43 protein-coding genes are annotated in these 48,872 nt (G+C 43.0%); 17 read left to right on the forward strand and 26 right to left on the reverse strand.

Annotated features, from left to right (window positions below):
• Positions 1 to 115, forward strand: a 115-nt coding sequence (locus JMX91_RS10975) for a transposase (protein ID WP_201547709.1), incomplete at its 5' end; no start/stop codon positions are given.
• Between the two features lie 33 nt (positions 116 to 148).
• Here the strand turns inward: JMX91_RS10975 and JMX91_RS10980 are convergent.
• The 5 genes from JMX91_RS10980 to JMX91_RS11000 all read right to left on the reverse strand — a co-directional run bounded on the left by JMX91_RS10980 (position 149) and on the right by JMX91_RS11000 (position 5,057).
• The gene (locus JMX91_RS10980; protein WP_201549133.1) at positions 149 to 784 is read right to left on the reverse strand and encodes a trimeric intracellular cation channel family protein; all 636 of its coding nucleotides are present in this window, start codon (positions 782 to 784) and stop codon (positions 149 to 151) included.
• A gap of 100 nt (positions 785 to 884) precedes the next feature.
• Entirely contained in the window at positions 885 to 2,036 is a 1,152-nt protein-coding gene (locus JMX91_RS10985) for a multidrug resistance efflux transporter family protein (RefSeq protein WP_201549134.1), read from the reverse strand.
• A gap of 61 nt (positions 2,037 to 2,097) precedes the next feature.
• Positions 2,098 to 2,829, reverse strand: coding sequence for a 7-carboxy-7-deazaguanine synthase QueE (gene queE / locus JMX91_RS10990; RefSeq protein ID WP_201549135.1), 732 nt, complete (start codon positions 2,827 to 2,829; stop codon positions 2,098 to 2,100).
• A 225-nt stretch (positions 2,830 to 3,054) separates the two neighbouring features.
• The gene (gene dapD / locus JMX91_RS10995) at positions 3,055 to 3,876 is read right to left on the reverse strand and encodes a 2,3,4,5-tetrahydropyridine-2,6-dicarboxylate N-succinyltransferase (protein WP_201549136.1); all 822 of its coding nucleotides are present in this window, start codon (positions 3,874 to 3,876) and stop codon (positions 3,055 to 3,057) included.
• A 224-nt stretch (positions 3,877 to 4,100) separates the two neighbouring features.
• The gene (locus JMX91_RS11000; RefSeq protein ID WP_057760879.1) at positions 4,101 to 5,057 is read right to left on the reverse strand and encodes an alpha/beta fold hydrolase; all 957 of its coding nucleotides are present in this window, start codon (positions 5,055 to 5,057) and stop codon (positions 4,101 to 4,103) included.
• A 377-nt stretch (positions 5,058 to 5,434) separates the two neighbouring features.
• Here JMX91_RS11000 and JMX91_RS11005 point away from each other — a divergent pair, with 377 nt between their 5' ends.
• The 6 genes from JMX91_RS11005 (at position 5,435) to JMX91_RS11030 (ending at position 11,467) form a co-directional block, all read left to right on the forward strand.
• Positions 5,435 to 6,637, forward strand: a complete 1,203-nt coding sequence (locus JMX91_RS11005; RefSeq protein WP_201549138.1) for an FAD-dependent oxidoreductase — start codon at positions 5,435 to 5,437, stop codon at positions 6,635 to 6,637.
• 231 nt (positions 6,638 to 6,868) lie between these two features.
• Complete coding sequence (arsS, locus tag JMX91_RS11010; RefSeq protein ID WP_201549140.1) at positions 6,869 to 7,861, forward strand: arsenosugar biosynthesis radical SAM (seleno)protein ArsS; 993 nt, start codon at positions 6,869 to 6,871, stop codon at positions 7,859 to 7,861.
• Positions 7,862 to 7,996: 135 nt separating this feature from the next.
• Entirely contained in the window at positions 7,997 to 8,818 is an 822-nt protein-coding gene (locus JMX91_RS11015) for a DUF547 domain-containing protein (RefSeq protein ID WP_201549142.1), read from the forward strand.
• Positions 8,819 to 8,863: 45 nt separating this feature from the next.
• Entirely contained in the window at positions 8,864 to 9,571 is a 708-nt protein-coding gene (locus JMX91_RS11020) for a TIGR04283 family arsenosugar biosynthesis glycosyltransferase (RefSeq protein WP_227679388.1), read from the forward strand.
• Positions 9,572 to 9,652: 81 nt separating this feature from the next.
• Positions 9,653 to 10,300 carry a TIGR04282 family arsenosugar biosynthesis glycosyltransferase gene (locus tag JMX91_RS11025; RefSeq protein ID WP_201549146.1) on the forward strand — a complete coding sequence of 216 codons (648 nt, stop codon included), beginning with the start codon at positions 9,653 to 9,655 and terminating at the stop codon, positions 10,298 to 10,300.
• Positions 10,301 to 10,423: 123 nt separating this feature from the next.
• Positions 10,424 to 11,467 (forward strand): methyltransferase domain-containing protein, encoded by a 1,044-nt coding sequence (locus JMX91_RS11030; protein ID WP_201549148.1) that lies wholly within the window; start codon positions 10,424 to 10,426, stop codon positions 11,465 to 11,467.
• A gap of 158 nt (positions 11,468 to 11,625) precedes the next feature.
• On the opposite strand, the gene mtnP is transcribed toward JMX91_RS11030, so the two are convergent.
• Positions 11,626 to 12,519: an S-methyl-5'-thioadenosine phosphorylase gene (gene mtnP / locus JMX91_RS11035; RefSeq protein ID WP_201549150.1), complete on the reverse strand. Its 894-nt coding sequence runs from the start codon at positions 12,517 to 12,519 to the stop codon at positions 11,626 to 11,628.
• Positions 12,520 to 13,002: 483 nt separating this feature from the next.
• Between mtnP and JMX91_RS11040 the strand changes: the two genes are divergently transcribed.
• Genes JMX91_RS11040 through JMX91_RS11050 form a run of 3 tightly spaced genes read left to right on the forward strand, consistent with a single transcriptional unit; the run spans position 13,003 to position 16,577 of the window.
• Positions 13,003 to 14,022 (forward strand): TAXI family TRAP transporter solute-binding subunit, encoded by a 1,020-nt coding sequence (locus JMX91_RS11040; protein WP_057760864.1) that lies wholly within the window; start codon positions 13,003 to 13,005, stop codon positions 14,020 to 14,022.
• Positions 14,000 to 14,563 carry a DUF1850 domain-containing protein gene (locus tag JMX91_RS11045; RefSeq protein ID WP_102092890.1) on the forward strand — a complete coding sequence of 188 codons (564 nt, stop codon included), beginning with the start codon at positions 14,000 to 14,002 and terminating at the stop codon, positions 14,561 to 14,563. Before JMX91_RS11040 ends, JMX91_RS11045 begins: the two co-directional genes overlap by 23 nt.
• Before the next feature lie 10 nt (positions 14,564 to 14,573).
• Complete coding sequence (locus JMX91_RS11050; protein WP_201549173.1) at positions 14,574 to 16,577, forward strand: TRAP transporter permease; 2,004 nt, start codon at positions 14,574 to 14,576, stop codon at positions 16,575 to 16,577.
• A 144-nt stretch (positions 16,578 to 16,721) separates the two neighbouring features.
• Here JMX91_RS11050 and lipA read toward each other — a convergent pair whose 3' ends face one another.
• Positions 16,722 to 17,765 carry a lipoyl synthase gene (gene lipA / locus JMX91_RS11055; protein ID WP_057760861.1) on the reverse strand — a complete coding sequence of 348 codons (1,044 nt, stop codon included), beginning with the start codon at positions 17,763 to 17,765 and terminating at the stop codon, positions 16,722 to 16,724.
• A gap of 148 nt (positions 17,766 to 17,913) precedes the next feature.
• The gene (locus JMX91_RS11060) at positions 17,914 to 18,324 is read right to left on the reverse strand and encodes a carboxymuconolactone decarboxylase family protein (RefSeq protein WP_201549151.1); all 411 of its coding nucleotides are present in this window, start codon (positions 18,322 to 18,324) and stop codon (positions 17,914 to 17,916) included.
• A gap of 405 nt (positions 18,325 to 18,729) precedes the next feature.
• Here JMX91_RS11060 and acnB point away from each other — a divergent pair, with 405 nt between their 5' ends.
• From acnB to JMX91_RS11075, 3 genes are all read left to right on the forward strand, one after another.
• Positions 18,730 to 21,333: a bifunctional aconitate hydratase 2/2-methylisocitrate dehydratase gene (acnB, locus tag JMX91_RS11065; protein WP_201549152.1), complete on the forward strand. Its 2,604-nt coding sequence runs from the start codon at positions 18,730 to 18,732 to the stop codon at positions 21,331 to 21,333.
• Positions 21,334 to 21,535: 202 nt separating this feature from the next.
• On the forward strand, positions 21,536 to 22,024 hold the full coding sequence (locus tag JMX91_RS11070; RefSeq protein ID WP_201549153.1) for a DUF805 domain-containing protein: 489 nt from the start codon (positions 21,536 to 21,538) through the stop codon (positions 22,022 to 22,024).
• 208 nt (positions 22,025 to 22,232) lie between these two features.
• On the forward strand, positions 22,233 to 22,673 hold the full coding sequence (locus tag JMX91_RS11075) for a PACE efflux transporter (RefSeq protein ID WP_201549154.1): 441 nt from the start codon (positions 22,233 to 22,235) through the stop codon (positions 22,671 to 22,673).
• A gap of 70 nt (positions 22,674 to 22,743) precedes the next feature.
• Here JMX91_RS11075 and JMX91_RS11080 read toward each other — a convergent pair whose 3' ends face one another.
• Entirely contained in the window at positions 22,744 to 23,541 is a 798-nt protein-coding gene (locus JMX91_RS11080; protein WP_201549155.1) for an enoyl-CoA hydratase/isomerase family protein, read from the reverse strand.
• 338 nt (positions 23,542 to 23,879) lie between these two features.
• Here JMX91_RS11080 and JMX91_RS11085 point away from each other — a divergent pair, with 338 nt between their 5' ends.
• Positions 23,880 to 24,692, forward strand: coding sequence for an alpha/beta fold hydrolase (locus JMX91_RS11085; protein WP_160020984.1), 813 nt, complete (start codon positions 23,880 to 23,882; stop codon positions 24,690 to 24,692).
• A gap of 151 nt (positions 24,693 to 24,843) precedes the next feature.
• On the opposite strand, the gene JMX91_RS11090 is transcribed toward JMX91_RS11085, so the two are convergent.
• The 5 genes from JMX91_RS11090 to JMX91_RS11110 form a co-directional block, all read right to left on the reverse strand.
• Positions 24,844 to 25,908, reverse strand: a complete 1,065-nt coding sequence (locus JMX91_RS11090) for an HpcH/HpaI aldolase/citrate lyase family protein (protein WP_227679389.1) — start codon at positions 25,906 to 25,908, stop codon at positions 24,844 to 24,846.
• Between the two features lie 65 nt (positions 25,909 to 25,973).
• Positions 25,974 to 27,155, reverse strand: a complete 1,182-nt coding sequence (locus tag JMX91_RS11095) for a cysteine protease StiP domain-containing protein (RefSeq protein WP_160020985.1) — start codon at positions 27,153 to 27,155, stop codon at positions 25,974 to 25,976.
• A 65-nt stretch (positions 27,156 to 27,220) separates the two neighbouring features.
• Entirely contained in the window at positions 27,221 to 28,051 is an 831-nt protein-coding gene (locus tag JMX91_RS11100; RefSeq protein WP_201549156.1) for an HAD hydrolase family protein, read from the reverse strand.
• Between the two features lie 42 nt (positions 28,052 to 28,093).
• Positions 28,094 to 29,410, reverse strand: coding sequence for a phosphoribosyltransferase domain-containing protein (locus JMX91_RS11105; RefSeq protein ID WP_201549157.1), 1,317 nt, complete (start codon positions 29,408 to 29,410; stop codon positions 28,094 to 28,096).
• A 42-nt stretch (positions 29,411 to 29,452) separates the two neighbouring features.
• Positions 29,453 to 30,676, reverse strand: coding sequence for a S1 family peptidase (locus JMX91_RS11110; protein ID WP_201549159.1), 1,224 nt, complete (start codon positions 30,674 to 30,676; stop codon positions 29,453 to 29,455).
• Positions 30,677 to 31,397: 721 nt separating this feature from the next.
• On the opposite strand from JMX91_RS11110, the gene JMX91_RS11115 reads away from it, so the two are divergent.
• Together JMX91_RS11115 and JMX91_RS11120 are read left to right on the forward strand one after the other, a co-directional pair.
• On the forward strand, positions 31,398 to 32,105 hold the full coding sequence (locus JMX91_RS11115; protein ID WP_160020989.1) for a hypothetical protein: 708 nt from the start codon (positions 31,398 to 31,400) through the stop codon (positions 32,103 to 32,105).
• A gap of 126 nt (positions 32,106 to 32,231) precedes the next feature.
• Positions 32,232 to 32,969, forward strand: a complete 738-nt coding sequence (locus JMX91_RS11120) for an MHYT domain-containing protein (RefSeq protein WP_160020990.1) — start codon at positions 32,232 to 32,234, stop codon at positions 32,967 to 32,969.
• Positions 32,970 to 33,098: 129 nt separating this feature from the next.
• Here JMX91_RS11120 and JMX91_RS11125 read toward each other — a convergent pair whose 3' ends face one another.
• Positions 33,099 to 34,250, reverse strand: a complete 1,152-nt coding sequence (locus tag JMX91_RS11125) for an ATP-grasp domain-containing protein (RefSeq protein ID WP_201549161.1) — start codon at positions 34,248 to 34,250, stop codon at positions 33,099 to 33,101.
• A gap of 288 nt (positions 34,251 to 34,538) precedes the next feature.
• Between JMX91_RS11125 and JMX91_RS11130 the strand changes: the two genes are divergently transcribed.
• Positions 34,539 to 35,813, forward strand: a complete 1,275-nt coding sequence (locus JMX91_RS11130; protein ID WP_201549163.1) for a TerD family protein — start codon at positions 34,539 to 34,541, stop codon at positions 35,811 to 35,813.
• A gap of 121 nt (positions 35,814 to 35,934) precedes the next feature.
• On the opposite strand, the gene JMX91_RS11135 is transcribed toward JMX91_RS11130, so the two are convergent.
• The 11 genes from JMX91_RS11135 to JMX91_RS11185 form a co-directional block, all read right to left on the reverse strand.
• Positions 35,935 to 36,543, reverse strand: a complete 609-nt coding sequence (locus JMX91_RS11135) for a TerD family protein (RefSeq protein ID WP_057760836.1) — start codon at positions 36,541 to 36,543, stop codon at positions 35,935 to 35,937.
• Positions 36,544 to 36,619: 76 nt separating this feature from the next.
• The gene (locus tag JMX91_RS11140; protein WP_201549165.1) at positions 36,620 to 37,372 is read right to left on the reverse strand and encodes a TIGR00266 family protein; all 753 of its coding nucleotides are present in this window, start codon (positions 37,370 to 37,372) and stop codon (positions 36,620 to 36,622) included.
• Positions 37,373 to 37,578: 206 nt separating this feature from the next.
• Entirely contained in the window at positions 37,579 to 38,154 is a 576-nt protein-coding gene (locus tag JMX91_RS11145; RefSeq protein ID WP_057760832.1) for a TerD family protein, read from the reverse strand.
• Between the two features lie 454 nt (positions 38,155 to 38,608).
• The gene (locus JMX91_RS11150; protein ID WP_057760830.1) at positions 38,609 to 39,529 is read right to left on the reverse strand and encodes a glutaminase; all 921 of its coding nucleotides are present in this window, start codon (positions 39,527 to 39,529) and stop codon (positions 38,609 to 38,611) included.
• A 290-nt stretch (positions 39,530 to 39,819) separates the two neighbouring features.
• Complete coding sequence (locus tag JMX91_RS11155; RefSeq protein WP_057760827.1) at positions 39,820 to 40,887, reverse strand: DUF475 domain-containing protein; 1,068 nt, start codon at positions 40,885 to 40,887, stop codon at positions 39,820 to 39,822.
• A gap of 227 nt (positions 40,888 to 41,114) precedes the next feature.
• Positions 41,115 to 41,690: a TerD family protein gene (locus JMX91_RS11160; RefSeq protein ID WP_057760825.1), complete on the reverse strand. Its 576-nt coding sequence runs from the start codon at positions 41,688 to 41,690 to the stop codon at positions 41,115 to 41,117.
• A gap of 278 nt (positions 41,691 to 41,968) precedes the next feature.
• Entirely contained in the window at positions 41,969 to 44,275 is a 2,307-nt protein-coding gene (gene rlmKL / locus JMX91_RS11165) for a bifunctional 23S rRNA (guanine(2069)-N(7))-methyltransferase RlmK/23S rRNA (guanine(2445)-N(2))-methyltransferase RlmL (protein WP_201549167.1), read from the reverse strand.
• A gap of 150 nt (positions 44,276 to 44,425) precedes the next feature.
• A complete protein-coding gene (locus JMX91_RS11170) occupies positions 44,426 to 45,610 on the reverse strand; it encodes a mechanosensitive ion channel family protein (protein WP_227679390.1) in 1,185 nt (394 codons plus the stop codon).
• A gap of 165 nt (positions 45,611 to 45,775) precedes the next feature.
• Complete coding sequence (locus tag JMX91_RS11175) at positions 45,776 to 47,266, reverse strand: dihydrolipoyl dehydrogenase (RefSeq protein ID WP_201549171.1); 1,491 nt, start codon at positions 47,264 to 47,266, stop codon at positions 45,776 to 45,778.
• A gap of 160 nt (positions 47,267 to 47,426) precedes the next feature.
• A complete protein-coding gene (locus tag JMX91_RS11180; RefSeq protein ID WP_057760817.1) occupies positions 47,427 to 47,924 on the reverse strand; it encodes a peroxiredoxin in 498 nt (165 codons plus the stop codon).
• A gap of 175 nt (positions 47,925 to 48,099) precedes the next feature.
• Complete coding sequence (locus JMX91_RS11185; protein ID WP_057760815.1) at positions 48,100 to 48,429, reverse strand: hypothetical protein; 330 nt, start codon at positions 48,427 to 48,429, stop codon at positions 48,100 to 48,102.
• Positions 48,430 to 48,872: the final 443 nt, after the last annotated feature.

Genomic DNA, 48,872 nt, shown 5'->3' on the forward strand with positions numbered 1-48,872 from the left:
GAACTTCTTTGCCAAGATTAAGCAGTATCGTGCGATTGCTACTCGCTATGATAAGTTAGCCCGTCATTTCTTGAGTGCTATTTATCTGGTTTCTTGTGTCATTTGGCTTAATTGATGACACGCCCTAAGTAGAATCTTGCTCAATCAATCAGTCCACGAGCCGAATAGAAGGCAGATGCCAGTCGAATCTGAGCGCGAGCATACGTACTGCAAAGATGACAAACAGCATAATAAATTCGTTGAGACTGGCGCCCACCCCAAAATACTGTAAGCATAAATAAGTCACAGACCCTGCAATACTGGCAGTAATATAAATCTCACGCTGTAGCACCAGCGGAATCTCATTACAGATGATATCACGTAGCAAACCACCGATAATGGCAGTCCAGACACCCATCATAATAGCGATCAGGGGAGACATGTCTAGGGTTAAGGCCACCTTAAAACCAATGACACTGAAGGCAGCCAGCCCAATGGCATCAAAGAGCTTTAACGCATTATCAATCTTATGATAAAGGTGAAAGAATATTTGTAAAATAAGAGAGGTCACCGTGATAACGATTACGTAATTAAGATCAGTCATCCAAAATAGAGGATGACGGTCGAGAGCCATATCACGTAATGTCCCACCGCCGATGGCATTGACCATTGCTACCAGAATACACCCAGCAATATCAAAGCCTTTATGCTGCGCAAGCAAAGTCCCTGCAATCGCGCAGGCAATAATGCCAACCATGTCCAATAAATATAATAGAATATCAGGAAAAATCAAAGCATTACCCATGGTTATAGTGCCAAATCGAGATCATCAAAGTGATAAGTGTTTTTTAGGTGGCTATTCAATGCATAAGTTTGACGAAAGAGGCGTAGTGTTACAGTGCCATTTAGCCGTCTTTTGCAAATAATATCAGCCCTACAATAATTAGCCCTATACCGACCAGTCCCATCGCCGAAGGTATGGCGTTATCTAACAGTAATATACCCCCAATCAAAGCAAAGATAACTTCACTGGCTTGGGTTGAGTCAACGCCTGCAACCTCGCTTGAAGTAACAGCTTGCTCGCGCGCATACAAAAATATAGTGGTCGCTGCCACGCCTGCTGATAGAGCAACGAGCAACGTATTGATTGTTTGTGAGGGGTGGGGCTGGTCAGGGCGCACTATAATGCCCAAAAACAGCCAAAATGGCAAACACCCAAGAGTCATTAGCCACACTTTGTTAAAGGCATTTTGCAGTAGCGTGGTTTCGATAGAAGGAATACGAGCAATTAGATTTTGTAGGGAGGAGGTTGCTGCAGTGTTGTCGCTTTGAAGTACGCTATCGAGGTCGGTAGCATCATATGTCGTAGTTGGTAAATCATAAGCTTCGGATATGAGCGGTTCACTCTGCTCACTGATATCAATATCAATACTAGCTTTTTGAGCGTTCAACTCTGCTGCCTTCTGTAATTCAGTATTGCGCCGGCGGGCATTATGAGAAGCCTGCCAAACCAGCTGGTTACCAATTGGGTAGCTAAAAGCAGCGATAAGAGCAGGTAGCGCACCGTAGAGCAGCATGTCAGACATGGGGACGGTGTCGGTTATAGAGGCAGCATGTAGACCTTCGCTGATATTGACGAGCGCCACACCGATAAAGACAATGACAGCATATACGATGAATTTTTTATCAAAGTGTTGACCAAATGCCAGTAGCACAAGCAAACTGGTGACGACGGTAAACATAAAGGTAGCTGCTACTACCCATCCTGCAACATGATCTGCGGCATAGCAAATACCGGTGTAAAACAGTCCAAACCCAATACTGCCAGTAATGCACCAAAAGCCCCAATGCTGTAGAAAAATATTCATTAGCGCTTTAATACGACCAAAGCCATGTTGCATCGTAATAACGGCGGTGATAATCAATAGCATAAAGACATAGCGTAGACTCGCTGACCAAAACCAATGTCCACCTGCGCTACTCATAAGCTCATTTAAGATAAATGTCGAGCTAAAAAACGCACCTGCTAGCAAGCCCAATAAAATGAGTTTGATCATACCGCTACCTTATCCATGGCACTTAACGTGTTCACACTTTCTATTTGTTACTTGCTGATAGTTACTTACCTTTGGCGTCTGCCCAAATGATTTTGTGCAATTGCAGCTGAAAGCGAACTGGCAAGGCATCAGCCAACATCCATTCTGCTAGCTCGCGCGCCAATACAGGTACTTCAAGGCTGAGCTGTCCATCGACATCATCTGCGACGTTAAACATTGGAGAAAACCATACCGTACCGACCAGTTCGTTTAGCTTATACTCGGTCAATTTAGCTTTTGCCCAGTCGTAATCTGTACGATTCATAATGACAAACTTGATTTGATCATGCTGAGTGAGATAGTCGAGATTTGACCACAGATTCTTATCGACTTCACCTGAGCTTGGCGTTTTGAGATCCATTACCTTACTGACTGCTGCTGGCACGTTTTCTAACGTGAGCGCGCCTGCAGTCTCAAGGGATATCTCATACCCATCGCTCAGCAAACGTTTCATCAATTCAATGGCATTTGGCTGTGCTAACGGCTCACCGCCAGTCAGACAGATGCGCTTGCACGGATAACCCTTGATGGTTTCTATGATGGTTTCTAATGATTGACGTTCGCCACCAGTAAAAGCATATTCGGTATCACAATAGACGCAGCGCAGCGGACAGCCCGTTAGACGTACAAATATCGTCGGCAAGCCTGAGGTGATTGCCTCACCTTGTAAGGAATAAAAAATCTCAGTCAGACGCAACCCTGCTTCAGGGTCAGTGACAGGGATAGCGGCGGTGCGTAATGATGATTCACTCATAATATTTCAAATACAGTTAAAGGTCGATAAGGCGATGAAGCGCTTATCAATCGTAATAAAAAGGCAGGGGATGGTACGAATGATTTTGTGTTTGTATAAAGACAAACTAAAAGAGGATTATAACGTAACGCGTTATATTAAGCTGCAAAAAAGATGCTGGAGTCACCCTCCAGCATCTTCATATAAAACAATATTATTCAATAAATAATGATACGTGCCAAATATTTAGGCTAGGCGTAATAGCTCATTTACTGATGTTTTTGCACGAGTTTGCGCGTCAACTTTTTTCACGATGATAGCAGCGTACAAGCTGTGCGTGCCATCTTCTGACGGTAAGCTACCTGGTACGACAACAGAACCTGCTGGTACACGGCCACGATGAATCTCGCCAGTCTCACGATCATAGATACGCGTCGATTGACCGATGTAGACACCCATAGAGATGACAGCGCCTTCTTCAACGATAACGCCTTCAACGATTTCAGAGCGCGCACCGATAAAGCAGTTGTCTTCGATGATGGTTGGGTTGGCTTGTAATGGCTCTAAAACACCGCCAATACCAACACCGCCTGATAGATGCACGTTTTTGCCGATTTGCGCACATGAGCCAACGGTCGCCCACGTATCAACCATCGCGCCTTGATCGACATACGCACCGATGTTGACGTATGATGGCATCAATACCGCACCCGCTGCGATATATGAACCTTTGCGAGCAACGGCTGGTGGTACCACACGGACGCCTGCTTCTTTAAACTGTGCTTCGGTCCAGTTAGCAAATTTAGTTGGTACTTTGTCATAGAACTGTACGTGTTCGCCAGCGGCTTGGACGTAGTTGTCGTTTAGACGGAAAGACAATAGTACGGCTTTTTTGGCCCACTGATTGACAACCCATTCGGCATCTTTCTTTTCTGCTACGCGCAGGCTACCGTTATCTAGTTGCTCAAGTACTTGATTGATAGCATCACGCACGTCTTGTGACATATTGGCTGGGCTGTATTCGTTGCGATTTTCAAATGCTTGTTCGATGGTTTGTTGTAATGACATAAAGGTTCCTAAAATGAATGAAAGGGAGGGTGATCTTAATGTTATGGTTAAAGACTTATATGACCCAGCCTAAAGAAAATTCAAGGTATGGCTTGGTCCAAAAACTTGCTTGCCGTATTGTCGCTAATTTGACCGCTTTTAGCAAACGCGTTGAGGGTCTTATTATGAAAATATTGAATGAGTTGTTTTCAGGTATCCTCTCAAAACAACTCATTTATCATGATTTAATCGTCTGTCGTGTTGGTCTCTATCCACTCTAAAATATCTTGATAAACGGTCTGTTTATCCTTTTCATGCAGCACTTCATGGCGCATATTAGGATACAGCTGAATATCGACATGACTGAAATGACGCTTGTCCAAACGCGTGACAACCCTACGTATACCGCGACCCATTTCGCCAATCGGATCATCTTCACCGCTGATAAATAGCATTGGGAAGTTTTTGGCAATAGTAGTAGCCCAATTTTTATTCAGCCCAGTATCCATAAGCGTAAACAATGTCATAAAGCCATTATTGGTAAAGTCAAAACCAGTCTTAGGATCGGCTTCATAGGCTTCAATGTTTGCGGTATTTTCACTGAGCCACGCAAACTGTGAGGACGAATTGCGATCAGGTAGTTGGCTGTTAAGGACTTTGTTCATCACCTTGGCAAAAACTGTATTCGGTTGTCTTGGGGCGACTCTGGCGAGTAGCTTGTTAATAGGTAATAACACCTTAGCTAGTGGGTTGGCGTCTGCGGAACCCATTAGAATGGCGCCTGTGAAATTATGCGCATGATGTTTAAGTACATTGCGCACGATAAATGAGCCCATCGAGTGACCCATCACAAAATGCGGGACGTCTGGATGACGGTCTTTTAGGCTATCGGCCATCACAATCACGTCTTTCAAAAGCGACTGTACCGGATGCTCTTCACCAAAAAACCCAAGATCGGCCTCAGTCTTGATAGTCTGTCCATGACCCAAATGGTCATAAGTCGCCACAGCGATACCATTGTCTGCTAAAAACTGTGCAAAATCGCTATAGCGCCCGCTGTGCTCTGCCATGCCATGCACAATCAGTAAAGTCGCGCTAATCTCGACGTCTTTGCTACTTGGTTCAAAAAAGTCATGGTGCAAGTAGTGAATATTGTCAGAAGACAAAATGTGATCGTTACTGGTATCGATGTTGGTACTCATGTAAGGTTCCTTGATTACTTATAATTTTCATTAACGGTTTTGACGATGTTTCTCAAATAATGTGTCAAGCAACGCAATTTATCATGCGGCTCTTATAATGTCCTATTGTACTGGGCGATGATAAATAATTTCATCTTATTTTATGATTTTAATTCAGTTATACAAAATATCGTTCTACTAATAACGGTTAACGCAGTGACTATGATTGAATCTGTATAAGTCACATGAATCACATAAGTCATTTACGCTCTTACTGTTTGCCCGCAATAGACTGGTCTTATTTATATGATACTTTTAAATGAGTTTTTAAAGTCATTTATATCAATCAACATTCAATCAAACACTAACAGCAACCAACCGCCTTGATAAAATCATCTATGACGAAATTTTCATCGAAAAAGACACTACTATTGGCAGGCGCAGGTCACGCTCACATTGGTATATTACGCCGACTTAGCGCCGCGCGTTTAAAGGATGCCGATACGATAGAGGCAGACATTCACTTAATTAGTGAGCAGCCGCAAACCATCTATTCTGGCATGTTACCGGGTTGGATGGCAGGGAATTATCAGCTGCATGATATCAGTATCGATATCAAATCGCTCTGTGTGCGAGCAGGTGTGCGCTTTATTCAGCAGTCGCTTGTACAAGTAAACGCAGCGTCAAATAAGGTGGTTACGACTGGCGATGAACAAACGAATTTTGATTACGATGTTTTGTCTTTAAATACGGGCGCAGATACAGACATGCGTTGGCTACGTGACCACAGTGGCTACAACGAGCATAAAAGCGATAGTGATGATAGTGATGTTGGCGCTGTTAATACCTATGCTAATACTGACGTGATTGCTATACGACCGTTATCAACATTTATCACTCAATGGCAGCAGATTCTAAAAGATACTCAACAGTCTGAAAGGTATCAATTGGCTATTATTGGGGCAGGAGCTGCGGCCATAGAGTTGGTCATGGCAGCCCAAGTCGCGCTACGGAACATCAACCGTAACCATCAGGTGACATTAGTATGCGGCGAGAATCTCTTGTCAGGGTTTAATTCGGGCTTTCGTCACCGAGTTGTTAAGCAGCTAGATCGTCATGGTATTACGGTAATTCGAGAACGAGCAACGGATTATCGCGATGGTAAATTATCGACCACCCATAAATTATTGCCAATGAATGCTGTCATCGCTGCGACTGGCGTCATAGGCTCGGCATGGACGGCTTCTACGGATTTGGAGATAGAAGGTAATGGGTTTGTCGCGGTAAACGATAAGCAGCAAAGTGTCTCTCATCCTAATGTGTTTGCGGTTGGTGATGTGGCGACACGAATCGATAAATACGTGGCGCATTCGGGGGTTCACTCAGTGCATGGCGGTGCTGTCGAAGCCGATAATTTGTTGGCTTATCTGGGTGACAACGTAATGAAAAGCTATCAGCCAAAATCACGCACGCTATATCTGCTGTCTTGCGGTGATAAATACGCCATTGGTAGTTGGGGTAATGTAAACCTACAAGGCCGCTGGGTATGGCATCTTAAGAAGTATATTGATAAGCGTTTTATCGAAGCTGATAAGGACTAACCAAGGTTAATGCTCATTTGGAATAAACCATAAAATCCATGTGATTAGTTGTCAATGCTTATTGATAATCAGGTATGATTGATTAGATAAACCGTAAAGTGAGCAATCAAGTTTTACGTTGTAAGTTTTGAAAATAAACAGTAAAAGCAATGCGCTATCTATGTTTTCTAATCTTTAATGTCACGTTGCTATCCTTTTTTAGTTGTACCGCTAACAGGATTTTAGACCACCATGAAATCAACTATCGAGCTACTTGAGCATACTGATTTTCCAGCGATAAAACGACGTCAATTGACGATATTACAAGTCAATATGGGCTACTTATGTAATATGTCCTGCGTGCACTGTCATGTGGCTGCTAGCCCCTATCGTACTGAAATGATGTCACGTGAGTTGGTTGAGCTGATACCAGAGATATTACAAGCACAAAACATCGATACACTTGATTTGACGGGCGGTGCGCCTGAAATGCATGAAGATTTTAAGTATTTGGTCAAGGCCGCTCGGGCATTAGGTGTCAAAGTAATAGACCGCTGTAACCTGACCATTCTGATGGAAGAGGGTTATGAGGATATGGCGCAGTTTTTAGCAGACAACCAAGTTGAAGTGGTGGCGTCTTTGCCTTGTTATTCCTTAGAAAATGTAGACAAACAGCGCGGCAAAGGTGCGTTTGATGACAGTATATTGGGGTTGCAGAAGCTCAATCAGCTGGGGTATGGCAAGCCTGATTCAAATTTAACATTAAACTTGGTTTACAACCCACAAGGCGCGACGCTGCCGCCCAATCAACAGCAGCTTGAAGCAGATTATAAGCGTGAGTTAAAAGCGCACTTTGATATCGAGTTTAATCATCTGTTTGCCCTAACCAATATGCCGATTCAGCGTTTTGGTGCGGTGCTATTGGCGAAAGACCAGTTCCACCCGTATATGGATTTGCTCAAAGCTAATTATATGGCTGCCAATTTGGCCGAGGTCATGTGCCGTTCGACCATTAGTGTCAATTGGTTGGGTGAGCTGTTTGATTGTGATTTCAATCAGCAGTTAGAGATACCTGTCCCCAACAAGGCACGGCGACACCTAAGTGATTTGTTAACGCAAAACCCGTCTGGTGATGCCATTGCCATTGCTGACCATTGCTATGGCTGTACAGCAGGACAGGGCAGTAGCTGTGGCGGCGCGTTAGAAGAAGAGACGGTAGAGCTAGCGTTGGCAGACACGCCTTAGCCGCTCTAATGTAAGTGCTTTTAATATAAGCACCTTAAACATAGATGTTTTAAGCCTAAACACTTTAAACATAGGTGCTTTTAGCATACGTAAAAATTTAGAGAAAAAACAATCAGTGTAAACGGAGTAAGTCCTATGTCAGTATTTAACTTTTCAGCGAAGACGTTTTTCGCCCAACCAGTGATTGCCACGACTATTTTATTAGCAAGCATGGCTGCTCATGCTGACTTCAACCATCAGAGCTGGGATAGCTTATTAAATAAGCATGTGACCATGACCAACGGTGGCAAAGCTTCAGTGGTCAATTATGCTGGCATGAAAGCAGATCAAAGTAAGCTGACAAGCTATCTGGAAGCGACGAGCAAGGTATCTCAATCAGAGTTCAATCGTTGGAGTAAAAACGAGCAGTTGGCATTTTTAATTAATGTTTACAACGCTGGTACGGTAGATTTGGTATTGACGGAATATCCAAACGTCAAATCTATCAAAGATATTGGCGGACTGTTTGGGTCACCATGGAAGCAAGAGTTTGTTTCGCTACTTGGTAAAACGCGCTCACTTGATGATATCGAGCACAACCTCATTCGTGGTTCTAAACGCTATAACGATCCGCGCATTCACTTTGCGGTCAATTGTGCCAGTATCGGTTGCCCTGCATTGCAAGATGATGCCTTTACCGGCAAGCGTTTAGACAGTCAGTTAGAGCAGGCAACGTCTAAGTTTTTAGCAGACAGTAGCCGAAACAGTCTTAAAGGCGATACGCTAAGAGTGTCACCAATTTTTAAATGGTATAAAGAAGACTTTGCAACCAATTGGCGCGGTACAAAAGATTTGGCAGGGTTTTTGGGTCGTTATAGCTCATCATTAGGATTGAGTAACGCTCAGACAGCGGATCTTAAACAAGGCAAGATAAAAATAAGCTATACCGATTACAACTGGAATTTGAATAAGAAATAAGCCAGTTTTTAATCTTAATCGCTGATTAATGTGACGGTATATCCATTGAAACTCTCCATCATTATTCCATTGTTAAATGAAGCGGACAACTTGCCTGAGCTTATGGCTCATATTGTTCGTCTCGATCCGGCACCGCAGCAAGTGATATTGGTCGATGGTGGCTCAGTGGATGGTTCGGTTGCTATCGCCGACAGTGTGCTCAAAAGTATAGAGGCTACCCAATCAGCTATCGACTGGCATATTATCGAATCTACGGTAGGACGCGCTCAGCAAATGAATGCGGGCGCTATGTTAGCAACAGGTGATGCGCTGCTATTTTTACATGCTGATACCGAGCTGCCAGCTGACGCGATAGACAACGTTCAACAGGCAGTAGCTCAGTATGACTGGGGACGTTTCGATGTGCGCTTAGACAGTCGTGAGCCATTGTTAAAAATCGTCGGATTAATAATAAACCAGCGCTCACGCTCAATGGGTATAGCTACTGGTGATCAAGCAATATTTATCAAAAAGTCCGTGTTTGAGCAGATTGGTGGCTATCCTGATCAGCCACTGATGGAAGATATCGAACTGTGTAAACGGCTAAAGAAAATTGCTCGACCAGCTTGTCTAAAGAGTAAAGTCACGACTTCAGCGCGGCGTTGGCAGCAGCATGGCACGTGGCGGACGATTTTTTTGATGTGGCATTTGCGCTTTGATTATTGGCGCGGCGTATCGCCTGACGTCTTAAAGCAACGCTACTATAAGCAGTGAAGTTGTTTGGTTTATAAATATGATAGACAAAAGAAGAAAGAGTTCGTCCTTGTACATTTGACCAATTGAGAGACCGTTATAGTGACAGCTGATTTATCTGCAAGACAGCAAGATACCTGCATCATTCTGTTTGCAAAATATCCAGCGCCTAATAAGGCGAAGACCCGTTTGCAGCCAGCGCTAGGGGTAGATGGCGCTGCACGTATGGCAAGGCAACTATTATTGCATAGTATTGAGCAGACCGTTGATACGGGCTTTTCCGTCGAGTTATGTGTGAGTCCAGCACCAACAGATCCATGTTGGCAAGCGCTTGATTTTCCTGACTCGTTGCGTTGGTCTGCGCAGGCCGACGGTGATTTGGGTTTACGTATGTTGATAGCCAGTCAGCAAGCATTGCAACGTTTTGACAAGGTTGTATTAATTGGTACGGACTGTCCTAGTCTTACGACAGCACGTATTCAGACAGCGATACAGCAGCTAAATCAACACGATGCGGTCATGATTCCAGCGACTGATGGTGGTTATGTACTGCTAGGGTTTAGACAAGTTAATGAAAGCCTGTTTTCGGACATTGTTTGGAGTACGGCTAGTGTAGCCGCTGTCACTGAGCAGCGCATGGCGGCATTAGGCTGGAGACTGGCATTATTTGACCCTTTGCATGATATTGATGAGCCTAAAGATTTAGTGCATTTACCGTCAAGCTGGCTAGATTCTCACGTCAATATTTAGGTTGATAATAGCTGATAAAGGATAATTGATAACTAGGTCAATAAACTCACTAACGTAGTTGCATATTCTAAGATGATTTACTAAGACTTTTAACTGGATGGCACATTCAATAAGGATATTGTTATGCATGACGTCGTGCAAAATTACTATGGAAAAGAGTTACAGAGTACCAATGATTTAAAGACTTCGGCTTGTTGTGATATTAGCAATATGCCTGAGTGGCTCAAGCCATTACTCGCAAACATTCACGATGAAGTATTGAGTCGCTATTACGGCTGCGGCCTGGTATGTCCAGCACTGCTTGAAGGCTGCCGAATTTTAGATTTGGGTAGTGGTTCAGGCCGAGATGTCTATGCATTGGCACAATTGGTTGGCGAGAGTGGGCACGTAGTCGGTGTTGATATGACCGATGAGCAGCTAGCCGTTGCCAAACAGCATCAAGCCTATCATGTCGAGAAGTTTGGCTATGATAATGTGACGTTTTTGCATGGCTATATCGAGAAACTAGATGAACTAGACCTTGAGGCTAATAGCTTTGATATCATCGTCTCAAACTGCGTTATCAATCTATCACCAGATAAAGCCGCGGTCATGGCCAGTGTGCAGCGTTTGCTGAAACCTGGTGGGGAGTTTTATTTTTCTGATGTCTATGCTGATCGCCGTATCCCGCAACACTTAATCGATGACCCAGTCTTATATGGCGAATGTTTGAGCGGTGCATTGTATTGGAAGGATTTTAACCGTTTGTCACGAGATGCAGGATTCTTAGACGTACGTTTGGTTGAAGATCGCCCACTTGAGATTACAGATCCTACATTGGCAGCCAAAATTGGTGATATTCAGTTTTTCTCTGCAACTTACCGCTTATTTAAAATTGACTCGCTTGAGGATGCTTGCGAAGATCATGGACAAGCGGTGATATATCAAGGAACTATCGAGCAGTCCCCGCATCGGTTTGATTTAGATAAACATCATGCTATCGAAGCTGGTCGGGTATTTCCAGTATGTGGCAATACGTTTCGCATGCTACAAGAGTCACGCTTTGCGCCGCATTTTGAGTTTATCGGTGATGACAGTCATCACTACGGTATTTTTGCGGGTTGCGGTGAGCTAATGCCATTTACTCAACCTATGATGTTAGCATCTGGTGCAGGTGGTTGTTGCTGATATCAAAGTGATGTATTTAGCATAAATTCAAATATACATGCTAAATTATAAGAAAGGCCATTATTTTAGATAATGGCCTTTTTTTGACTTGATTGAAGGCAGATTAAGACTAAACCGATTGAAAGTATTTAGTTCAAAATGGAAAAGACGCATTAAAGTCACGTTAGCAAGGCGGCCAATCTGATTTTGGTATGCTCGTCCATCGCATCTATAGGTGTGACCAATGCTTGTGCAAGAGCATTGTGAGCGATTGAGTCAGGTAGTTCAGCGGCAATCAAAGCAACAGCTTCTTTAATCACTTTTTGAGCATTGTCCGAATTTTTCATGAGGTTCTTTATAGCATAGTCGGCACTCACGGCTTCTTTCGTCGGATGCCAACAGTCGAAGTCTGTCACCAGAGCTAACGTGGCATAAGCAATACTGGCTTCACGAGCCAATTTAGCTTCTGGCATATTGGTCATGCCAATGATATCTGCCTGCATCTGACGATACCATTCTGACTCTGCCCGAGTTGAGAATTGAGGCCCTTCGATACAGACATAAGTTGCTTTAGAATGACTGCTACCTTCTGCAATATCTGCTTGGTCATAAGCGCGCGTCAATATGTCTGCTAGGGCAGGGCATAGTGGGTCTGCCATCGATACATGAGCGACGGCACCTTCACCAAAAAAGGTACTCACTCTCTGCTTGGTCATATCGATCATTTGATCAGGCACGACCATATCTAGTGGCTTAAGCGATTCTCGTAGAGAGCCAACTGCTGATACGGAGACGATATAGCGTACCCCAAGCGTTTTTAGCGCATAGATATTGGCTCGATAAGGCACTTCAGACGGGGTCAGTCTGTGGCCCTGACCATGCCGTGTTAGAAATGCGACTGTCACTCCCTCAAGCTCACCTAAGACAATATCATCAGATGGACTGCCATAAGGCGTCTGTATTGTCACACTGCGTTTGTTGGTCAGTGATGACATTTGGTAGAGACCGCTGCCACCGATGATAGCAATATCAGCAGATAACGTTGCCAGTACTTCCGTGTGGGGTATTGTCATAAGGACTATCCGAGTAGATTAATAAAAGAGAGACACAGACTAGTGCCATGTAACATCCTGAACCAAAAAATAGCTTAGACAAAATATAGCAGAACTTTTGCCCTTATAGTTATAAATCGAGATAGTTATAAATCGAGAGTCCTCATTAATTTGCTATATCTTAAAATTCCTAAGAAATAATGCGATATGACAATATTTGCCAGATATCGATAAAGGTTTACAATAGCGACAATTTTTGTTTTAATATTTATTAAATGAAACTTTGTTTCGCATAGCAAAACACATATATATATTAGCTCAATTAATGAATGACATATATTTTCTCTAATAGCTTTAAATATAAGGTATTGAAAGAAAAAGAGAAAGCAAGCTAAGGTTTATTTATTGATAGAATTACTATATTATTACTCGTCTGTAACGTATTTATGTATAAATACGGATATTGTTAAACGTACAAAATCGACCACTTCAAGGATGAATTCAATGCTTAATTCTTTAAAATCCCCATTACTTTTGTCAGCTATGTTGAGTGCTGCGTTAGGTCTAACTGCATGCTCATCTCCAAGCTCAGAGGGCAGTGATACTGCATCTGCAGATAGCGCGGCAACAGATACTGCAGCAGATAAGCTTGATACTAAGTTTTTGACCATCGCTACTGGTGGCGCGTCTGGCCCTTATAACATCATTGGTACTTCATTGTCTGAAGTCTATGTCAAAACCTTTGGCGTAAACTCAAAAACTCAAACCACTGGCGCATCAGTCGAAAACGTCAATCTATTGACCCAGGGCAAGGTCGACATGGTCTTGGCACTAAGTGACGTAGTGACAGATGCTGTCGAAGGTAAAAACAACTTTGAGCAGCCAATCACTAACATTCAGCAGATTGCTGTTTTGTACCCTAATGTGGTGCAAATCGTGACCTCGAAAAAATCTGGTATCAAAAACATTGAAGATTTACGAGGCAAGCGCATTGCGGTAGGCGATCAAGGTTCTGGTACAGAAGTGAATGCTCGTACTTTACTAGAAGGGTTTGGTATCACGTATGATGATGTCACCGTTGATTATCTAGGCTTTGCTGAAGCTGCTGATGGTATGAAAGCAGGTAAGATTGAAGCGGCATTCTTTAGTAGTGGCCTACCAAACTCATCTTTGATGGAGTTAGAGCAGGGCTTAGATTTACAGATTGTCACTATCAACCAAGACAAGCTAAAAGAAATCATCGCGACCAAGCCTTACTTCAAAACCTTTGAGATTCCTGCTGGCACTTATGGCAACGAAACAGCCGTACCAACTGCAGCAATTATGAATGCACTATTGGTTAGCTCTGATCTATCTGAAGCGGATGGTTATAAACTAACCAAAGCATTATTCGATAATTTAGATGGTCTAAAAACAGCTCACCAAGCGGCCAATGATATCAGTCTAGAAACCGCTCGTGATGGCATGGTAGCCCCAATCCATCCTGGAGCTAAAAAGTACTATGACGAACAAGCAGCCAAGTAATTCATTATGGTTATCAACTGGCGCGGCATTTATTGCAGCGCTGGTTTTTTTTACGCTATGGTTAGGCTCTACGCTTCAGTCTGTCGTTGAAGTGCGAGTCGCAGGCGTAGACGGTGCTGATGATAAGGTTTGTTATTTCACTGAGCCTGATTTTCAGCTACGTTGGATACATTCTGTAGAAAAACAGTGGTGGGAAGAGCAGTATCAACGCATAGATGGCAGCAGTACAGAAGGTGCGGAGCTGTTACTGACCACGACCTATTTTGAAGCGTTCGGTGCGGGGACACCCTCCACCGAAATGCTCGCTCCTATACAAAAGCCTGGCTATCTGGGTTATCAAATCAACGAAAAACTGCCTCGCCTTAATTGGGTCGTATCTAGACTGACCAAAGGTGAAATGGATTATGGTGGTCATCGTTTCTTGATTCACCAGTGGGTGCCAGACTATTCTGAAGTGGTGATCATGCCTAAGACGTATGATTTAATTGATAGATTTAAAAAGGACTTTTGTCATGAACTCCCAAGTGACGGATCAAGGTAGTGTGACTACCATGCCAGATGCTCAAGTTGATAACGATGCTGAGGCGGATGCGGTCAACCGAGCAGTATTGGAAAAATATGACCGAGAGTCAATCACGCGTCATATCACTCAAGGACCAGTGAAGTATTTTATCGCTGGCATTTGTATACTCTATTCACTGTTTCATTTATATATCACTTTTAATCCAATGCCAGCACTGTTACAGCGCTCTGTGCACGTGGGTATTGGTTTTGCATTGATATTCCTAATTTTTCCAGCCAGCAAAAAAAGCAGCCGCAAGCGAGTGGCATGGTATGACTGGATTTGGTTTGCCCTGTCTCTATCCGGTATGGGCTATCTCATCTATGAATATCAAGATATCGTGACCTCGCGTGGCGGTATGGCCAATCAGGTCGATGTGATATTTTCCTTGATTACGGTAGTCTGCGTACTAGAAGGCAGTCGCCGTATCACTGGTTGGATTTTACCAATCTTGGCAGGTATATTTTTGGCCTATCCATTTGTCAGTCATTTAGATTTTATGCCTGATAGGCTTTTGACTCGTCCTTATGATATGGGTGATATTTTTGGTCAATTGTTCTTAAAAACAGAAGGTTTATATTCTGTCGCGATTGGGGCATCGGTAACATTCATTTTCTTATTCATTCTCTTTGGTGCATTCTTAGCACGTTCGGGAATGGGGCAGTTATTTAATGATTTGGCATTGGCCATCGCTGGTCATAAGAAGGGCGGCCCTGCAAAAGTAGCAGTCATCTCTAGTGGCTTTATGGGCAGTATCAACGGCTCAGCTTTATCAAATGTGGTTAGTACGGGTGCTTTTACCATTCCGTTGATGAAAAAGGTTGGCTATCACAAAGATTTCGCAGGTGCGGTTGAGGCCAGTGCTTCGGTTGGTGGACAGATCTTGCCTCCGATTATGGGTGCTAGTGCCTTTATTATGGCTGAGACAACAGGCTTGCCGTATAGCACGATTGCCTTAGCAGCATTATTGCCAGCGATATTATACTACTTAGGTGTCATTGCACAGGTGCATTTCCGAGCTGGACGTCGCGATCTAAAAGGTATTGCTAAAGAAAATTTACCAGCGGTAAAAGAAGTATTAAAAGCCCGCGGTCACATGCTATTGCCGATTGTCTTCTTGATTTTCTTATTAATCAGAAACGTACCTGTGGGATATGCAGCAGCTTATACCATTGGCTTTACCGTTGTGATCAGTATGCTTCGTGCCGAAACGCGCATGAGTTTTTCTGATATTTTGGGCGCATTAGAAGATGGTGCGCGCCAGTCATTAGCGGTTATGGCGGCTTGTGCGGTCGTCGGTATTATCATTGGGGTTGTGAGTCTGACCAGCTTTGGTACGGTGATGACATCATCTATCGTCACGCTAGGCGCAGGATCATTATTCTTTACGCTTATCTTAACGATGTTGGCATCAATGGTTTTGGGCATGGGACTGCCATCTATTCCTGCCTATATCATTACGGCGACGATGGCGGCGCCAGCATTAGCTGGTTTTGATATTCCAATTTTGTCAGCGCATATGTTTGTTTTTTATTTTGGTATTTTTGCCAATATTACCCCGCCTGTTTGTCTTGCAGCCTTTGCGGGTGCAGGTATATCGGGCGGCGATCCGATGAAGACAGGATTCTTGTCGCTCAAGCTGGCACTCGCTGGATTTATCGTACCGTTTATGTTTATCTATAATCCTACGATGCTGATGATTGACCCCACTGATCTTGCTGTTACGGCAAAAGACTTCCCGCTACCGCCTATTGTAGATATCATTACAGTAGTAGTGACTTCGATTACTGGTGTCATTGCACTAAGCTCAGCACTTGAGGGGTACTTCAGAGGCGAGATGAATACGGTGACTCGTGTCATCTTAGCTATTGGCGCTTTGTTACTGATTTACCCTGAAATGATCACGGGCATCGTAGGAGGAGTTATTGTCCTCGGTATTGCTGCATTCAATATAAAAACAGCTGGAAAGCCAACGCCAACTTTAACCGTGTAAAGTATTGGATTTGAATTCTTCGTAAATCTAACAAAGCTAAAAAAAGGGTGAATAACAAATCTGTTATTCACCCTTTTTAATATTCTTAAGAGATGTTCTAGCGGCTGTTGTTCGCAACTACTTTCACCTCACTTGATTGCTAAATTAGCAGCCAAGTTTACCTTCAGCTTCTAATGCTTTTTTGCTACGGATAGGTGCTGGGCAATCTTCGCCATAGTACTGACGATCTGCAAAGTAGCTTGAGCGTACCATTGGGCCTGCCCAAATACTAAAGAAGCCAATCTTTTTACCGTAGTCCATATAGCGTTGGAACTCATCTGGATGAACATAACGATCGACAGGCGCGTGGTTTTTGCTAGGCTGTAGATACTGACCGATAGTGATCATATCTACATCATGAGCTTTTAGATCATCGAGTAGGGCATAGATCTCTTCTTCTGTCTCGCCAAGACCAACCATAAAGCCGCACTTGGTGGCGATATCAGGACGACGCTCTTTATAAATCTTAAGCAAATCTAGTGAATGCTGATAGTCAGAACCTGGACGGAAGGCCTTGTATAGACGTGGCACCGTTTCGATGTTGTGGTTAAACACATCTGGTGCAGTCTCTGTCAATAAATCCAAAGCGATATCCATACGACCACGGAAATCTGGTACTAGGATTTCAATCAAGCAGTTTGGGCTAAGTGCTCTTGACTCGTTTAGGACTTCCACAAAATGTCCAGCACCGCCGTCTTTTAAATCATCGCGATCGACAGAGGTGATTACAGCATACTTAAGCTGTAGACCTTGAATCGTCTCAGCGGTATGACGCGGCTCATCCTTGTCTAGCTCATTAGGACGACCATGGCCTACATCACAGAACGGGCAGCGACGCGTACAAATATCACCCATGATCATAAAGGTGGCTGTACCATCAGCGAAGCACTGTGGCAGGTTAGGGCAGGCCGCTTCTTCACAGACGGTATAAAGCTTTTGCTCACGTAAGGTTGCTTTGATACGAGCAACTTCAGCAGGCGAGGACATTTTTACCCGAATCCAATCAGGCTTTTTCTTTGCCTCGACAGTCGGGATCACTTTAATTGGGATACGGGCAACTTTGTCATAGCCACGTAGCTTTTCGCCTTGGATGGCTTTTTTTGGTTTGGCCTTAGCAGCAGGTACATGTGTTTGTACGGCAGTTGTCATAATAGAGTTATCTCTTAACCCTTTATATTATAAGGGTTTATGGAATTATCAGAATGTTTTATGAGTGTAGATATTATAGCAGAAATTTGGTCGTCAATTTTTAAACAATATTGTTAAGATTACTATGATTGCTCGGACGACCATAGTTTTAAATATCTATATCGATTTCCAACTCATTCAGTATATCTATGGCAGCGCGAAATGCTTCTTGTGTGGCAGGTGCACCGCAGTACGGCAAGCTATGCATCAGCACTTCGCGAATCTCAGCGACACTGGCCCCGTTGTTAATGGCACCGCGTATATGTCCTTTCAACTCATTTGGGCTTTTTTGGGCAATTAAAAAGGCAATAGTGATTAATGAGCGATACTTACGAGGTAATACTGAGTCATCTTGCCAAGTGCTGCCCCAAGCGTGTTCAATAATCCAGTCTTGCAGCGGTTGGGTAAATCCTGTGGCAGCATCAAGCGAGCGTTTGACATGCTGCTTACCCATGACCTCAGTGCGTACCTTGAGACCATTGTCATAGTTGGAGTTGTTGTCCGTATTGCTATCAGTCATATCGTCGTCCTTAATGTTTTTACTAAAATGTTTTTATCAAATTGACTGTTAATAAATCGAAGTTGCTACATTTTTTTAAGCGAAATTTTATCGAAGTTGTTTCTTACAAAATCGTATATCAGTCATATGGTGTCTGCTCAGTCATAAAGCAAGCGCTGATTGATAAGCGTAATCAGGCAAATGCCAGTTATAATGAACGCTACAATCATATTATTGATGGCACTATTTTTATAATAAATGTTCAATATGGCCTTACTATGCGCCTTTTCAGGGCTGAGCCATTAACATTTAAAGCGTTTTAAGCTATGATTGCACGGATAATTATTCCCTATAGTATATGGACGCAGGCGGTCATGCTGACTACCCACGTAATGTGCTAAACCCCAACTGACGAGGACGACTATTGTGTTAGAAGCTTATCGTAAACATGTCGAAGAACGTGCTGAGCTAGGAACGGTTCCGCTACCATTGAACGAAAAACAAGTAGCAGAGTTGGTTGAATTACTAAAGAACCCGCCAGCAGGCGAAGATGCATTTTTGATGAACTTGCTAGAAAACCGTATCCCTGCTGGTGTTGACCAAGCAGCCTACGTGAAAGCGGCATTTTTGGCAGCGATCTTAAAAGGTGAGACATCTTCACCATTGATCAGCAAGCAAAAAGCGGTTCAAATTTTAGGTACGATGCAAGGTGGCTACAACGTTCAGCCATTGGTTGCTGCCCTTGATGACAGCGAAGTTGCACAAGACGCTGCTGAAGCATTAAAGAAAACTTTGCTAGTATTTGACGCATTCAATGACGTGACTGAAAAAGCTGAAGCGGGCAATACCATTGCTAAAGAAGTGGTACAGTCTTGGGCTGACGCAGAATGGTTCTTGAACCGCCCTGAAGTACCAAAGAAAACCACTTACACGACGTTTAAAGTCACTGGCGAAACCAACACGGATGACTTGTCTCCAGCGCAAGACGCATGGAGCCGTCCTGATATCCCATTGCATTCATTAGCCATGCACAAAAACTCTCGCGACGGCATCAATGCTGACGACGAGGGCGTTGTTGGTCCAATGAAGCAAATCGAAGCATTGAAAGAAAAAGGCCATCCGCTAGCCTATGTTGGTGACGTGGTTGGTACGGGTTCTAGCCGTAAGTCTGCCACCAACTCAGTATTGTGGCTCATGGGCGAGGACATTCCTAACGTGCCAAACAAACGTGGTGGCGGTCTAGTACTAGGTAACAATATCGCTCCGATTTTCTTCAATACGATGGAAGATTCTGGCGCATTGCCAATCGAAAAAGTGGCGGTTGATAACCTAAATATGGGTGATGTGTTTGATATCTACCCACATGATGGCAAAATCACCAAGCATGACTCTGATGAAGTTCTATCAACGTTTACGCTAAGCTCACCTACGTTGCTTGACGAAGTGCGTGCTGGTGGCCGTATTCCATTGATCGTTGGTCGTGGTTTGACGAACCGTGCTCGTGAATATATGGGTCTTGGTCATTCTGACGTATTTGCTAAGCCAGAAGAGCCAGCTGATACGGGTAAAGGCTTCACTCTAGCGCAGAAAATGGTCGGTAAAGCATGTGGCTTAGAAGGCGTACGTCCAGGTATGTACTGTGAGCCTAAGATGACTACGGTCGGTTCTCAGGATACGACTGGTCCAATGACGCGTGATGAGCTAAAAGACTTGGCATGTTTGGGTTTCCAAGCAGACCTAGTGATGCAGTCATTCTGTCATACTGCGGCTTATCCAAAGCCAGTTGACGTTGAGACTCAGCACACACTACCTGACTTTATTATGAACCGTGGCGGCGTAAGCTTACGTCCAGGCGATGGTATCATCCACTCATGGTTGAACCGTATGCTACTTCCAGATACCGTTGGTACTGGCGGTGACTCGCATACTCGTTTCCCAATGGGTATCTCGTTCCCAGCGGGTTCTGGTCTAGTTGCTTTCGCAGCGGCAACTGGTGTGATGCCACTTGATATGCCTGAATCTGTCCGTGTTCGTTTTGTTGGTGAGCGTCAGCCTGGTATCACCTTGCGTGACCTCGTACATGCGATTCCTTATCAAGCGATCAAAGAAGGTTACTTGACGGTTGATAAGAAAGGTAAAATCAACGAGTTCAACGGCCGTATTCTTGAAATCGAAGGTCTAGAAGATTTGACCGCTGAGCAAGCGTTTGAATTGTCTGATGCCTCAGCTGAGCGTAGTGCTGCTGGTTGTACCATCACTTTGTCTGAAGCATCAGTGACTGAGTACCTAAACTCAAACATCACGCTGCTTAAGTGGATGATCTCAGAAGGCTATGGCGATGCACGTACGATTAGCCGCCGTGTTGAGCAAATGCAAGAGTGGTTGGCTAATCCAAGCCTCATGCGTGCTGATGATGATGCTGAATATGCTATCGACATCACTATCGATATGAGCGAAATCAAAGAGCCTATCCTGTGCTGCCCGAACGATCCAGATGATGCAAAAACGCTAGCAGACGTGGCTGGTGATACGATTGATGAAGTATTCATTGGTTCATGTATGACTAACATCGGTCACTTCCGTGCCGCTGGTAAATTGCTACAAGACGTACCAGCAGGTAGCTTGAAGACTCGTTTATGGATTGCACCACCTACTAAGATGGATGCACGTCAGTTGATGGAAGAAGGTTACTACAACATCTATGCACAAGCCGGCGCTCGTACTGAAATGCCAGGTTGTTCACTATGTATGGGTAACCAAGCACGTATCGCACCGAAATCTACTGCGGTATCGACCTCAACTCGTAATTTCCCGAACCGTCTAGGTCAAGGCGCTAACGTATACCTAGCTTCTGCTGAGCTTGCAGCAGTCGCAGCGGTACTTGGTAAATTGCCGACTAACGATGAGTATCAGCAGTATGCTGGCATGCTAAACAGCATGGGTGATGAAGTCTATCAATACATGAACTTCGACCGTATGGAAGACTATACTGAAGAAGCAGACAAGATTAACGTTGCTCAGTTGACCTAATCTTGGTTGCAGCTTAAGCAAAACGTTTTTAAGCTTTAATTATAGAATAACCCCGTATCGTCATGATGCGGGGTTTTTTATTGATGAGTCTAAGAAAACTAGTATTCATTTACAAACTTTTATTGAGTATCTATAATAAAAGCCAAGTGTTGATAATTTTCAATGACGATTTCTACTTTTCACGACTGAGATAAAAAGCCCTATGGAAAATAATATCAAGCTCGATAAAGCGACACCGCCGCCATTGCCTAGAGCTACGGTGGCTAATAATCATAGTGCTGAGCCGCCATTGCCTAGAGCTACGGTGGCTAATAATCATAGTGCTGAAGCAAATTATGGCATCATTGACTGGTTTAAAAAGGGCATGAGAAATTACACGAATTTTTCTGGCCGTGCTCGCCGTAAAGAATATTGGTATTTCTTTCTAGTACAAATGGGAGTGATGATCGTTGCAATGCTGCTAGATGCATTAATATTCAGCTCAGAGACAGGTTTATTTTACATAGTAGCGGCACTTGGTTTATTTCTGCCTGGTCTTGCCGTGACTATCCGTCGCTTACATGATACTAGCCGCTCAGGATGGTGGTTTTTGATAGGGATAGTACCACTGATAGGCTCTATTATATTACTGGTATTTCTAGCGAGTGATACCAAGCCTGAAACCAATAAATGGGGTCTACCGGCAAAATAGTCCGGTTAGAACAGGCGATAATTGTTAATAAAACGGCCTACGTCTGTTTACAAATGTCCTCACTGATTTTTGAGTTTGGTTTCTGTATAATATAGGGGCAGGCGGAAACCGTGGCTCTGCACTTTATTTATCTTTTCTAACTCGGGACGGACCGATACTTTGATATGCACCTTACTGTTTAAATACAGGTGCTTTGGAGTCTTGGTTGATGACTTTATCACCGCTTAAACGTCGCTTAATTTATGTGACCGCTTTCGAAATTATCGCGATTATCTTATCTACCCTCATATTGATGAAACTCAGTCACAGTGATGCATCAGAATCGTTGCCTGTCGCGATGATGGTATCGCTGGCTGCCATCATTTGGAACTTTATATATAATACCGCTTTTGAAGCGTGGGAACGTCGCAAGCGCATTGTACGTCGCACGTTATGGATACGCAGTGCACATGCTTTTGGTTTTGAAGGTGGGCTGGTGTTAATCTGCTTACCACTATATATGATTTGGTACGATGTTGGTCTAGTAAAAGCCTTTATGATGGAAGTAGCGCTACTGCTATTTTTCTTAGTTTATACGTTTACGTTTACTCTGATTTTTGACAAGATATTTACGTTACCTCATCATTCTAAACCAGCGACCGCTTCTTAATCAAAGGCATTAACAAAAAAAGGGCTACCATATTGGTAGCCCTTTTTTGATAGCATCATTGTTTATCTTGTTATTTACCTTGATATACCGGCTTACGCTTCGCTATAAAGGCGCTAACCCCTTCGATAAAGTCATCGGTTTTTGCCATTACGGTCTGTTGCTCTACTTCCGTATCTAACGCTGCACTCAAACCAGCGAAGGCGTGTACGTTGAAGCTCTCTTTCATAGCAGCCAACGCTTTGCCTGGCAGTTGGCTCAATCGTAGCGCCAATGCTTGTACGGTGGCGTCTAGCTCGTCAGCACTAACCACGTTGTTTACCAGATTTAAGCGCGCCATATCTTCTGCTTTTAGCTTATCACCTAGCATTACAAGCTCAGTGGCTTTTGCTGCACCAACCAATTGGTTTAATAAGTAAATACCACCTGCATCTGGCACTAGGCCAATATTAACGAACGCTTGTACAAACTTTGCATTGTCTGCGGCAATGCGGAAGTCACAAGTAAGCGCCAAGTTCATGCCAGCACCTGCCACAGCACCTTCTAATTTGGCAATAATCGGCTTATGAATATGACGTAGTTTTAAGCTGACTTCGCCTGCACCTTCTACCATGCCTCTTAATTTGTTTGAAACAATATCCTTGTCTAATCCTTCAGACAACATCTCTTTAATATCGCCGCCGCTTGAGAAGTCACCACCAGCCCCTTGTAAAATAATTACCCGTACTTGATCATCTGCAGCCGCTTTATCTAGCGCTATCAAGACTTGGTTTTTTAAGGGTGTGCCAAAGGCATTTAAGCTTTTTGGATCGTTAAAGGTAATGGTAGCAATGTGCTCTGCAACTTGATAATCGACGAGAGACTGTGACATTTGAGATTTCCTTATTTTAAATGACGGTTTTAATATTCTGTATCAATGACAATACTTTGAGATAAAGGTAAAAATGGTTCAATGCTGATTACTATAGCAGCTTGCTATGATTATAAAAGCGTGTTTTGTGGGCGCTTAAGACACATCTACATACTGGTAAACTTTACTATTCTATCGTAAAAGCTGATGCTAGCTAATGAGACAAAACGACTGACTCGTAAAAAGGCTATGACCTAAGGGGTTAATGGATTATGCTAATATGCCAGGTTGAGCGTAAAAGAGTCGTAAAAGACACAAGGGTACGCTCGAACTCTCATTGATCAAACAAGGATGTGGTTATGCCAACTATCACTGTAAATAACGCTGATATTTATTACGAAGACAGCGCACCGAATGACACACAAAAACCCGTTATCGTATTTGCTCATGGTCTACTGTGGAGCTCACAGATGTATGACAAGCAAGTGGAGCACTTTCAAACAGACTATCGTTGTATTGCTTTTGATTTTCGCGGGCAAGGTCAGTCGCAGGTTACCAAATCTGGCTATGATATGGAGACGCTGACTGACGATACGCTTGGCTTACTTGCAGCGCTTGGAATTGATAAATGTCACTTCGTTGGACTATCTATGGGCGGGTTCGTGGCTCAACGTATCGCGCTCAAACGCCCTGAGTTGCTGTTGTCGTTAACGCTGTTAGAAACCTCTGCTGACCCTGAAGATCCAAAAAACATCCCTCAGTATCGCAAGCTGGTTAAAGCGATTCGCTGGTTGGGTATGAAGCGTGTGAGTAATAAGGTGATGCCAATTATGTTTGGCAGTACGTTTTTGGCAGACAAACTGCGCAAATCTGACCGTAAGCAGTGGCTGACGATGCTACAAAGCAATCGCAAAGGCGGCGTGGTCAAAGCAACAATGGGCGTTATTGAGCGTACCGGTACTTATGAGCAGTTGGGTGAGATTACAACGCCAACATTAATCGTGGTAGGTGATGAAGATGCCGCTACGCCTTATGCCAAATCTGAACGCATGCATTTTGCTATCGCTGGGTCAAAGCTTGCTATTATCAAAGGTGCGGGTCATACATCGACAGTAGAAGAGCCTGATCAAGTGAATCAAGTACTTCGTCAGTTTTTGGAAAGTTGTGTTTAGTGTAGCTACTGTTCGAGAGCTTTAAAGTTTCATATTGATAGGAAATCCTGAGCATATATCTATATAAAAAAGCCGCTACCTGTTATTTGATAGCGGCTTTTTTCATAGTGTGAGTTGTTAAATGACAGAAAACCATCATCAGAGATGAAAGCTACATTCGTGAGCTGTATTGGCTATGTCCGTCATCAATGGTGCCAAAGGCTTCTGCACGATTAACAATTTCAGTCGCCCAAGCACGGTGCGTCGCAGGCTCTAGCATCGTATTATTGTACTTAAATACCGCTTTGGCCTCAGAGTGAAGGATCGCTTGCGCTTCATCCAATGTACTCAGTGGCACACAGTAAGCTTGCTGTACTAGGGCGATTTGGCTTGGATGAATGACAGTTTTTCCCACCATGCCTAAGCTGACGTCTCGGTTCAACTCTTGCATAAATAGCGTCGGCTGATCCAAGTACTCAAATACTGGCGCGGTAAGATAAAAACCATGCGGCACAAAACAGCCAAGCATTTGATAAGCCAACGTACCGATAGGTGAGTCGTAGACAATACTGTTTTTTGGCCGACGTAAGCGCAGTGCTGCAAATAAGTCATTACCACCGATACGCAATGCAAAAACTGGCTGGCTAAATGCTTCTTTAAAAGCGATGGCAAGCTCCTGATTGTGATGCGGATTAAACAGCGCTGCGGTTTCGAGCGTCGGCATAAGTAGTTGATCTACTTTTAGGTTCTGACAAGCCATGCGCCAGTTAGATAGGCTATACATATCGACTTTTGGCATGACGAAACCATCGATAAGATCGATATGGGTATAATCAGCCAGTTGCTGTAGCATCATCGGGCTACGTGGACGTATAAAGACCAGTGGACGTGTCGGATGCTGGGCATGAATCTTCGCCGATTTAGATGGCGCATTGATGCTATTCACATGCTCAGCCCAAGTATTTAGGAGGGTTCGCAAACGCTCAAGCGCTAACTCAACATCCTGCTGACTGACAGCATCTTCTAGACAGATAATAATACTATTAATCGTCGGTAATTTATCCCGTTTGATGACTTGCCAAATATCTTGGCGAGTCGCAGGCATGTATAAGCTAGCACCGAGCTGATATGGATGGTGCGTGTGCGGCTTGACCATCGCATGACGCTCAGTGATCAGATGCGCATAAGATTGGGTATCATTGTAAAGGTCTGACTCGGTTTTTAGCATATCTGACATAATTGGCATCATAAGTAGAGAGTATAAGAGAACGAAAAAGAAAGTATTTAATACCGTTAAATGTATTAAGTGTCTTGGGAGCGCTGCTTGATAAGCGTGATGGCTTGATAAGGCAGTATTTTATCACCTAATACACTGATAGTGATGTTTCGTTGCGCACATAAATGGCGTAGCAATATGGTATCAGGGTGCTCAGCAGTAGCGAGCAATATACGCTCGGGATCACGGCGTAATATGGCACGTGTTGCCTCAGCAATAGTCGGCTTAATACGGTTGCGATTGACGATATGATAATCTGCTGCCAGCGTCTCTATCAACGCCGCAGTCTGGTAGCGTGGCTGCTGGTAAGTCGGTAAACGCGCTGGAGTTGTAGCCAATGCTCGTCTCACGGCATCGATACGCTCAATAAATGCCAAACTGTGATCTACCTCAATTAAATCATCATAAAAGACACTGCGATGCAGGCCTGATGACGGCTCTGTATACAAGCTGCGTGAAATTAATCCTGATACGGTGCTATTTAACAACCCTGATGGGATTAACCAGTCTTCTTCACTAGCCGCGAGCCAAGCAACGCCAGCCGGATCGGCAAGAGTCAGTAGCGGAATGACGTTAGCACCTTGATGAAAAATATTAGCAAAATTAACATGAGTAGAATCGCTAAACGTCTCTAGACTACGAGCCAACTCTTGATAGATGGCACCTTTACCTGTCCAGCCATCGACGAATATGACTGGACTGTTTGGATAAGCTTCCAGTAGCATTTGCAGGGCCACTGGATCAAGACCACGATCCCGAATGATACTGATGCCATAATGTACGCTTGGCAGGTGATAGCTACTGTCTGTATCCGACAGCGCACGCTGCAATAACACCCCGATCGGCAGACCAGCTCGTACCAAGCTGACTAAAACCAGTGGATGCTCATCACTCACATTCTGCTGAAAAACTTGATGTAGCGTATGAGACAAATGAGCGATATCGGTCGCGGTCCTTGTTGAGCCTTGCTCTAATGCCTGTATGTATAGCTGCTCATGCTTTGCAGTAGGCGCTTGCTCTAAGGTCAACATGTCAGAGTAATGGCGTTGTCCGCTTTGGATAAGCGCTTCTTTTTGACTGACTGGCACATCGGCAACCGCGTCCTTATCCACCATATCGAGTAGGACAGTGACATCGCTCGCAAGATAGCTGCCTGAGCCATAGTTTTTTAAAGCGGCTCTTTTTGTCTGTATATTAGGTAAAGTCATAGTATGAATAATAGCACTCGTAATGATAACAGTGGATTTGCGTGGCTGCAGTTTAAACTGATGGTTTAGCCTGACGATTTAGACTGATATTGCTCATGCAATTGACCATGATTGGGCATACCGTACCAATCTAACAACTGTAAGAAAGGCAGATCAGCTAAGCTATCACCAAAGCCAAAACTGGGACGCTGATGGTCTAAGTGATGCTCTAATAAAAACTGTACGGCATGACGTTTATGAACCGCATGAGGTAATATCGCTAAGTTATTAGCGTTCACATGTACATAGAAATCTTGATCAAAGTCACGTATCAGAGTGGGCAGTTTCTCAGCTAAATCTACGAGCGCTTGATGATCCTTCTGCGCATGTTTGATAGCCAGATAAATGGTTAGCTCTTTATCAACAGAACCATTGTTAAAGCTATCGATATGCGGTGTAAATACTAAATGACTTTGCTCGCTTTTACTATGACTGGCAAACAATTGACTTAACTGATTAAGCTTTTCTTGCAATGGCGCAAGCTTACTATACATATGCTGCTGCCAACTGCTCAGCAGCGCTCCGTCAGACGTTAAAATAATTGCCCCATGGGTCAATACTTGCCAACTATCAAAAGGCAGCTTAACGCGTTTAATCTCACTACGATCCCGCGCCGTCACTACAATTAATTCAGTACTAGCAAGTAGCCAGTTAAAAAATATTGCTTGACGCTGACTCATAAAACTCAGTGGCTCGTCTTGTTTATTGACCGTTGCACAAACCAAAGATTCAGGTTCAGTAGTGGGTAAATCCCATGCATCAATTTTACGCTGGGTTTGGAATAACGTGTCATCCAAATCCATCAAGGCATAAGGCTTATTAATATCTGAGTTGGCTTTAAAAAAGGAGGTATTCATGGCGTCGTCCGTAAATAATAGGTTTGAAAGTTAGAGAGCAGTTTAATGACTAGGGCTCACCACTAGCACGTTATCCAAACCTCGCCACATAGCATCTACACTATCGGCTGATGTTTCTATACACAAAACTATTAAATCCCAATTACTAGGCTCAATGTTATAAGCAAAATTGGTCATACCAAGCCCATAATTGTCGCTAAAGCTCAGCATCGTGGCAATCGCCCCGCCGAGCGCAATCGGTGAGCGAGTTAATGCGCTAAAATCAACCATGCTAGCTGTATCTTCGCTCATTTTTTTAGACTCTATTTCAAGCCATTCAGCCAATAGAAACGGCAACCAAACAAACTCATTGCTACCCAATACTAGGATTCTTTTTGGTAGCTGAGTAACATCAAAATTTTCTTGGCCATCGAAGCGCGTAAATGCAGTCTGAAAACTTGAAAGATAGTTAGCAAAACCCTCTGTACTGTCTAGTGTTGGAAAGCGCCCCCAGTTGCCCGTATCACCGAGCGCCTGACTACCAGCGGCAGTAGTATCAACCGATGGCATCAAAATGGGTTCAGGATTGGGTGCATCTGTCCATTGCCATGCACCAGACAGTAAATGGTGGCGATGAAACTCAATGCCAGCGAGACGATCCGCCATACGTGCAGGTTTAGCATCCGACTGTGGATTGGGTTTTTCTTGATCTAATGACCAGTCGACCAATGTTGTTAGATGCACTTGCTCTAACTGGCTCAGTCCTGCTTCACGTAAGGCAGTGACGACATTCACACAGGTATTACCCGTTGAGGCTTCATCATCTACCATAATTAATGTTTTACTGGCCAGTAGCTGCGCTTGAGTAACGCTATCTTTGCTCTGATAAATCAAATGCTGGCTGGCATGACTGTGGTCTTCACAAAATGTCGTCAGCAAGGAGTTGGTACCATTCGGATCACTACTTTCATCGTGCTGTGCATGACGCGTAGAGTTTAATAGCAGAGCTTGAGGATAGCGCGTTTGCAATGCTTGATGGACGCCAGCAGATAGACCAACAGCAGTCTCTGCCATACCAATGACTAGCACTGGCTCGGCCAAGTCACTAGGCACTAAGTCAGCCAAATCAGTAAATGCCTCTCGCATAGTGCTTGGCGCAACAGGAATATGACGACCTAGCACTTTTGAGACAAACAAAAACGCCCGCTTTGGATTGATACGCTGTGCAAATCCAAGTAAATCTTCTAATTGATAATGGTCGCGTTGTTCTGCGCCATTTTTATTGGTGGCTGATTTATTGGTGGCTGAGTTGGTTTGATAAGTTAGATCTAGCGTACCACGGGGTAGGGTGATGGTCGTACTGTGTTGCTCGTTTAACATTCATATTCCTTGGCGCTTTTATTTGTATGTCGTCGTAGATTTTTAACCTTGACAGCCAACTAGCCATAAGGCACTGCGACTTTGCTTGCTTAGCTGAGGTGTGGTAAGAGGCGTAGCACTGGTCAAATCAGTCGTGTGCTCCAAACTGATGCCAGCGCTCGCCAGTAGGGCAGATAATAACTGAAATTTCACTGCATAGTTCATATTTTGTGCATGTTCATGAACCAGACTGGATGTGACCATACCGACGACCTCTCCAGTCGGCAATAATAAAGGACTACCACTAGAACCGGGCTGAATGGGTGCGGTGAATTGTATATGACGGATATCGTTATTTAAGCCTGTCAATCCTGAGATACAGCCTTGGGTGACTTGCAGTTGGCTACTCAGTCCTGACAATGGAAACCCCAGTGTGGTAATGGTCTCACCCAATATATCAACACATTGCTGCGCCAATGGGAGGTAGCTAGGCAGAGGGTCGCTAACTCTAATAATAGCTGAATCGCTTCCAATATCGCTGAATACCACTTGTGCCTCGCGATCAGGCTGACCTTGCTGACGTACGCCAACCATCGCTGCTGACTCAATTACATGATAGCAGGTCAGCAAATGATAGGGATCAATAGCAAACGCTGTCCCTGTCCAAGTTTCGCCTGCTTGTACATGACGGGGAGGGCGAGCTTCGTTATTTGGTTGAGTACGCTGCTGCTGTGCTTCTTTAATAAGCGTATGTGTGCTAGGTGGACGAATATCCAGACTAACCTGTACATGATGCTCAAGACTCGCTAAGCCTTGCGTTGACGCCTCGCCAAGCGCTCGACATTTAAACTGTCCATGACGCTGATATATTTCTAATATAATTGCCGCTTTGACATGCCGCTCGTTTGTTGTGAAGTTATAGCGAATATCCCCGTTGTTGAGCGTGAGGCTTACGTCGTTCAACTCTACCGCTGGCAAGTTTAGGCTTGGCTCATGATAAACATAAGCAATCAGTTGTAAGAAACTAACATTATTTTTATTAAATAACTGGGGTAAATCTAACTGCCATGCGCTTGGATTATCCTTGTTATCGAGCTGAGCCCAGTCCTTAGACTCATGTAAATAAGCAGGACTACAAACTGCTTTACGATTTGCATCTAATGGCAACCACAATAGCCCAAGCTGCTGTCCAAACTCTAATGGTTTAGTAGTAGAAAATGCGATCGAACATTTGGTGTTTTCGATAACAGTATTGGCACCTAGCACTAATTCGACTTGCTTCGACATCACATTTCCTTAGTTTATTTGCGCGATTATAATTATTTTTATTGTTTAATGATTTTATCCTTGAGACTAAATTCTGACTACATAAAGGGTTTTGATTTTATTTTGAACCTATCATTCTACAAAGAGAAAACATTAATAGGGGTTTTAATATACAGTTAAGATTAATTGCATAATAGATATATCAAGATATATAGGTTGAAATAGTTTCGGGATTCCTTTTAATAATTAATTACTTTTAGGAAATAATGATGAAGTTTTACAGTCTAGCCATTTGTCGGCTAATGGAGCCACTTATCGGACAAAGCCATATAGTGTATTGCTACAAAACAGGATTCCGGTGATAATACAGTCAAAATCTATTGCTATTTAGTAACTCTACTGTGACCAAATATTATCTGTAAAGTTTAAAAATAGGATCTGATTCAAACCTATTAATTCTAATCTTATTTTCAAGCTTGTTACTGTTTCTCGATTAATGAATTTCTAGTAGTTAGAGCACTTGTATGCTTAATAACTATAAAAGTCGAAGTTTCACCTACTGAATATATTTCATTTCTTATAATATAAAAGATATACAAAAACTATTGTGTGGTTGATGTCTGAATATTTTTTATATTGTGAGAAAGTCAGTTGGTGGACCTTTGAGACGTTATTCACATTAGCTTATCTAGATAGCTTGTTATAAGAAAGCGTAGCAGTATTTTAAGAAAAGGAGTGCTCTGTGAAATTCTCTTGTGCATTAGAAACATCTTCTGAACGTATTCGCCTGGTCAATGTTATTTCGCCGCTTATCAAAGCAGGTTATCAGCTGGTCTCCCAAAAGCAAGAACCTTCAGAGAATGGTGGTAACATCATTCATGTGATCGCAAGAAGTCTAGGCTCTAAGACACAGGCAGATCTAATCGAGGATTTATCTTCAATTGAAGGCTGTACGCTTTTTAATTTAGAAATAGATGAAGAGGGCGGATCGTCAGCTGCCCCTGCAAAGAAGACATTGGATGAGAAAAGCGTCTTATCAGCCATCGGTGCTTATTACCCTAAAATAGCAGATATTGTCAGTCAGTATGAAGATAGTTTGCCTATTGAGCGACGTATGACTGCATTGCAGGAGTTGGGTCGTAAGGTTGGTGGCGGTATTTACCAGCGTGATTATTCACTTGGTAGTCCACTGAAGATGCCTACTACGATCACTCGTGAACTTGTGCCAGCACTAAAAGGTCTGTCTAAAGTTAAAGCAAAGAATAATGTGATCTATTTAATCAAATGTCCGTTCTGTAAGTCGTCAGACCATACTCACTCAGGATGCCATTTTATTGTAGGTTATATAGAAGGCTTTTTGGCAAGCAACCCCGCTATAGATGTGGTTCAGGTTGAAGAGACTAACTGCGGCGCCGGTAGTACCAATATTTGTGAATTTACCATTGGGTAGGAAAAATTGTGTATAGATAATTTCATGTCTATGCAAAAAAAATCAACGAGCGAATGACGCACCGTGTTGCAATAAAAGTAACGTTATTTGACTCAATTCTTATGATAGATAAAAGGCAAAAAAATAATGGAAGTTGAATATAACTTACTTTTGGTGTTGGTCTCATACGCCATTGCAGTATTTGGTTCTTATGTTGGCTTAAACCTTGCCATTCGAGTACCTTCTGCTAAGCCAGGAACGGATTTGTATTTTTGGGTAGCGTTATCATCGATTGCTATCGGTGGTGCGATTTGGTCTATGCATTATATCGGTATGATGGCTGTAGACATGAAAATGCCTGTGACTTATGACTTGGGCCTGACGATTGTCTCAATGCTACTCGCGATTTGTTTCGTTGCAGTCGGTATTGTCATCGTAGGTCGCGGTGAACCAAGCGTTGCTAAGTTAATCGGTGGCGGCGTGCTTACTGGACTGGGTGTTGCAGCCATGCATTATACCGGTATGGCTTCTATGCAAATGGACGCTACCATGTCATATAATATACCGCTACTTATCTTATCGATTGTGATTGCTATTGCAGCTGCTATCGCTGCACTATGGTTGGCATTCAATCTACGTGGTACAGTACAGCGTTTTGGTAGTGCCTTCATCATGGGTCTGGCAGTTTGTGGTATGCATTACACTGGTATAGCCGCGACGGAAATGACGATGATGGATCACTCGATGTCTATGGATTATACGCATGCAGGTGCCATCTCTTCATCAATTATGATCTTCATCGGTTCAGCAATCGTATTAAGCTTATTATGGGTCATTGCTTCTAAAAATGCACCTAAGCAAGCAACATTAGCGTTTGGCGAGTAATTTTAAACGCTCATTTTTAATACTTTTTAAGAATGAAGATAATAAAAAGGTTTTTAGATATTAATCTAAAAACCTTTTTTTGTGTCTGTTCAAATCATCTGCTAACCACGTGCATGCTTAGCAGGCTATTTATTCATCATCCTTTTCAATTTTGACACTCATCATAATAGAGCGTACTTGGCATGGTTCAATATGCTGAATATTGGTCTCTAAGTTAGGTTTCTCTGACAAGCCTAACCAATAAGAAAATCCGACTTGCGTTAAGTCGATCCCACTATGAGAGGTATACCCAATACCACCTGATGGGCGGCTATTAATCTCAAGAACACGGTGCTGACCGCTATCATCAGCTTTGGTTTGTACACTGACGATACCATCACAGCCAAAAGACCTAATCAAAGGGATTACAACATCCATGACAGACTGCTCATAACCAACATGTTGTATTTTTCCTGTTTTATGACGAGTGACAGCAGCTAGGACTTCGCCATATTCACAGACCACATCGATAGAGTACTCTTGCCCTGACAAATAAGGCATGAGCAACATTGGAATAGGGCGCTCGTGTACCATTTGGCTGTTGGTATAAGCATTTACAAACTGGGCCGTATTAATTTTTTTCTCTTCAGTGAAGTATAAATGCTCAAAGCTATCGTACGCAGTACTATCTGCTTTACCCGTGTCTAGTCGCCAAAACCCTTGGGCAAAAATACCGACAACAGGTTTGACGCATAGAGGTTGGTTACCATGCTCGGCTAATAAAGCCTCAAGCTCCGCCGTATTGTCAAAAAGCCATGCGTCTGCCACTGGAATGTTATGAGTGTGACAATGCTGCATAAAAGCAAATTTATCATCGATTGATTCTAGTGCCGCTACGCTAGTTGCGCCTGTTAACAAACGAATACCCGCAGCGTCAAATTTTTCACGATGCGCTTCATAATCAATACCATTGCGCCCAGTCAGCAGTACTTTTACGTTATGCTTTTGAGCTTGTTCCAATACGAACTGCCAGCGTGGTATAGCAGTTTCGCTAGTCGTCTGGACATCAGTATCTACGATCGAGTCAGATGGCTCGCGATAAATTATATCAGCAAATTCAAAAATCTCAGGTCTATCATGACGGTGTGAGGCAATAACTTGAAAAGGGTTGTTTGAAGAACTGCTTGATTTGCTCTTTAGACTTTGTAAGCTCTCTAACATATCACGCTGGCTAGATTGTCCTTCAGCTAACCACGCCGCTACTGGTATTGAAGGGTTACTATTGTCAGCAAGATTATTCATAATTCTCTCAGCGTTATCATTAGGTGTAAGGGAATGGACAAATCAATATTGCTACTGCAAATCTAGTAGTAATATTAACAAAGGTATACGGTTTAATAGGACGTATTATATACAAATGATATGCGTTATAAACGCCTCTAATAAAATAGTCATAAGGATTTGTAAGGATAACTTTATCGCTTATATCGCGATTGTCTGGTTCAAAACTTTCATAATATCCATGCTACTATATGATGATAGTTGGCATGACAATGACAACAGCATAATAAATAATCTAAAGGACGTATGATGAGTCAAAACCAACCTCAAAAACTAATTGCAGGTGCCAATGCGCCACTACCGACTGACAATATTAGCATTCGTATTTTAAGCCAAAATGCCATCGATTGTGCCGCTTATCGTCTGACTAATGACGGCAAAGTACGCGGTGATGGTGACATGATATTTTATGGTCAGACACGTAGCGATGATGGTAGTGTTAGCTTCCGTGGTCATGACAGTGATGGGTTTTTTGATATTAATTTGTCTGCACAGCCTGCAACTATTGAGAAAATTGCCCTAGCGTTCTCTAGTGCGCAAACACTGTCGCAAGTTGGCGATGTGGACATTCAAGTCTTGCAGGGCAGTCAAGTGCTGATGAACTGTCAGTTGAGTAGCTCTGGACGTAATGAAAAAGCTATTATATTGGCTGAATGCTATCGCAGACAAGGAAACTGGAAATTTCGTTTTATCGCCCAAGGTTTTGAGGGAGGGTTAAAACCTTTATCTGAGCATTTTGGTGTGGAAATTGCTGATGAAGCGCCTGCCCAAAATCATAACCCTGCACAAAGCCAACCTCAACCTATCAACACTCAGCGACCAATCAATACGCAAAAAGCAAGCAGCACGTCTCAAGCCAACAACCCGCCACCAATCCCTGTAAGTCCTTCGATTAACTTAAGTAAGATAACGTTAACTAAAAACCAATCTAGCATTAATCTTAAAAAACGTGATGATTTTGGCAAAATTTCGGTCAATTTAGATTGGAATCAACGCCCCCAAAGTGATAGAGCAGCGCCCAAGAAAGGGATACTGGGAGATCTGTTTAAGCAGCATCAATCAAGCGGTATCGATTTAGATGTCGGCGCTATGATTCATCTAAAAAATGGTGAAAAAACCCTGATTCAAGCGTTGGGCAATCGCTTTGGTAGCTTGCAATCAGCGCCTTATGTTTGCTTACGTGCGGATGATAGAACGGGGCAGGTAAGCGGCGGTGAATGGCTAGATATTAACGGTCAGCAATGGTCGCAGATTGAAGAGGTGTTTATCTTTGCATTTATTTACGAAGGCGCACCTAACTGGGAAAAAACCGATGGGGTTGTAACTATCCATGTGCCAGAGCAATCACCGATTGAGACACGTTTGACCGAAGGTGCTGGTAATCTACCAATGTGTGCCATTGCCCGCTTGGTCAATCAACAAGGCAGTATCAATGTTGAGCGTATCAACCAATACTTCAAAGGTCACCAAGAAATGGACAAAGCATTTAACTGGGGCTTTAGTTGGAAGCGTGGACGTAAATAGTATTCTTAATTATAAGTAATAAATATAAAAGAGCGGCCCAACTATTGATAGATGGGCCGCTCTTTTTTGAAACAAACTATTTAACTAGATTGGTAATAATCCAGTTAAAGTCTCAAGTCAATTATGCATGCGGTGTGATAGCAGGCATTAAGTCGTGGAAAGTACGGCCAGAAGCTGTCTCGCCAATCGCATGCATTTTCCATTCATTGTTGTGACGATAAACTTTTGCCATTACCATCGCTGTATGTCCACCTTGGGCAGACAAGTTATAACGTGCTACTTCACTATTGTTATTGGCATTAACGATACGGCAAAACGCATTTTCTACTGTCTCAAACGTTTGACCAGTAAAGCTATTAACTGTAAATACCAATGAGACCACATTAGCAGGTACTCTTGAGAGATCGACATTGATGACTTCATCATCACCATCACCGTCGCCAGTACGGTTATCGCCAGTATGCACGATACTGCCATCTTTCGATTTTAGCTGACTGAACCAAATGGCATCGACTGCTTGCTTATTAGCATCGAACATGATGCATGAAGCATCTAAATCGATAGAGTCGCCGCCAGAACCGCCGCCGAATAATTTTCCTAAGAAACCACCTTTTTTATCTTGTGGCCCTTGAGCGACATCCCAACCTAGACCCAATTTAACTTGAGTCAGCTCGCCACCAGCTTCTTTGCTTAGGGAGATTTTTTGACCTTTTTGAAGACTAACTGCCATGTGAGTATCCTTATAATAATTGTGAGTAAAACCGTTTAAAAATAATGCTAAAGAGTATTATAAATTGCGAAAGGTGCTATAAGATATTGTCTAAAAATCCGCCACCGCCGCCACGTCCGCCTGAGCTACTACCTAAGACGCTTTGTATCCAACCTTGATAACTGTCGCGATTGCGCGAGCAAATAATGACTTTGCCACTTCCTGAAAAGTTCAGAACCATACCTTCGCCACTAGTGACAGAGTTGATGATATTGCTCATGATGCCTTTTTTCTTACTGGTCGAAACTGACAGTTTGTATTCAAGGTTTGAGTCCCAGCAGACCACATGACCGTTATCAATAATGACGTCTTTGTTTGGTGTGACATCAATCTCGAACAACGAGCCAAAACCAGATACCACGACTTGGCCTTGGCCTTGAGTCTGCATCACCATAAAGCCGCCTGTATCACCGAATACTGCACCGCCTAAGTTGCGCTGAATATTGGCTCTGATATCGACACCAGTTTGAGCCGCGACAAACGCACCATCACTCAATGTATACTGCTGCTTGCCAACTTCTATGATTTGCATATCACCATCGAGCGTAGGCGCAAGCAAACAGTCGCCCTCACCATTAACCGCTTCAATCTGCTGTTGAAACAACGATTCATCGTTTGCAAAGCGACGCATCAGTGACTGCATCAGGCCACCTTGTAGCTTACCTTTTAACTCAAGGTTAGACTCCATCATTACCATTGCATTGGCTTCACAATATATCGAATCGCCTTTTTTAAGATTACAATGCAAAAAAGGTTCAATAGTACCAATTAAACTGAATGTTGCGGCCATGGCTTGCAAATCCTTATTCTAATATCTTTGTTAAATGCTCTTGATGTGTGCGTGTGCTTTTATGTGCTCTATAGATTTTAATGATAAGCCAATTAAATTTAAAGCCATCAAATGCGTTAAAGGGGCACACTTGATGGCTCATTAGATCATAACCAGACGTCTGATTATGATAATTGGCTTGCTAAACGTTTACGTTGGTTTTAACGTTAAACATTTACGCCATAAGAGGCTGCTAATGGTCCAAGACCACCGCTGAAGCCTTGACCAACCGCACGGAATTTCCAATCACCGCTGTGACGATATAATTCACCGAAAATCATCGCTGTTTCAGTGCTGCCGTCTTCTGATAGGTCGTAACGAGCGATTTCAGACTCACCATTGTCGTTTACAACGCGGATATAAGCATCACCAACTTGACCGAAGTTTTGGTTACGTGCTTGGCCTTCATAGATGATGGCACAGATAGCTACTTTGTTGACATCAGCTGGGATGCTAGCAAGGTTGATTTTGATTTTCTCATCATCGCCATCGCCTTCGCCAGTACGGTTATCACCAGTATGTTCAACAGCGCCGTTATCTGATTTTAAATTATTGAAAAAGATAAAATCTTGGTCGTTACGGACTTTGCCTGCTTCGTTAATCAAGAAACCGATTGCATCTAAATCAAACTCTTGGCCGTCAGTGGCACGTGGATCCCAGCCTAGACCGACTGTAATGTTAGTTAAACCTGGCGCTTCTTTTGATAAGTTTACGTTGCCGCCTTTTGTTAAGCTAATAGCCATACAAATATCCTTTGGATTAATAGTTAAGTGGATTGATTGATAAAAAATAAACTAAAAGTTGTGCAGTGACTGATACCTCAGAGCAAATAATAAAAACTTACCTGTACGCTATGCCCTGCATATCATTACGTTTTACTATACTAAGCGTTTGCTCACTAAGCAAGGCGTATTTTGTGCGCTTACTATATGCTTACTAAGGGACATAATACTTCTGTATCTTTGATAATTTCTAATCAACTTAGCAATAGTCGTTAAGATATTGTTATGAAAAGTAATGTTTCATACAAAAGGGATTTAGCACAAAGGTCGCTTAGATAAAACAATCGCTTAAAAAAGTACCGACTCACTATATGGGCTTAGAATAAACAAACTCATGGCTTAGGTATGCTTCGCAGCTAGTATGAGAGCATGGCATTATATAAAAAACCTATTTAGATAAATATACATGTATCTCTTATTCTGCAAAAACTGACCAGCCAGTTTTTTGTACGAAGCGCTCTAGTGCTTTTAGTCCAAGCTTAGAGTTACCTACATGATCAAGCCCTGGTGACCAAACCGCGATAGACCCTTTACCAGGTGCTATCGTCAAAATACCGCCACCAACGCCGCTTTTGCCTGGCAAACCCACGCGGTAAGCAAATTCGCCAGAACCATCATAATGACCACACATCATCATCAACGAGTTAATACGGCGTGCTCGTTTTTCATTGATTACGCGTACTCCTGAGTGCTTATCAACTCCATTAGACACTAAGTACAGACCAGCACTGGCCAACTGTTGGCAGTTCATTGCAATTGAGCACTGATGAAAATACGTACCTAATACATTATCCACATCGTGTCTTAAACGCCCAAAGGATTTCATAAAGTGCGCCAGAGAGGCATTTCGGTCCTTGTGCGCCATCTCAGAAGCCGCTACTTTATGATCAAAGCGAATTGACTCATCATCTGCAATGAGGTGAACAAACTGCAGGATTTCACCCAGTGTTTCTTTTGGCTCATGTCCCATCATGATGGCGTCGACAACTGCGATTGCCCCAGCATTGATAAAAGGATTACGTGGGCGGCCAGACTCATGCTCGAGCATCACAATTGAATTAAAAGGATCGCCAGATGGTTCGCGTCCGACGTGTGTCCAAAGTGTATCGCCTAGCTTGCCAAGACCAATGGTCAAGGTAAATACCTTAGAGATACTTTGGATGGAAAACAGCGTGCTTGCATCACCTGCTGCATACATATGCCCATCAGGAGTCGCTACTGCTATACCGAACTGATTAGGATCAATATGAGCTAATTGCGGGATATAATCTGCGACTTTACCGCGGTCAGTTTCTCTTGCCATCTCTGCGGCAATATCATCAAGAATTTTCTGCATATCGTTTATAGGGTCTTATTTCGACAAGTTATTTAAAGATGAGGATTTTAACTGAAGATAGGGTAATAGTAACAGGGCAAACGTAATTTTAACCATTGATTGTCTCAATTATTGGTTATTTCGATATCTTGGGGCTTCAATATGACCTAATAGTGTGGCAAAAACAGTATGACAAAAACAGTGTGGCAAAAACAGTATGACAAAAACAGTATGACAAAAAAACAGGCCATACCTGATGATATGACCTGCTTAGATGTATAACTAAATAAAGACTACACTGAGAACATACCTTAGTTTAAGCTGGCTTTCTCAGCTTTGCGATGCTGAAGTGACGCTAGCAGCGCCCAACCAATAAAGGCAATACCAATCAGACCAGTGATAATCTCTGGTACATGGAACTTCACTGACAATAGCATAATCAGTGCCAATGCGCCGATTGCATAATGTGCGCCATGCTCAAGATAGATGAACTCGTCAAGCGTGCCTTTGTCTACCAAGAAGATAGTCATAGAACGTACGAACATCGCACCAATTGCAAGACCTAACATGATAACAATTACGTCATTGGTGATTGCAAATGCGCCAATCACACCATCGAAACTGAATGAGGCATCTAGGACTTCTAAGTATAAGAAACCAATGATACCACCTTTCATAATGGCACTGGTCGCCGCAGCGCCCGAACCATTTTCTTCGTTTTCTAGGTCTTCTTCCAGATCGCCCTCAAGCATACCTGATACAACCTGTACGCCCAGATAAACCAAGATACCCCAAACACCTGCGATTAGGACAGCACTTGACTGCTCTGCATTAGCCCATGATACCGCAATCATCAAGACGATAAGCGCTACAAATACGCTCATGGCATCGACTTTACCTAGCTTGGCTAAACGGCTCTCAAGCCAGTCAAACCAATGTACTTCTTTGTCATCAAAAATAAAGTTCAAGAATACCAATAGTAAGAAAATACCACCAAATGCTGAAATTTCTGCATGGTGTGCCATTAGTCTTGCTGAGTACTCTTCAGGGCTATATAAAGCCAAGTTGATGACTTCCATCATACCAAGGTCAGCAGTAACCGCGACGATGACAATAGGGAAGACCAATCGCATACCGAATACGGCGATTAGGATACCAACGGTTAAAAATATCTTTTTCCAAAATTCGTCCCAGCCCTTAAGGACTGAAGCATTGACCACCGCATTATCAAAAGATAATGAAATCTCCATGACGGCCAAAATAGCGGTAATAGAAAGAGTGGCTATCATGCCACCCATACCGCCATGTGAATATCCCCACCATGCTGCTATTGCCAAAGCAATTGCGGTGAAGATAAAGTCTAAATAAAAATGTCTCATGACACATCCTGTATGGTTGCGTAAAGCTAAGGTCTACCTAGTATAGGCATGAACCGCAAAAAAGCGGTTATTACTAACCACTTTTTATGCATAATTTTAAACGAAACGTAAAGCATTACTAGTCATTTGGCCATTAAAAATTGTGACTATTTGCAACGATGGCGGTTTGCTATTTTGGACGTGATGACGGTGACTAATAACTGACTAAATACCAGTAAATAATGGTTTTAGATATCAACACCGTATTGCTGACACATCGCTTGCAAACCGCCTGAATAGCCTTGACCAACAGCGCGGAATTTCCATTCGCCGTTGTGACGATATACTTCGCCAAACACCATTGCTGTCTCTACAGAGTAGTCTTCTGCTAAATCAAAACGTACTACTTCAGTGCCTGTTTCTTCATTAACAACACGGATAAAGGCATTGGCGACCTGACCAAAGTTCTGGCTACGCGCTGCAGCATCATGAATAGTCACTGTCACGACTACTTTATCTACGTCTGCAGGTACTTGAGTGAGGTTTACTTTGATAACTTCATCATCACCATCGCCTTCGCCAGTACGGTTGTCACCAGTATGTTCGACAGCGCCATTGTCAGACTTAAGCTGATTATAAAAGATAAAGTCGTGATCGCCGCGCACTTTGCCTGCGCCATTTAGCAAAAACACGCTAGCATCAAGGTCGAACTCAGCACCAGAAGTGGCACGCTCATCCCAGCCAAGACCGATAAGTAGCTTGGTTAAATTTGGGTCAGTTTTCGTTAGCGATAAATTACCGCCTTTATTAAGTGATAAAGCCATGGTGTTATCCTTTTTATTAGACGTTAGTGGTTTTATAGGTTATCGAAAAAAGGCGATGCTTACGCAATAACTGCGCAAATCCATCGCCTAGTAACGCTCTATCATAGCAACAAAAAATGGCCCAATCAAAGCTGATTGGGCCATTGTTATATTTCATATACATTCGGCAAAAAACAGAAGTTTCAGGTACTTATATTGCCCTTATAAATCTATAGTCTTATTTATCAAAATCCTGTTTACGGACTTTAGATTCTAAACTATAAATCTAAAATTTCGAATTATAGACTTTGACGATGACGAATCTCAAAGCTTTGATGAATCGGCTTTTTGATATTGAAATCAAAGCCAATGGTTTTTTGCGTGATATCAATGATGTCATAACGCTGAGTCAACTGCTCATCTAACTCAAAACGCGTAAAGTTGTTAGAAAAGTACAAGACGCCATCAGAGGTGAGGCGGTTCATGGCACGATTAATCAATGCAGCATGGTCACGTTGCACATCAAAAGTACCTTGGAATTTCTTAGAGTTTGAGAAGGTCGGTGGATCAATAAAGATAACATCGAACTGCTCGGTATTGTCTTTAATCCACTCAAAGATATCGGCAGCAACGAACTGGTACTTATTGCGGCTAACGTCCAAACCGTTCAAGACAAAGTTTTGTTTGCCCCAATCTAGATAGTTCTGTGACAAATCAACGCTAGTGACCTTCTTCGCGCCAGCAAGTGCTGCATGCACACTTGCGGTACAAGTATAAGCGAACAGGTTAAGTACTGCTTTACCGCGGCTGTTGTCCTTGATACGAGCACGCATATTACGATGATCGATAAACAGACCTGTATCTAAGTAGTCTGTAAAGTTGACATAAAGATAGGCACTATCTTCACGTGCAACATGGAACTTGCCACGTTTTTCTGTGGTGTTCTGTTTGCTGTACTGATCGTTACCAGACTGACGAGCACGCGTTTTGATAAAGATCTGTTCACGGTTAATATCAAAGACTTCACGGATACCCATCAATGCCAAGTTAAAGCGCTTTTTCGCAGTCTCAGGTGGGATGGTCTTTGGTGGTGCATATTCTTGCACATGCGCATAATCACCGTATAAATCGATTGCGACTTTGAAATCAGGTAAATCAGCATCGTAAACACGAATGTTGCTTACATTGTCTTTTTTGGCCAGTTTCTTAAGCTTAGCGAGGTTTTTTTGCAGACGGTTAATGAAGTCTTGACCATCTTCTACTTCGATCTCGCGTTTCTCAAAACGACTAACAAGATTGCCCGTTTGTCCAGCGATAAGCGTTCCGTAGCGGAAATAGACGGTGATAGCACCATTATGACAACGTAAGGTTTTTGGTTCTTTTATCGGTAAAATATCTACTTGTTCGACATGAGAGGCCAATATGCCAAGCATCGGGTCAATGCCACTACCGGCAAAGCTGTCTTGCAATATCAGCCCAATTGCTTGATACAACGGCTTAATCATTTCTTCATCACCCAAACGCTCACCATACGGTGGGTTGGTAATGACCAAAGGATTGCTCAATCGACCATCATTGACTAATGGCTTGAGCACGTTACTAAGTTGGTCAAGCGCACGATGCTCGATATCGAGTAACGGTAAAAGGTCTTGTAGACCTGCGGCAATCAAGTTCTTTTCTGTGGCGAGGATCGCACCACTATCAGCATCAAAGCCTAGCATAAGTGGCAACGTATCAGGCTGCTCGTTGGCAATCTCTAATGCTTCGCGGAAACGTGTTTGAGCATCATCGATCATCTCTTGCCATAGCGTCTCATCATGATGCTGCCACTGGTAAAAGCCAAATTGATTGGCAGCTTTGTCGATACCCACGGCATAGTCGCAATGCATCAATAGCGCTTCAATAAGGAAAGTTCCAGAGCCGCACATTGGGTCGATTAACGCATTATAGAAAGGTGCATCGCCAGCTTCGTTTTTCTTGTGCCAACCAGCACTATAGAGTAGGGCAGCTGCTAAGTTTTCTTTTAGTGGTGCTTCTGTCATGGCCACACGGTAACCACGGCGATGCAAACTGGTACCTGATAAATCTAAATATAACTCAGCTTGCTTGTCATTGATAGTTGCAAAAACAGAGAAGTCTGGGTTTTTGCTGTCGACGTTAGGACGGCTGTCGTAAACTTCGTTAAAGGTATCGGCAATCGCATCTTTGATACGTAGCATGGCAAATTGCTGACTGACAGCGACACGCTTATCGACAGACAGACGAATAGCAAAGGTTTGCTCCAAGCTAAATTGCTCAGTCCAGTTGACCGATTTTGCCAAGCCATATAGCTGCTCTGCGACATCGTATTCTGCATTGATGTTTTTACGTTTAATCAGCATCAATACCCGCGAGGCCACGCGTGACCATAGGCAGATAGTATATAGCTCACGTAAGCCACCAGTAACAGCTAGACGGCCGGTACTTTTGATTTCGCTGTCAATGCCAAAGCTGGTTAGCTCAGTCTGCAGTGGTGCCTCAAGCCCATCGGCACAGGTAATAATAAGATCAAGCGACAACTCTGGTGAAGCTGCTGTTAGAGATGCGGGCGCGGTTTGTTCGGTCATACGGGTACCTGTGGGCTAAATTGACAAAAAAGCAAATAATAAGATAATCGGTGTAACCGGCAATTTTACCATAATTCACAGTAGGATAGTTCAAAGTAGCCGTGTTTAAGATTTTAAGATGTGATAGCTAAATATGTGAAAATAAATTCTCTACTCACCTTTCGTTAAGGATAATTCCTCTGGGACGATTTGAGTGGTGGTCGCAAAGGGTTTGGTTGCGATAGGATAGTCGACATCTTTTGGCATTAGCAATCGCATATGCGGATAGGGCGTAGAAATATTAGCCGCATCAAACGCAATTTTAATCTCTTCTTGCAGCACTTCTTTGATTTTGGGGATGCGGGCAACGGCTGCTGGTTTGACCCAAAAACGTACGATAAAGAACACCCCATACTCGCCAATTTCTGCCACGGTCGCTGAGGTCTCAGGACGATTAAGCACCGCATCGGTATCACTAAGTACTTGCAAGATTTCCTTACGAGCCGTTTCTATATCATCTTCGAATGCAATACGTACGCGAATATCAAAACGGATAAAGTTTTTGGACGTCAGGTTAATGACTTCTGATGAGGCAACGTTGGAGTTTGGGATAATGACAGTAATATTATCTCGAGTGAGGATATGAGTGGTGCGTAACGCGATGAGTACCACACGCCCTTCATTATCATTGATATGAATCCAATCACCAACTTGAAAAGACTGCTCAAGCAAAATCGTGATACCAGCGATAAAATTAGCAAGGGTAGACTGAGCGGCGAAACCAACCGCTAAACCAACAATACCCAAACCCGCCACTAACGATACAATGTCGAAGCCAAATTGCGCCATGACGCTGGCAAGCCCGAGTACCAATAGTAATACAGATAAAATATTTTTGAGGAGCTGCTCTATGGAAGCATTGAGACCATAGTGCTGTAGAACTCTGTGAATGATTTGTCCTGATGATGCCCAAAGTACGTAATAGATGCCTGCCCAAGTGCTTGCCTTCGCGGTGGCTTTGATGGTTTCTGGCTCAAAGTTTATCTGACTCATAATCGCTATCAGACTAGCGACAATCCAAACATAGCGCAAAACTGAACGGACAATCTTGGTGCGGCGCTCATTTAACCGAATTTTGGCTCGGCTTTGTCTAAGGATATAATTGGCCAACCAATAAAAAAATCCCAATACCGCAAGCAGTATTAGGATTTTGATGCCAGTGCTCGCCAGTTCTACTGCTTGAGAGGACCAATTAAGTGACTCTTCATCTATAGAGCCGCCGAGAGCAAGATATAGGCTAGTATGTAAGTCGCGAACGATCTCTTCAAAAAAGTCGGTAACACTAGCGATTGGCATTTTTTCGTCCATGCAGGATGTGTTTATACAAAAAATTATAAATGAATATCTATTTATAAATTACCTCAAGTCGTCAAAGCAATCAAATAAGAGCAACGATTAATGCTAATTACTATTAATTTAAAGGCATTGCTGACTTAAGGACTTAGCTACCTAAACCACCTATTAAGAATTATCCTTTTGGGCATCTAGAGACTGGAAAGGTATCTCCATTTTATATTGAACATCACGTAGCGCCGTACGTAGACCCTCTAGTATCGTTGGATGATAAAAAGGGGTGTCGAGCATATCTTTAATACTCAGATCATTGGTAATCGCCGTAGCAAGTATATGACCGATATATTCAGCGTCAGGACCGACCATACTGGCGCCTAAAATTCTGTCTGTCTTTTTACAGCCATAGATATGTAGTAAGCCGCAGTTGACACCCATTACACGGCTACGTCCTTGATTATCAAAGCTCACACTACCGATAACAAATTCGAGTTCTGAATCTTTTTGAATCTCTGGTAGCGACATACCAACATTGACGATTTGCGGTGAGCAAAATACGATAGAAAACGGCGTCGCAGGTGGGCGAATATAGGCTGCTTCTGTGTTTTCGCAGACCATACTGCCTGCACTATAGCCCTCATCGCTAGCCACATGCAGTAACGGAATATTAGCATTGGCATCACCAACGATATAGACGTTTAAGTCGCCAATTTGGCCTGTTTTTTTACTTAAATCTTTTGGACGGTTCTTATCGTCTAGCTCGACACCTAAATTTTCGACACCCAGCTGCTTAATATTGTTGCGACGACCAGTAGCAACTAAGACGTACTCGCCTTGCCATTGCTGAGACTCACCAGCACTGTCTTCATATTTGATAAACGCACTTTTATTACCTTCATCTGCTTTTGTGCCTACATCGGTAATTTCGCTGCCTAGATGCATGGTCAATTCATGACTTAAGCAATCCATGGCTTTATTATTAATATCATCGTCTTTTAGACCAGCCACTTGTTTGGCACGGTTTAGCAGCGTAACTTCCACACCCAAGCGTGTGAATGCTTGTGCAAGCTCTAGACCGATGGCACCAGCACCGACGACGGCCATCGTTTTTGGTAAGTCTTCAAGCTCAAAGACACTATCAGACGTGAGCATGGTATCACCAAGCTTATCCGCCCATCCATCAGGAATAAACGGCGAACTACCAGTGGCGACAATGATTTGCTCGGCAGCAATCAGCTCACCATTGACCTCGATTAGCCCTTGCTCATTAATACGAGCACGACCGTCGATTTTCTTATGATCAGGCCAGCTGTCTACTTGTCTTTTGATGTAGCTGGCAAAATGACTGCGTTCGTCACGCACACGCTCCATGACTCGTTTGCCATCGATTTGTGCGGTCGCATGGATACCAAATTCAGCAGAATGGTTGGCATCGTGTGCGCGATCCGCCGCTGCAATTAACAGCTTACTAGGCATACAGCCGACCGCAATACAGGTCGTGGTCCAAAATCCTTCATTAATAATAACTACGTCATCTTTGATTTTACTTGCTTGGCGAAAAGCGTTTTGACCTGCGGTACCCGCACCAATAATAGCGACAGATACTTTGCGCGTGACTTCTTTCGACGTATCGTCGGTAGTCGTGTCAGATTGTTTATTCATATTATTCTCTAATAGGGGCAAGGTTATATTCAGTAATAGATTGAATGCTTGGCTTATATTTTTTTATTCGGTTTTTATGGTTCTTATGATCAATGCTGATTTAACTATAACGTCAATAATACTGACCTAATTACAGAAACAGTAATTATGGCACCAATAATTACGGCGCCAATATAGTCAGTAAACGACTGGTATAGTCTTTGGCACGTAGGTTACGCTGGGCATGAGTCAGTTCACTGTTTTTATTGAATACAAATGCCGAACGTACAAGGCCTAGCGTAACTTTGCCGTACATATTTTTTTCTTTGATAACGTCAAAATACTGGCATAGTTTTTCATCAGCGTCACTGATGAGTGGAATCTGCAAGTCATATTTGTCGATAAATTTTTCATGAGATTCAACACTATCACGAGAGACGCCAATAATGTCGTAGCCCAGCTCATCGAAGTCATGAAGGTACGAAGTAAAATCTGTTGCCTGTGTGGTGCAGCCTGGCGTATTGTCTTTGGGATAAAAATAGAGAATAAGGCCTTTATCGGTATTGGCGACCATTTCTTTTAGATTGATTTCATCATGAATAAAGTTGCCAGCAAGCTTGCGTACTATGGTTACTGGAAAATCAGGTAGGTGAATGGTTTCTGTCGTTGGCTTGGCCATTATAAAATCCTTATTAGTTTTAGTTATGTGTATTGGTTTAATGATGGTTCTATTTATAGTGTTCTTATTATAGGCAGATTAGTAGAAATAAATAATCAGTTTTACACTTTGCCCATTCATTGGCAACAAAAAAGACTGGCAATGGCCAGTCTTTTGTACATCAAACGATTAGAAGTTAAGCAGGTTTTTGTGGCTTCTTCAAATCCAAGCCAACGGTGCACTGCTGCAAATCTTTTTGCATCGCTTTCACATATGGCAGATTAGAAGGGTCTTTCTTGTCTTGTGCGTAGCTTTCGATCTCCCACATTTGACCGATAGTCATGTTGCTGCGCACACCAATAGTACAGTTACATAGTTTGGTTGCGTTGCTTTTGTCAGCGACTTTGTATTTGACTGCGCCATTGACACATGAATTGATATTATCTTGCTTAATGTCAGCAGCGTTAGCTTGTGGCATGGCAAACAGGGCCGCTAAGGCTAGGGGTAGTACTGGCAACAACTTCATAAATTTCCTCTTACGGGTAGCGTCAATTTTTTATCTTTTGCTCAATGCAAAGTCAACTCATCAATATATGAGTGACCGATATCGTCATGTACATCTTTCGATAAATATAATCGTTCATACGATAGCAAGTATATCGATTAGAATACAAGAACGACGTGCTGTGTTAATGCAAGCGAATGTTGCGCGAATGTTGATGGGTGTCACCATTCCACGCAGCATTTAGCGTTAATACATAGTCGGCCTTATATGATTTGGGTACAAGATAGGCGAGTAGACGTAATACAAGTAGTAGACTAAGCGCGCCTTGTACCGTATCTGTAGTGGCATAATAAACTTGGACAGTGCATAAGAGGTTTATACTACCCTAAAAAAGGAAACTAGTATGACCAACAAACGCAACCAATATACCCGAGAATTCAAACTTGAAGCCATCAGCTTAGTCA

It is taken from the genome of Psychrobacter sp. Pi2-1 (genome assembly GCF_904846645.1).
In the GTDB taxonomy this organism is placed as follows: Bacteria; Pseudomonadota; Gammaproteobacteria; order Pseudomonadales; family Moraxellaceae; genus Psychrobacter.

Excerpts from the sequence above, each read along its gene's own strand:
- JMX91_RS10980 (WP_201549133.1), bottom strand. The coding sequence starts at position 784 with ATGGGTAATGCTTTGATTTTTCCTGATATTCTATTATATTTATTGGAC.
- JMX91_RS10985 (WP_201549134.1), bottom strand. The coding sequence starts at position 2,036 with ATGATCAAACTCATTTTATTGGGCTTGCTAGCAGGTGCGTTTTTTAGC.
- queE (WP_201549135.1), bottom strand. The coding sequence starts at position 2,829 with ATGAGTGAATCATCATTACGCACCGCCGCTATCCCTGTCACTGACCCT.
- dapD (WP_201549136.1), bottom strand. The coding sequence starts at position 3,876 with ATGTCATTACAACAAACCATCGAACAAGCATTTGAAAATCGCAACGAA.
- JMX91_RS11000 (WP_057760879.1), bottom strand. The coding sequence starts at position 5,057 with ATGAGTACCAACATCGATACCAGTAACGATCACATTTTGTCTTCTGAC.
- JMX91_RS11005 (WP_201549138.1), top strand. The coding sequence starts at position 5,435 with ATGACGAAATTTTCATCGAAAAAGACACTACTATTGGCAGGCGCAGGT.
- arsS (WP_201549140.1), top strand. The coding sequence starts at position 6,869 with ATGAAATCAACTATCGAGCTACTTGAGCATACTGATTTTCCAGCGATA.
- JMX91_RS11015 (WP_201549142.1), top strand. The coding sequence starts at position 7,997 with ATGTCAGTATTTAACTTTTCAGCGAAGACGTTTTTCGCCCAACCAGTG.
- JMX91_RS11030 (WP_201549148.1), top strand. The coding sequence starts at position 10,424 with ATGCATGACGTCGTGCAAAATTACTATGGAAAAGAGTTACAGAGTACC.
- mtnP (WP_201549150.1), bottom strand. The coding sequence starts at position 12,519 with ATGACAATACCCCACACGGAAGTACTGGCAACGTTATCTGCTGATATT.
- JMX91_RS11040 (WP_057760864.1), top strand. The coding sequence starts at position 13,003 with ATGCTTAATTCTTTAAAATCCCCATTACTTTTGTCAGCTATGTTGAGT.
- JMX91_RS11045 (WP_102092890.1), top strand. The coding sequence starts at position 14,000 with ATGACGAACAAGCAGCCAAGTAATTCATTATGGTTATCAACTGGCGCG.
- JMX91_RS11050 (WP_201549173.1), top strand. The coding sequence starts at position 14,574 with ATGCCAGATGCTCAAGTTGATAACGATGCTGAGGCGGATGCGGTCAAC.
- lipA (WP_057760861.1), bottom strand. The coding sequence starts at position 17,765 with ATGACAACTGCCGTACAAACACATGTACCTGCTGCTAAGGCCAAACCA.
- JMX91_RS11060 (WP_201549151.1), bottom strand. The coding sequence starts at position 18,324 with ATGACTGATAGCAATACGGACAACAACTCCAACTATGACAATGGTCTC.
- JMX91_RS11070 (WP_201549153.1), top strand. The coding sequence starts at position 21,536 with ATGGAAAATAATATCAAGCTCGATAAAGCGACACCGCCGCCATTGCCT.
- JMX91_RS11075 (WP_201549154.1), top strand. The coding sequence starts at position 22,233 with ATGACTTTATCACCGCTTAAACGTCGCTTAATTTATGTGACCGCTTTC.
- JMX91_RS11080 (WP_201549155.1), bottom strand. The coding sequence starts at position 23,541 with ATGTCACAGTCTCTCGTCGATTATCAAGTTGCAGAGCACATTGCTACC.
- JMX91_RS11085 (WP_160020984.1), top strand. The coding sequence starts at position 23,880 with ATGCCAACTATCACTGTAAATAACGCTGATATTTATTACGAAGACAGC.
- JMX91_RS11090 (WP_227679389.1), bottom strand. The coding sequence starts at position 25,908 with ATGTCAGATATGCTAAAAACCGAGTCAGACCTTTACAATGATACCCAA.
- JMX91_RS11095 (WP_160020985.1), bottom strand. The coding sequence starts at position 27,155 with ATGACTTTACCTAATATACAGACAAAAAGAGCCGCTTTAAAAAACTAT.
- JMX91_RS11100 (WP_201549156.1), bottom strand. The coding sequence starts at position 28,051 with ATGAATACCTCCTTTTTTAAAGCCAACTCAGATATTAATAAGCCTTAT.
- JMX91_RS11105 (WP_201549157.1), bottom strand. The coding sequence starts at position 29,410 with ATGTTAAACGAGCAACACAGTACGACCATCACCCTACCCCGTGGTACG.
- JMX91_RS11110 (WP_201549159.1), bottom strand. The coding sequence starts at position 30,676 with ATGTCGAAGCAAGTCGAATTAGTGCTAGGTGCCAATACTGTTATCGAA.
- JMX91_RS11120 (WP_160020990.1), top strand. The coding sequence starts at position 32,232 with ATGGAAGTTGAATATAACTTACTTTTGGTGTTGGTCTCATACGCCATT.
- JMX91_RS11125 (WP_201549161.1), bottom strand. The coding sequence starts at position 34,250 with ATGAATAATCTTGCTGACAATAGTAACCCTTCAATACCAGTAGCGGCG.
- JMX91_RS11130 (WP_201549163.1), top strand. The coding sequence starts at position 34,539 with ATGAGTCAAAACCAACCTCAAAAACTAATTGCAGGTGCCAATGCGCCA.
- JMX91_RS11135 (WP_057760836.1), bottom strand. The coding sequence starts at position 36,543 with ATGGCAGTTAGTCTTCAAAAAGGTCAAAAAATCTCCCTAAGCAAAGAA.
- JMX91_RS11140 (WP_201549165.1), bottom strand. The coding sequence starts at position 37,372 with ATGGCCGCAACATTCAGTTTAATTGGTACTATTGAACCTTTTTTGCAT.
- JMX91_RS11145 (WP_057760832.1), bottom strand. The coding sequence starts at position 38,154 with ATGGCTATTAGCTTAACAAAAGGCGGCAACGTAAACTTATCAAAAGAA.
- JMX91_RS11150 (WP_057760830.1), bottom strand. The coding sequence starts at position 39,529 with ATGCAGAAAATTCTTGATGATATTGCCGCAGAGATGGCAAGAGAAACT.
- JMX91_RS11155 (WP_057760827.1), bottom strand. The coding sequence starts at position 40,887 with ATGAGACATTTTTATTTAGACTTTATCTTCACCGCAATTGCTTTGGCA.
- JMX91_RS11160 (WP_057760825.1), bottom strand. The coding sequence starts at position 41,690 with ATGGCTTTATCACTTAATAAAGGCGGTAATTTATCGCTAACGAAAACT.
- rlmKL (WP_201549167.1), bottom strand. The coding sequence starts at position 44,275 with ATGACCGAACAAACCGCGCCCGCATCTCTAACAGCAGCTTCACCAGAG.
- JMX91_RS11170 (WP_227679390.1), bottom strand. The coding sequence starts at position 45,610 with ATGCCAATCGCTAGTGTTACCGACTTTTTTGAAGAGATCGTTCGCGAC.
- JMX91_RS11175 (WP_201549171.1), bottom strand. The coding sequence starts at position 47,266 with ATGAATAAACAATCTGACACGACTACCGACGATACGTCGAAAGAAGTC.
- JMX91_RS11180 (WP_057760817.1), bottom strand. The coding sequence starts at position 47,924 with ATGGCCAAGCCAACGACAGAAACCATTCACCTACCTGATTTTCCAGTA.
- JMX91_RS11185 (WP_057760815.1), bottom strand. The coding sequence starts at position 48,429 with ATGAAGTTGTTGCCAGTACTACCCCTAGCCTTAGCGGCCCTGTTTGCC.